Consider the following 57671-nt stretch of genomic DNA (forward strand, 5'->3'; position numbering starts at 1 on the left):
GAGATTGTCTTTCACAGAATCCATGCTCCAAATCTTATCCGTCATAGAATCTCCAGCGACGACCAACAGCGGCCAGCTTTTCAGCGGTCGCTAATATATTCCCTATTTTTTATTTACGGATTCCCTGCAATTAAACCTTATTTTATCCGTTCATAAACAAACGACGCGAGCACAATATGAAAGCTCCTGAGCGAATTCTCCTAGACACTTGCGTCGTCAGTCAGTTCACTTACAGATATCCGTCCCCTGATCTTATCACCTGGATAAGAAAATTTCCGGAAAAATCTTTAGCAATCTCGGTGGCCACCGTGTTCGAGATTCAAAAAGGCATCGAACACCTAAGGGCATGCAAGTCTGACCGGGCTTCACAGTTGGAGAGTTGGCTCGAAGATATCCTCGCAAGCGATATCGACTGCTTGTTGCAGGATGTCTGTATTTCCAGGCTATTGGCCAAAATGGTCGCCGTGCCAAAGCTCAAACACCTTTGGATACCTGATCGATCCGCGAAGAAGCCAAAACTCGGTCAGGATTTGCTGATTGCGGCCACCGCAATCCGTTATCGTCTCCCGTTGGCCACCACGAATTCACAAGACTTTCTGTTAATTCATGAACATTTCCGACTGCCAGGCATCTTTAACCCATCAACCATGTCATGGTGCATCCCTGAAAATTCGACCAATGATGATAAGAATTATCACCGCACAAAACCGGTTGACACGGGATGAATGTTCTGCTTATGTTCTATATATGAAGCACGCGATCACCCCTTCCCCGAAGCTACCATCACGCCCCTCAGAGCGCGGTGGTAGCCGCGTGCTTCGAATACGTTTCATCTGATTGCTGAACCAGTTGTTCATTGACGGCCGAGATATTTGCCGTCGCGTTCAGAGGAACCCTCTTCCATGTTCCAATCTATTACCGACCGTGTTCTCGCGGACGTCAGACTTAACGCATCTGCTTATAAGTTCCCACCGTCGCAGGTTCTGAAGTGCAATGGCGAACCGATTTTCCGTTCGCAACAAGCGCGTAATCTGGCGTGCCTTTTTGATCTGTCTCCTGACGTAATTTGCTGGACTTGTTTGCCCCTGCTCGTACAATTTGGAGACGGTTGTCATACTCCGGACTTCGCCGTTCAGCGGCCCGACGGGGATTTTCTGGTTGATGTCCAAACCCCACCGGAATGGGTGGTTAAGGCTGCTGAGTCTGATGGCTGGCTTTACGATTGCACCACTTACAGGCTCGATGACAATCATGCACTTATTGCGAACGCAGTAGACTTGTTGCCATATGCGCACTATTCCATGGTGTCGCTTGCTGACCGTTTGAGAGTGCTGTCTGCCCTTGACGATGTCGGGCCGCTTGCCCTGAAGCATTGCGTTCAACTCATTCGAAATTCAAGCGAACCAATGGCGGCAATCACGGCACTTTATTTCTCCGGTGAGATTAAGTTCGATCTCTCTGAGAGGATAAACCCGGACACCCGCGTTTCCCGAAACTAATTCATTCTCAAAATTTAACACGACACAAATCGGCGTTCTAGCGCCTGGTAACGAGGAGTCTTACCCATGAATAGCCAGCAATATTTGAACGACATGATCAGCAAACTCCACCAACTGATCGATGATCTGAAGATGCTCCGAGATGGCAAACAGCCAGCACCTGAAATTCTTGATGACAGTCCCGCTTTATACGATTGGAGTCAGACTACTCGACCTGCGGCGTGCCTGGAAGGATTCGTTCAAGAGCATCCGAGGCTTGGTCGCAACAAGCTCATCATCACCAGCGATCTCTACTATCTACACCCCGAATTGCAATTCGCGCGCACCCTTTCCAGGTTCTATAGGCTCGGCAATCCAGCCAGGTTCGGGCGGCAGCATTAAATCCATGAGGGCAACGTCGATGAAACTCATCCGAATATCGGATCGCTACTGGCGGCCACCCCTTCCCCTACTTCCACCCAGTGTGAGTAAACAGAATGACGTATTTTCAACGAACACAAGACGGTTTGGCCTTGGAGCTGGCTCGGGCACACATCACTAGGCAAATTCGAAATCACGGCCTTCATCAATTTCTAGCAGGGCGAGTGTGCACTCTTGCTATCATTATCGATCACCAAGAAGATCTGGAATTCTACGAAAGAGCGCTTACTGAGATCAAACACTACTGTGCAGGCCCGCGCTCCCAAAAAATCATCACTATCGACGAAAAGCAGGCGCAACGCCAAAAACGGTTAAAGCGACCAACCGAGGAATTTTCGTGGGCAAGGCAAACCGTCTTCTTGACGCATAATGAGTTATCATTGCCTGAACACGTATCGGCAACAGTAGACTACGTTGTTACAGTTAAAACCGACGTATCGCTGTGCGAAGCTGTGACCCGGGATCTCAACCATGCTCGTATTGAGTTGTCGAAAATCGATGAGCTTCATACCGTTTCCCTGTGCCGCATCGCGTCATTTATCACTCAAAATTGGACTGAGACGGAGATCAGAAAGAAACTCCATCAATTCACTTGCGTCACAAAAATTTCTCAAGAATCCCGAGCAACAGATATTAATTTGGATAACCTAGTTGGATATGGATCGGCTGCTATCTGGGGTAAGCTTTTAGCCAGTGATCTTCACCTTTATCGTACCCGTCAGCTACCTTGGGCAGATATTGACCGGGGAATTCTTCTTAGTGGTCCGCCAGGTGTGGGAAAAACAATGTTTGCACGTGCACTGGCCAACACGTGTAATCTTCCGTTGTACCCGCATTCACTTGCCCGTTGGCAATCGCAAGGCAGTCTGGATGATCTGCTGAAAGCTATGCGGTCTGCTTTCGAAGAAGCCAGCAAAAACGCTCCAGCAATTCTTTTTCTAGACGAGATCGATAGCTTCGGCAATCGAGCTAATCTGTCGGGACATAATGCCAATTATGGGCGGCAAGTAATCAATTCACTGCTCGAACAATTAGATGGCGTCGGCAACAGAGAAGGTGTCTTCGTTATTGCAGCCACAAATATGCCAGAGTTAATTGATCCTGCAATCACTCGCGCCGGACGCATCGAACATCATGTGTCGATCACACTACCCGAACCAGCTGAACGTGAAGGAATTCTTCGATTTCATCTTGGTCGTGACCTCGAAGGCGAGGACATCTCTGACGTGGCGGAAAGTTTGACCGAGGCATCTGGAGCAGATATCGCAAAGTTTGTGCGTCAGGCTCGACATATCGCGCGACTGGAAAAGCGGCCTTTGGCGCTGTCCGATTTACTGAGATTAAAGCCAGCTACTACGCCCATTCAGCCCGACGACATCTACCGAATTGCTGTACATGAGGCGGGACATACCGTCGTCGCCCACGCCCTTTCTGATAGCCTCGGCATGATGCCGGTTTCGGTGATGATCAATCGCGAAGTCCAACGCGGAACTGCTCGTCTGGGCGGTGTCAGAATGCGTGATACAGAGCCCAAGATTGTCAAATTGCGAGAAAATTACGAAGCAGAGATTTGTAGCTATCTAGGAGGCCTGGCGGCTGAACATGTCATTCTTGGAACTCATTCGGACGGTGGCGGAGGAGCAACAGGGTCAGATCTTTCTAAGGCGACCGAAATCGCAATCAGAATGGAAGTTTCGTTCGGACTGGGTGAAAATCTGTCTTTTTGGGGACCCCACGAAGAGTGTGGAACTGCTTTGCTATTGAGACATCCGCAACTGCGAGCCGCTGTCGATAAGACTCTTCGATCTTGCTTCTCTAAGGCATCGGAAATCATTGAAGAAAAAACAAGTGCCATTCTGCTCATCGTGGACCAGTTGGAAAGAAACGGAGAGGTCGATGAGAAGGCCATTCTGGAATCTTTAAATCACCCTATTGATGTTCGTGGGGAAAATGCTGGCTCAGTTACCAACCTGAAAGCCGGATAATAGATCTGGTGCTCATAGGGACTAGCAAAAAAAGAGGGCCGACGGAAAACCGTGGCCCTTTAAGTTTTGAAGGTCTTGAAACCTCCAGAGGGGAACAGCTGCGTCGCGCAATGGGAGGAGGCGCGAACCGCAGCTGGATGCGTTATGCCTAATTCCTATTCAGTTTGCACTTTTTTATTGCGCAAACCAGCTATGCGCATTTCGAATAGCCGTTTTCATTTCCCACTTTTGCAGAACCGATTATCATTGCAGAATAACTATCATTCCAGCGGCTGATTTGACGCTTAACGCTGAGCCAACGTTAACATCGAGGAGCGTGATAATTACTGATCGCGTTGGCCAGCGACTGCCACTTTAAGGCCCTCGGGCAGGTGCACATCAAACCACGAGATCATGTTTCGAATATTTTCACTTGCAGGATTCGAAGCCTCCGCGCCAATCAGTTCAGCACTCGCTTGAGCCATGGCAACGACAATGCGAGCGGTCTCCGGCACGTAATGCAAGTCATCCCCGGCGTCATGGCGCGCATTTATTATTTGATAGCGAATATTTTCCGGATAAGCGCACGCGCTCGTCAGGAAATCTTGAAGACTGACTTTTTGTCCGTTGATATCAACCGTAGCGTCTTTGTCGAGTGATGGATAACCCGTCGCTTCAATACGCTCGCAAGCTTCAATCGCCGCATTCATCATGCTTCTGATCTGGTTCCAATCGGTACGCATGCGAACTCCCTCTTGATTGCGCGGATACTACGCATTTCACAATAACATGACTTCGTTGTCGATGTCAGAATTGAGGCCCCGAAGCGGTCGGGCCGGTGTCGGTGATCGCGTATGCAATAGCAGTCATGGGACTAAACCGTTATCTATGATCATTTCCGACACTCATAACGGTCGAAACGACGCCGTTTCAGTTTAGCCGAAAGCGGACATTCGGGTCAGCGTCGACGATATCGGCATCGCGCCATAAAAGGAGCCGTTCCTTACACCGCCGTTTTCGAGAGAGCCGAAAAGAATAAATGAAGGCAACCGATTTATGGTTTATATCCGTCGAAGATATTGATCGGAGGCGGGATGGGTATAAGTGCAGGGTTACGGCAATTTGCTATGCGTCGCGTCATTCAAATGGCGTTAGTGAAACGAGGCGGGCCGAAAATACCCACCTCTGGTGACGAGGCTCGAGAGAACGACATTTATCTGCTCTACCTGCTCGACAGCGCGGGCGTGGCAAGATTCCTCGTATACGACCTCGTGGGTGATCAGGTGCACGGGAAGTGGTCGCTCGATGGCCAAAATTTCACTGAGAAACGATCCCTCGAGATTAGCGAACTGGCCGAATTTCAACCATGGATCCAGCACTACTATCGAGGCTGGACCTTTTACACTATCGGCCTCCCGAAGTTCCTCCTCTACCGTTGGACCTGTCGGCCCTGGATACAGGTAACATACGACCGATACATGCAGTCACGTTTCAATAAGCGCGAGTTGCCTCGTCAGGATCGAATGAAGGTGTTGCGCTACATCCTTGCAGAGACGGTCAAGGATCGAGCCTTCCAGACGCATCCCACCAGCTTACTGACCCACTTCTATACAGTTCGATGGGTCCATCGGTCTGATAAAGAAGAACTGATGACCTACTACACGCTCCTTCTTGGCTCGATGAAAGAGGCGCAAGATCTCGAAGAGACGCAGCATCATGGTTACAAGCTGAGGCCGCAGGCGCTGAACACAATTACAAGCTTCGACCTCGAAGAACAGCGTCACACAGACAACCAAAATACGCAAAACCGGATTTTCTGGCTGACCGTAGTTCTGATTGTCGTCGGTATAGTGCAAGCCGGAGCGGTGGCTTACGATACGTGGTGGAAGTCACCGGATACATTCACAGGGACCATCGGCGGACAAGCAATCGATCTGATACAGAAGTGAGCGGACGAGAACACAGATTTGTGAAATCAAAGGCGTTTAGGGGCCATGAAAGTTCTGAAGCCGCACCGGACTGATATCGAGATAGCCGCCTTTCGGTTCCCCACGCCATTGCCGCTATTTTAACTCGATGTCGCCCGAGGTAGCAGAAACCGACCTCTCGATGGGCGCTTGCCTGTTCAACCCTCCCTTCGAAAAGCTGTCTTCGGTAAACGGGTCGAGGCTGGTCGCTAGGAAAGCGATCCTGCGACGCAGCTAGGAGTGAATTGCGCTGAGACATTTTGGGGGACACGGCGAGTCCTGCGGCAATGCAGAACCTTTTCGGCCCATAAAATTGGTAGGCCCATTGAGACTAGTTCGGACCTTTGCAAAGGATCCCAAAAAAGCTTGCCTTTTCATCGTAGAGGCCAAGGTCAAGGTTGTTGTAGTACCACCGGCGTTTCGGTTTCTTAGGGACGTTGTCCGCAGGATAGAGGCTGCGAACGTATTCCGGATCATCGAGCATGGGATCGACCTTACGGAGTATCCTGGCATGTGCCTGTGCCGCTCGAACAACGGCCACGGGGTGGCTCGACATGGTTATTCCCAAATTATTAAAGCCGCCGACGGACAACTGACCCGATAACGTGTTCGCCGCTTGCCGAGCGTCGTAGATTGACCAGAGACGCATCCTTTCCGACGTCATAGTGCCATCGTCTTTCCTTTCGAAAGCGTCGTGATCGAACAGCCCTATGATCTCAAATGTGTCACGCGTGACCGACGCGAACAGAACTTCATTCGTTCTGGCTGCATGGCCTTTGGCTTCCCTCGTCAGCCCGAGATGGAAATGGTGAAGTCCCATGACGTTGAGCAGAAAATCCTTGTCCGCCCAGCTTTCTTCCGGGCCTCTGCTCTCGGCAGTGGGTGTGTATCCTTCCTTGATCGCTCCAAGTGACAAGTATGGTGTAAGGTCTTCGCCATCCTCAACCGCCTTGATAAAGGCATCAAGGTTTGCTGTCAGTCCTAACATCCTCGGATCGCTTGCAAGCCTTTCGCGTCCGCTGACCGTTCGCCGCGCCTGTCTGACATGCCGCAGCCGCCAAGCGATAAAGGTAATTAGCAGATCAGTCAGGTGCTTCCCCCAAAGTGTAGTGCGCGTGGCCTTGTCATTAGGGAAGCACGGGATCGACTTGATAAGACTTTCTCGAAAAACTTTGATACGGGGGCGGGCTTCAAAGGGTTTAGCCATAGAATGATCCGTCAAAAAGTGATTGCTCGGTTAGATGGATGTTCTAAGACTTGGTACCAAGGAATCTGAATGGTATCAAAGGCAGCTATCGCTTTCGGCTTCCTCAGAGCGGAAAAACCGCTTTCCACCAAGTCGAGCCTTTGCATGATGAATCGTTGACGTGGCAGGAGCGACCCCTTTCTCTTCGTTTAAATCGTTGCAATGCCTCGCTGGAACCTATTATTAGATTCACAGTAGGGTGCGAGAAGGTCCACAATCGATGGAAGAGTTGGTCGAGATCACAGCTAAATATCAGCCTGCCTATATCGAGCGCTGCTTCAGCTCAATAGCCGGATTGCATGAGTTTTCCGTCACTTTTTATCAGGATATCGGCGACCTTTACGACGCGCTGACGCGGTTGAAGAATGCGGATCGGAACCCGACTGGCTTCTCGATTGAGGACGCGCCCATTCTCGGCCTGCTCGTGCGCATATCGAAGCTAGTCAAGGAAGTGGTGAAGTACTACGAGCGCGATAATGCCGAGATCATCGGTGTTCTCGAACGGCCTATGATTGAGGCTTCGATCATCGCAACCTATCTGATGCTCAATGGCCCCGATGCCATCACCGACTATCGGAAATGCTCCTACAAAGACCGCCTTCGTATTTTGCGTGATTTGGAAAACGGATCGCCATTCTTCGATACGAGAGCGGGTAAACGTCTTTTAGCCGCCGTACGCGAAAAAATGCGGTTCGAGGGCCTGACGAAAGACGACTTCGCGGCGCAAAAAAAGAATGGGTGGAAGCTACAGGGTAAAAATTTTCGGACAATATTCGCCGAGATCGAACATAATGACCTGTATGCTTCAACCTACGGTATGATGTCGGAATCGATCCACGGTTCGTGGAATGAATCGATGGACTGGGGCTTGGTCCGCAATGACGACGGTACCTTTTCGGCATTCACTGACTACCATCCGGCGGACATCCGCTTCATGGCCCCAGTCCTAAATTTCACGATCCGTCCGTTTCGGATGTGGCTGGAGCGGATCGATGCCTACGATGATAATATCAAGGGGACGATGGACTGGGTCGAGCGCGTAAACACGCGCCTCTTTCGCACATTCGACGGTCTTTACGCCGGGGAGTATGACCCCAAACGAGGATAAGAGCGCGCCTAGCCGTCGCCGGCATCGTTCACGTGAACGTCCGCTATCGCGCGCTCGCTGCCCGCAAGCTGTCCTTCCGTTTCCCACTCCTTCTCAGACATTGCATGTATGACCGCTTCCAAGGGCATCGAAATGCAACGCAAATGTCTGGAATGAAGGCGAAAGCCGACGTTCGTAAACATCTGCGTTCGGAAGCGGTTTTCTGCCAAATTGCGAAGCCATCCGACACTGGTATTCTCATTGAAGGTCGAACTCCCCTCATCCAGGATAAGGAAAGCAGAACGGTCATAGAGCGTTAAGCAGGCCGCCACCTTGCGCATTTCGGTTACTGCCTTTTAGACTTGATTCTCAATGATAAGAAAACTTGCGACTATTCCTGTGAGGAGGACATAATTGGAAGCAGTGAAACGACTTAATGAAATCCAATATATTGCATCGGTTGCGAGATTGTTTATCGAACAGGTTTGGAATCAGTGGCATCAGTCGCGAGGTCATACCGTGCCTGATCCCGCGTCACGATTTACTTGTGGTAGAACCAGCTTGTTTCTCCGGGATGCGCTGAGACACGAGGGACATCCTGCTGAATGGATGAGCGGAACGCCGTATGCCGGGGGTAGCGGTGGACCAGATACAGCTTGTGGCTTCTACTCCGGTACACGATGGGAAGGCCACGCCTGGGTTATTTCTGGAAAGACTATAGTTAATATCACGGCCGACCAATTTGGCTACGACCCCGTCGTCATAACCACAATATCCGACGCACGCTATGTTGGCTCTACAGATTTGGCTGATCTCGCGGCGATCAAGGCACGTCGTGAGGCCGTAGATGCACTCTGGCCCGACTGGCTCGTATTCCGCTCTGAACTGCCCCCCATTTCGACCGGACAGTCGGCATAAGCAGAAAGGCTCAAGCACAGGCTTGAGGACAGGCTTATGTCTAACGAGTATCGACACGTTGAATTGCTGACGGGTGATGTTCGCCGCAGGCGGTGGACAACCGAGCAAAAGCTGACGATCATTGAACAGAGTTTTGAACCAGGCGAGACGGTATCGTCTACCGCTCGCCGCCATGGCGTTGCGCCCAATCTGCTTTACCGGTGGCGCAGGCTCTTGAGCGAGGGAGGTGCTGCAGCCGTGGATTCAGACGAGCCGGTTGTCGGCAATTCGGAAATGAAGAAATTGGAAGATCGCGTCCGCGAGCTGGAGCGCATGCTCGGCCGCAAGACGATGGAGGTCGAAATCCTCCGCGAAGCCCTTTCCAAAGCGGACTCAAAAAAACGGATATCGCGGCCGATCTTGTTGCCGAAGGACGGTTCCCGATGAAGGCTGTCGCCGAAACTTTGGGCGTCTCCCGTTCCAACCTCATCGAGCGGTTGAAAGGCAGATCAAAGCCGCGCGGGTCCTATCATAAGGCCGAGGATGCGGAGCTCCTGCCCGTCATTCGCAGGAAATTATCCGATTGGCATAAAAGCCGGGAAGCGGAGAAAGGGAAAATAAGCCCTCACGAGATATGACGCGCGCTATGTCCGAAAAATATATGATCAGTTGACGCCGTAGCTCGGGATCAGGCTTTGCACCCGGCTTGAACTCAGGAATTATTTCCCCCTATGCTCGCATGATAGTCAAAGGAAATCCGATTCACTCTAGAAGATCGTGCGCAATTCATTACGTTAACAGCGCCTTGAAAAGACTGACCATGCGCCAAAGGAGGAAGCGATAAAAGCCCTGTCTATTGTCCGCCCTAGCGGACAGCGTATTGCATCAGGTGAGAAAACACTCGAAGTTCGCCGCTGGAGTCCGAATTTAACGCCATTCGAAGATTTGCTGATCGTCGAGAACGGGCGCTTTCTTCGTCAGGAACATGATGAAGATTACGACGGCATTCCTGTTGCAATTGTTAAGGTGAAAGCTGTTCGTCCGTTTACGCCTTCAGATATGGGAGCGGCTTGTGCTTCTTATTTTGAAGAAGGATGGTTGGCATGGGAACTGGCCAGTATGCGCCCAGTCCAGGCAACCGAGCGCGTTCTCGCAGCGCGTGGTATTTACAATGTTGATTGGCAGCCACCAGACAATTCTTAACAGTTACAACGTGTTAGTTCCCTTTGAAGGGATAGAAAGCAACTACAGACGAAAATGTTGGCTCGACGATATAGCCGCATTATGAAGACCCAACCTTCGGCAAAAACGAACGCTTAAAGGGTGATTGAAAGCCATGGCCATCTAGCCTGGTAGTCTGCACATTTGCTGAGAAATTGATCCATTTGAAGGTTATTGGGATTAATGCGCAGAGTGCCAGTGCGCATGTCGTCGAACCCATCCGGAGCATAGACTCCACCACTCTCAATGCCGATCCCAAACCGAGTGCAGGCGATCAGGTAGCGATCAATCCCGTCTTCAACTCGCGTGAGTGGCGGACAAGGGGAACCGAATTTCTGCTGATACCAGAGATGAACACGAGCTTGGTTCCTGATTTCAACTTTATCTGCAAGATCGCCCAGCAATTCTCTAGCTTTTTGAATCTGAGCGTCTTCTGCTTCCCACGAGAGATCGTCGGCATCAAAGTAGAAAAGATCATAATCTTTGATGGCCCAATTTGGTTCATTGCCACTAATGAGGTTCCATAGGTAATCCCCCCGTTTTTAACGGGGCTCGTCAGTAGAATTCACGCGGCCATTTTCAGTTTCTGTGCGGGCGTTACGCCGCCGATGCCCATATTGGGACGTTCGTTGTTGTAGGTCCATAGCCACTGCGTGGCAAATTCCTGCGCCTCCTCAATGCTTTCGATGATGTATTGGTCGAGCCACTCATTCCGAACGGTGCGATTGTAGCGCTCGACATACGCATTCTGTTGTGGCTTGCCGGGTTGGATATGGCTCAAGGCGATGCCTTGGTTGGCAGCCCACTCCATCAGTTTGCCACTGACGTATTCCGGCCCATTATCAACACGAATTGCGAATGGTTTGCCGCGCCATTCGATGATCTGGTTGAGGCTGCGGATGACGCGTTCAGCAGGCAGCGAGAAGTCTACTTCAATGCCCAAACCTTCGCGGTTGAAGTCGTCCAGGACGTTCAGCAGCCGGAATTGCCTTCCATCCTCCAGCCGGTCGGCCATGAAATCCATGGACCAGACCATATTCGGCGCATCTGGCACGGTCAGAGCATCGGGCTTGTCCCGCTTCAACCGCTTGCGCGGCTTGATCCTGAGGTTCAATTCAAGCTCACGATAGATGCGGTAAACGCGTTTATGGTTCCAGTGATGCCCCCGGACATTGCGCAGATAAAGGAAACACAGACCGAAGCCCCAGGTCTTCTTTGCCCGCGTCAGTCCGATCAGGAGATCGGCAATCTGCTCGTTCTCGTCGTTCAGCCTGGCGCTGTAACGATAACATGTCTCACTGACCTCGAAGGTGCGGCAGGCAAGCGCAACGCTCACCCCTCGCAACGCCACTGCTTTCGCGGCCATCTCCCGGCGTTGAGATGGCCGCGTCACTTTTTTCCAAGAGCCTCTTTGAGCAGTTCCGCCTGCATGCTCATCTCCGCATACATCTTCTTCAGGCGACGGTTCTCGTCCTCCAGAGCCTTCATCTGGCTGATCATCGAGGCATCCATGCCACCGTATTTGGATCGCCATTTGTAGAATGACGCAGTGCTCATTCCATGTTCCCGGCATAACTCGGGTACAGGAACGCCGCCTTCCGCCTGGCGAAGGATGGCAAGGATTTGCGGTTCGCTGAATCTGCTCGTCTTCATCAAAATCTCCTCGATCATATAGCCCGAGAAAATTCTACTTTTGAAGTCCGTTATTTGGCGGGGGGATTACCCATACTGTTTGAAATAAGCAACCCGCAGTCAGAGTAGCCTGAGGCAATTTCATTATGGGAAGAACTTCCAAAAGCCAACGGTTTGTCTCGTTTCTCTTTATCTGTTCGACAAACTGTTGTTCAGAAAATGACATGATTTCATGGTCTCCACGTTCGTGCAATGTTCTGAAGGACGGGCTATCGAAGTGGTTACGAGGCGTCCCCGGCTCTATACTCTGACGCGCTACCATGACTATGATAACCGTTTGGATTTCGCTCGGATGCAATCAGGTCAAGGCCAATTCATCCGTGGACGAAAAATGTTGTCTGACGTCTCCAGACGGACCACCACCACTGCGTCATTCAGTCAGTTCCTGGCCAACCATCATCATTCCCGAACCGACGACGAAAAGCTCGGGCAAGACGCTCCGATGTTGGATCAGAAGTTAAAAGACCGAAAAGACCAAAGTCCCGCTTCAAGACTTGCTCTAAATCTGAACGAGATGCACTTATGTACGGTACGCAAGTTACACCTTCTGTTATCCGACCGAGATTGATTAATCTTGTGGTCAAGTAAGAGTATTCTGCCAAGTCCATGATCATGGTATCCAGAATATTGTGGCGACGTTTTTCACCCCTCTTACCAAGTCTGGATTCGAACACCTGTGATTTAATTATTAATTGCTGAAAGCTCTCAAACGTTTGTTTATCCAGGTAGGGCGCTGCATTCATGATTACCGTCAATGCATCTGTGGGCGGCTCAGGTCGTTTGTCCGGTTGCTGCTGAAGCCAGCTCGTATAGCATTCACTGAGGTAGTATTGGATAGCAACAAGGGCATGTGGAACTGGTATTAGAGCAACTTTGGTTTGCTGCTGAATTCGACGCTGAGCATGCTTCCGTTGATCGTTAATTTGTATCCAAAGCAGCCCACCACCAATTAAACCCGCCACTAATGCTAGAACACCACCAATCAACGATTGCCAATTGTAGAAGAAAGTAGCTACCGGGCCCCTTTCCACTATACACTGAGAAAGTAAAAAGCGAGCTATGTCGTTGTTACAAATAAGCTCTTGAAAGGGCCTCGCCATTTCTCATCCATTACTCATTAGAACATCTCCGGCCACAAAGCCCAACTGCATGTCATCATCGTGCAACTATAGTGATCGCGATTGCCCAGCGCTGAAATCCAAAAACCACAAATGCTAATGGCAAAAATAGAGCTGATTACCCGGCACCTCTGCCTTGATTCCAAAACTCTGAAGTTGAAACCGATGGTAATCCGGCAGACGCGTCTTTGAAATATCGCAACTCGCCCCATAGCTGTTTATCACCAATGATATAGAAGCGGCGCTTTGATCGGGTGATTGCAACATTGAGGATATTTGGCTTAGAAGCAGCCCATCGTGCTGCGCCAATGTGATCAGCATCCACGCCTAACACCATTACTACCGTATCTTCTTCCTTCCCTTGAAAAGTATGGACAGTTCCGATACGCGACTTCAGCCAATCCTCTATTTTCGCAGGCCTGCTAATTCCCATATGCCCCCATGTTGCCGGGTTTGCGAGTTCGTGGTTGAGTGCCGCTTTGACTTCCTTAAATGGCGAAATCAGATAGAGATCAGGCAACTTGCCCGCTTGTTTATAGCAGTTAACGACTATCGCAGATGCAAATCGAACCTGTTCAGGAACCGTCTGTTTGCCCGAAACCTTTCCGCCTAAATCGATCCAGCAATTCGGCGTCAGAATTGGAGCCTTTTCCTGCCCGGGATGCGGGTTAGGCAGACCATGAACCATCTTGCCATTATATGCGATTTTGTTCGCGATGGAGAACATCGGATCGAGACAGCGCCGATGCACGCGCAATGGGCTACCAACCCAGATATCCTTCTCGTCTGATTTTAGAAGCTCGCCAAAAATGTTTGCCGTGTCTGAAAGCACTTGCACCGAAGTACTCGCCGGAGAATAGAAGCCATCACGCGTATGTACTGACAAATCGCACAGACCCTTAATGAGCGGTTTAGCAAGAGTTAGAACCGGTTCAATCTGCAATGGATCGCCGATAACAAGCGCACGTTTTGCACGGAACATTGCGCCAACTGCTGCTTGAGGAACAGCCTGCCCTGCTTCATCGATCAGAACCCAGCCGAGACTCTCCTCGCCCAGTCCGCGAAACTGTCGTGCAAACGACGCAAAAGTGGTCGAAACCACTGGAACGATCATGAAGAAATTCTGCCAAAGCGCACGATAGTGACTGGCATCTTCCAACTGCTTGCCGTCCAGCAAAGCAGCAATTGCCCGCATCGTCTCATGATATCGGAGACGCTTGGACCGGGAAACCACTGCCAGCCATGCTTCGTGCAACTTCATTGCGGCCCTAAATAAATCCGAACGGAGGCTGTTGAATGTTTTATCGTGCCAAAGTCCGCGACGCTGGATATCCGGCTTATCTATATCGCCCGGCTCATTCAGATCAATCACACCTGGATATTGCTGCTGGAAAGCGATCAGACGAACGTCCCGCGCTTCCAGATCACACCTGGCAGATGCCAACTCTGCTTCAAGCGAGTTCAGGGTCTGCTGGACTTCATCCCGTTCTGGCTCGAGATCAGCGGATAACTGCTGTTTTAGTCGAGCAATCTCGTAGCGAAGATTAATCTGTGCATCAGCGTTCTCCCGAGTGAGCGAATCATATTCCCGTTTGCGACCGCGACGAAACAAAGCCTCAAGAAATGACGGACGCAAACGGTCGATCTGCATCTGAACTTCTCTCAACTCAGATAACTCGTCTTCCTTTGCTGATAGCGATGCTCTTACTTCTGATATGAACTGTTCTTGCTTATAGAAATCCGTTTTCGCAGACAGCGCCAGACGTGAAATTTCTTCGATACGGACTTCCAGTCGACCTTCCATTGCGTCCTGATGCAACTGAGCAAAGGCTTGTAGTTCCTGTTGTCGCCGCAGGACCTGTTGTTCAATTGTCAAAAATGCCGATTGCGCTTCGGTGAAGTTCTTACGCCCATCCGCTTCTTCTTGTAGTCTGCGCCATTGCCACAATGTGCGTGGTCTATCCTTTCCCGACCAAGTCGGGCGAACATCATCAGAAAGATCCCTACCCAAAACCCTTTCGCGAAATATCATACGGTTTTTTGATTTTCCGAGAGCACATGCGATGAACCCCCAGGGCATGTCCTTCTCATCAAGCGCTTTGAAACGTGTCTTGCCCTGTTTATCAGTCCATTCAGCCGCCAACTTATGTGCTACGGGCTGCAAATATCGAAAAGGTTCGCCATCTGACGGGAAAATCGACTCCGCCTTTGGCAGGTCTTTCGAGATATTCTCAACCGCCGCATTGTTCGAAGACGCTACGACCATCTCGTAGCCTGTCAGATCAGGATGAAGATTGCCCACATCGTAGTTCTCGTCACCGATGGTGATTTGAGTGCGCGATACAAAGGCTTCCTCAGGGCGTTTGAGACTCGCCAATACACGCGCCCGCCGAACTATATTTTCAGCAATCACGTCCCGTAAGAGAGTGGTCTTCCCTGTTCCTGGAGGGCCATTGACAGAAAAAACACCGCCGTTTTCTAATCGCTTAAAAGCAGCATTGATCGAAAATTGCTGCATCAAACTCATGGAATGGGAAGGATCTGTCGGCCACCGTCCCAGATTCACCTGGTCCGGCTGTAGCATTTGTATGATCTGCGACCTTCCTCTATCCGTATCAACATGAACCAGGGCTTCATGTGCCTTGGGCGTCAGATATTCTCGCAACGTGTTTGGAAGTTCCCCTTCTTCAGCTCGCTTCATCGCAAGCTCAAGATCAGTGAGATAAAAACTGTTCAGGATTCCGATTTCCGGAACGAGACTGTCACCATCATAATCGTCCTCTGGCGATTGATCGTTGTCGAGGCCGGGAAGACTGACTTCATCGTTACCGGTTGTGCAGTCAGCGAGAGTTTCGCTTGGCCCCGTACTTGTCGTTTCAGTCGCTTTGATGCCTTTAAATCTTATACGTACAAGAGCCAGCGGAAGTTCTCTGGAGGGCCAGTAATTGGCCCATTCGCAGAAAACATTCAATAATGGTTCTATATCGGATCCGCGAAGTGGAACCGGTTCATCGGCATTCTTCACGCCAAAATCAGCACGTCTGCGCATCTCAAAATTGAAAAGTTGTTCGGCGAGCCTGACTTTGCCGTTTTCAAAAGCTTGCGAGGTCAGGTCTGCCAGATTGCCATTTAAAGCGTGGCCAATTGCCCATGGAAGCGTAGAAATCTCCAGCGACTGAAGCTGCAACTCACCCGCAGAGCCCAATTTGATACGAGCAAAACACGTATTTGCCGCAACAGGGCTATCCGTCTCGGACCAGCTTTCATCCTCCCGTTCCTGCCGATCCAATGCTTCAAACTCGGTTTCTCCGCCGAGACGAGCAACTATTTTCTGGACATCGTCTTTATCGAAAGCGCCAAGATAAAGATCTCCCCCTGAAAACACGGTATTCTCGGGCACCGGGAGATCGGTCGGAGCAACTAGCTCATTCCGAGAAACATAAAATGCGGCCTGATTGGTCCCTAAATTTTCAGTGACACTGCTTAACGCGAACGGAATAAAAAACTCGGTTTTGTGCCAGCAATCCAAAATGTCATAAAATCTACGTGCATCTGGCGTCATCTTCTTTTGCGCATATCCATCGAATACATAGACCACTAAAGCGTTTGGCATTCGTAGCATATTCGCTTGGCTACGCCACGGAAGAATCCTTCTAGGACCTGGACCGGGTGTGCCTTTCATACAGATCAAAATTTTGTATTAAGCTCCGGTAGTATGAAATCCAACCATTAATACGGCTTAACAAATAATGACTCGCTGAGAATTCAGATTTATCGGAACTGCCCATCAAGTGTAGCACAACTCCACGATTGACTTACCAAATTCTGTCAACCATATGAAAGGTTGATAGACGACCATAGTAAGAATTAACAATATGAATGACATAAAAGTTCGCAGCATATAACTCTGCGCCATAATAATATCTGTCGTCTTTTTGTTTACGCTGTCTCGGTTTAACCGAGTTGCCAATAATAACTCCTTGGCTAAAGCAACATCCGGCGGCATAGAACTCTTCGCGGCCTTTACCAGTTCAGGTGTATCTACCCTAGAATGCGTCGAAACCTGAAGCGCCTTGAATGACCAGTATGCTGCACCTAATAGATATATGACCGCAATAAGACACTCCGCAACAAGGATCAGTTGATATAAACTAAACTTGTCGCTGATCGGTTTATCGAAAAAAGAAGTGATCAAAGACGCGGCCATAGGCACGATTGCAGCGATCACAGCCATATAGATTGAAGCTTTTGTGTCTGCTCCACGTCTACGTTCTGTTTCCATCGCATAAAGCTGTCGCGCTTGTTCTAGAAAAACTTCCGGTTTTTTACCAAAGTTCGCTGAACGGATAGCATTACAATCGATAATTCTGCGTTGCTTCATCTCCTCCAATTGGACTAGTGAAAAAACGCCGGGCATTGGCCATATAAGTTCTCTGATGCGCTTGAATACTTTCATCGTGCCAACTCATCGACGATGGCGCTTGCAATTGGCAATCCCGTACGATTTTCGATCCAAGCCCATTGGCCGTTCGGGTTGCATTCAAGGAACCAGTAGTTTCCGTTCGGATCGAGAACCAAGTCAATCGCACCAAACTTCAAATTTAGAGCTTTGACCAAGCTCACGCATCGAGCTTCGATATGTTGAGGCAGAGAAACAATCTCATGACGAAGATCGGGATTGGAACCCGCCCGCCAATCTATGTAGCTTTCTTCACGAGCTTGCGAATGAATCGCTACAGCGAATACCTTGTCCACGACCACGGTTACTCGGACGTCAGTTCTTTTTGCGATCAACCGTTGAAAAATTATAGGAGAAACGGCAATGCTCTCTCGAGCGGCATCGTCCAGTGAAACGATCTCCGTAGTAAAAATCACCTTTCCGGTATTTTCGTCATCCAGAAGCGCTTGCTTAAGTGGCTTTCCGACGGTCGGCCCGGACCGGACAAAAGCTCTCGCCTCTTCGAAATTGTTTGTAATAACCGTCTCGGGAATCTTGAAACCGAGCCGCTTTGCGAGTGTTAACTGCAAAGGCTTATCTTCTGCTATGGCTATTTCTTGGGGATGGCTGAACCATCGATCGCCAATAAACAGATACAAAGACTTAAGTAGACTATTCCACTCTACCGATGCGTAGTGCCGTTTTGCGCTATCCGTAACATTCCCATCCACTTCGGGAATCCCAGGACGACGAAAATAAGCTGCTTTGACGTCCTCTGCACGGATCGTAGTTTCGGCAATTTTCAGCAAGAATTCGCCGACCAGAGGTTTGAAAACAAACTCTGACCTGGATAGATCTTCCGTGTTTAACCGGACGAATTTGCGACCCCGTTTCTTTAACTCGCGAACGATAAAATCAGAGGTAATGTCGCGTTTATTCGTGATGAGAATTACGGTCATACTACAATTCTAAATAAACCGGACGCCGCCGCTGTCTTCGTCATCACTCTCAAGTTGAGCGGCTGTTTTTGTCGTCAGTTCCAGAAGCCCAACAGCGCGGCAGTCGTCATCATCAGATTCGATGTTCGCTTCTGTTTTTGTTGACAGCTCCAAAAGAGGAGACGGCAACTCATCGTCTGCCTCGAGATTAACTCTTGTTTTTGTTGTAATTTCAAGCAGGTCCGTTTTGGCCTCAATAATCGGCATGTCACCAATTGAGGTATTCACTGCCCACATTTTCAGCTCACCCGAATAGTGGCCAGGAATAGTCTCGGAAGCTGTCCGAACTTTCGCATACCTAGTTAAAAAGGGCGAAATTTCCCTTATCATAATGGCCTCCCCGCCATGTTTTCCCTGTCTGCACCAATAACGAGAAAATCAGATTCTGACCAGAAAAATTTGAATTAACGCTCCTGGCTTGCGGATCCTTCTGTGTGATCGCTTAAATGTATGGAAGACGACAAACAGCGTTCTTAAAAGCCATATTTTTCCCAACCACAAGTGAACGAGTGTCGTTATCGTCACACAGGGCTCCCGCGACATGATTAGTGAACGATTATATAATCGTAGTAACCGAAGATTCTCATAGTCCCAGCTCACTACAACTACGATAGTTGTCCAACCGGCGCTGAAAGTCGATCGTATATCAAGAATCTTATTAAATTAAAATTGCTGTCTTAACTTGCGCCGGCAACGTAGAAATACGAATATATGAAAATTAACTATTGGATCATTATATAATGAAACGCGACCGCCCAAAAATATTATTCGGAGCCATGTTAAACTGTGAAGATCGTGGTGCATATTCAACAATGCGAATTCATCTTAAATACAACTCAACGGCAATACTGGAAGACGGCGATCCAACCCTGATCAAAAATTTTGCGCAACTACTGCTTCGTGTAATTTCCGCAATAGATGAAGAGCATGAAAAGGGTGCTGGCAGCCTCTATAAGCACGACCACCCTCATAATGTCGAATGGAAAAATATAAAGCCATTCAAGGTCTTGTTAGATCACGAAATTTCTCCGATAGAAAATCAACAGCAGGCTGCTCTTCGTAAAAAATAGATGGGTATACATACCCGCTTAGCCCAATAACGAAGAAGTATCGACCCAATCCAGCGCCGTCTAAAACGGATAAAAGCTCGAGGCTTCCATCTTCTAGCTTTTGTTTCTTGATCACTTCTGTCTCAAAGGAAGAGTCTGGAACATCACGCCAGTTCAAAACCCTCGGGTTCTGGCTTGCATATTCTTTGATTGACTGAATTGAGGGGAAACCACGTTCGATCCAGACACCGTCTTTGATGAGCAAGAAATAAAATCCTCGTGCAGGTTCAACCGCAACCTTAATGATTTCTATCGCCATTTAATCAAGATCTCATAGTTTCTAGAATTTTTGGAATCAAACCAGCGATTATTCACTACTGAACATCAGACGACCTCACAGATCATGATCGACGGCGTAAATCAATGACGCCTTCTGTAATTTTCAGTCAGAATGCCGTTGCTCCGTTTAGCACCGTTAACTGGAATCCCCGATTGCGATGTGATTAAAGGACTTGAATGGGAACCCTCTTTGTCGGCCTTTGATGCGTGAGAAGGAACAGACTCGATTGAGCACTCCTTATTAGACAATCAATGTGCACACGCTTCTAATCGTAGACACGTTCTCGATCGAGCACAAAAAATTCTCAAGGAGCAGACAATCGGTCGATGAGGTTGGTTGCTCTTTTTAGTGCGGCCTTTACTGTATTGAGTTCGACAGACACTTGAAACGCATTTCGCCGACTTAAACGCAAAACAGCGTGAAAAACAGCGTCAGAATGTTCGGCCAGCACGACCAATTGCCATCCGCTTGGCGCGCGCGTGCCCGACAGCCAATATTTGGCAGTCCGATCACTTGCCCCTGTCCATTTCGTGATTTCTTTAGCCGCTTTGCGACTATCGCCAAGTTCCGATTTTAACGCGATTGACATCTCTTCTAGAAAAATACGCCGCGCTTGCTTCAGAACATCTGTGCCTTTTTTAGGAACCATTGTTCTTACCCTTATGGTGTATATTAATCCTTTAATCAGCTTTTCCGCCAAGAAAGACGATGATTATTGATTGGAGTCACCAAACAGGTCCCATCTTAATGCCTCCCGTGTCGGCGGCAGCCTATGTTCGTATGTCTACAGATCATCAGCGCTATTCAACCGACAATCAGCTTGCCGTAATTCAATCCTATGCCGAGAAGCACAATTATGAAATTGTTCAACTCTATGCTGACGAAGGTAAGAGCGGCCTCAGTCTCCGAGGACGTGACGCATTAACGGGTTTACTTTTCGACATTGAAGTCAATCACGTTAATTACAAGGCTCTCCTCGTATACGACGTTAGCCGCCTCGGACGATTTCAAGATCCTGACGAAGCTGCGGAAATTGAGCTGAAATGCAAACGTGCCGGTGTCTCGGTGCATTATTGCGCAGAGCAGTTTTCGAATGACGGCAGTATGGGCTCTTCCATCGTTAAAACACTAAAACGAGCCATGGCTGGCGAGTACAGTCGTGATCTTTCCGTCAAAGTTTATAATGGGCAAGTGCGGCTAATCCGATTAGGCTTTCGACAAGGTGGCGCTGCCGGTTACGGTCTGCGACGCATGTTAATCGATCAGCACGGCAATCAGAAAAGCGAACTTTTGCCAGGTCAGCAGAAGAGCATCGCGACTGACCGGGTCATTCTCGTTCCCGGCCCCGCCGAGGAACGGAAACTCGTGACGGAGATCTACGATCAGTTTGTTAATCAGAAACGCACGGAAGCCGAAATAGCCCAGCAATTGAACGAGATGCGCGTCCTGACCGATTTAAATCGGCAATGGACGCGCGGTACCGTTCATCAGGTACTTATTAACGAAAAATACATCGGCAACAATGTTTGGGCGAAGACGTCTTTCAAACTAAAATCCAAACATGCTCGCAATCCCCCGGAAGAATGGATTCGAGCCAACGGCGTCTTCGAACCAATTGTAACCGAAGAACTTTTCCAGAAAGCTACGAAAATTATTCTCGAGCGTTCTGCGCGATTGAGCGACGAGGCAATGTTGGAGAAACTGGCAAAGGTGTTTCGCGATACGGGCTATCTTTCTGGCTTGATAATAGATGAAGCGGAAGAATGTCCTTCAAGTAGCGCCTTTACTTATCGCTTCGGTAGTCTGCTTCGAGCCTATACATTAGTAGGGTTTGCGCCGGACAAAGATTACAGTTTCATTGAAATTAATAAGGCTTTGCGCCGCACACATCGCGATCTCATAGGCGAGCTCATCCTCGGCCTTCAGGTTGCCGGTGGGAGTGTAAACCAGGATCCAGAAACAGATCTGCTCACTATCAATGCTGAGTTTACAGTCTCAGTTATAATCGCGCGATGTCTAACGACGCCCAACGGCCACCTTCGATGGAAAGTCCGGCTCGACACAGAAATTCGCCCAGATTTTTCGCTCGTTGTTCGTATGAACCAATCGAACTCCGCCGCTCACGATTACTATCTATTGCCAACGATGACGATTGAGCAAGCCGTGGTGCGTCTTTGTGAAGAGAACGGTTTATATTTCGACGCATTCCGCACTGAATCACTAGACAATTTTTATTCTTTGGCTGCTCGTGTTTCAATTTCGGAGGTTGCATGATGTCTGCTACACCTGCCCAGAAGATCGAGATGATACCCATTTCCAGTATCACGGTCATTAACGCCCGCAGTCGAAATCGAAAACAGTTTCGAGAAATCATCGACAATATCGGCCAGATCGGTTTGAAAAGGCCCATTACTGTCGCGCGTCGTATGACGTCTGAAGGACCCTGCTACGATCTAGTTTGTGGTCAAGGCCGTATTGAGGCCTTTATAGCGCTTGGCCAAGCCGAAGTTCCAGCACTTGTCGTCAACGCAAGAACCGAAGACTGTTACATCGCAAGCCTAGTCGAGAACTGTGCACGGCGTAAACTTCGGGCAGTCGATTTATTGAACGATATCGCAGGTATGAATCGGCGCGGTCATTCTGTTCCGAAGATTGCACGAATGACGGGCCTCACGTCCGAATACATTTATGCAATTATAAGTCTTATCGAAAAAGGGGAAGAACGGCTTCTCAAAGCTGTCGATTGTGGACAGATTCCATTCTCCATTGCATTGGAAATTGCTGGTGCGCAAGACCACGAGATTCAATCTGCCTTACAGACCGCGTACGAAAGCAACCTTCTACGTGGACGCAAGCTAATACAGGCCAAGAGAATTGTCGAAATGCGTCGATTGCGAGGTAAGGGCCTAAAGGTCTATGACAGTCGAGCTCGACCAATGTCATCTGAAGCTATTCTCAAGGCATTCGAAGCCGATACGACAAAAAAGAAAATGCTGATTAAGAGGGCCAATGCCGCCAAAAGCAGACTAGCATTCATAATTGCAGCCCTGAGAACGCTTCTTCTCGACAATCGGTTGAAGCCAATCTTGGAAGAGGAAGGATTGACAACCGTTCCTGAAGTTTTGGCTCGAAAGCTCTAAATCTGGAGAACATTCATGTCAAATAGCAGAAAAGATGGCCCCGTATCACTTGCTTTCGAAACCACCAGCCTTCGCATTTCTCTGGATTCCATTCTTCCCTTGAGGCCTATGACGCCAGCCGCGTTACGGTCTTCCAAGTACGCTCAAATAGCGGCTTCCATAGCGGAAATCGGCCTTATAGAACCGCCGGTCCTCGTTAGAGACAAGCAGAATGCTACCCAATTTCATCTTTTAGACGGTCATTTGCGTTTGGATGTTTTGCGCAAGAGGGGCGATACCGAGGTCGTATGCCTTGTTGCAACCGAAGACGAAGCCTTCACTTACAACAAAAGGATCAGCAGGTTGGCGACGATCCAAGAACATAAAATGATTATGAAGGCTATCGAAAAAGGTGTTTCAGAGGAACGCTTGGCTCGAGCACTGAACGTTAACATCAACAGCATCAGGGCTAAAAAACGATTGCTTGACGGCATCTGTCCAGAGGCTGCCGAGCTGCTAAAAGACAGACACGTACCGTTGAATTCGATGTCTCAAATTAAAAAGCTGAAACCAATGAGGCAAATTGAAGTCGCCGAACTTATGATTGCGATGAACAATTATAGCCAAAGCTACGCGAATTCGCTTGTGCTATCGACACCCGAGAGCATGCTGATCGCCCCCAAAAAAGCCGCTAAGGGGCTAACACTTGAGCAGATTTCCAGAATGGAAAGCGAGACGGCAAACTTGGAAAAGGAGTTCAAGATTGCCGAAGAAGACTACGGCAAAGATAACATCGATCTAGTTATTGCCACCGGATACGTCGGTCGATTGCTAGAGAACGTCCGTGTTGTCCGGCAACTTGCCCAATACTATCCGGAGATACTGGCGGAGTTTCAACGAATAAGCGAAAACCGAAAGGCTGCATGAAATTTATGTTGAAACGGCTATAGGTGCTTACGGGCCCTGATCGCGCGAACCCACGTGTTATTGAACATAACAGCTCCGATGAGCAGCGCCACTGCGCCCAACGCGATCATGCCAACGGCTATCCCCTGGTCTCGAACTGCTGATAAAGCCATCCAGATTTTTCAACCGTCTGAGCTGGTTTTCCAAGACGAAGAATGCCTTGGATGAGTGCTCCGAAACCGACGATCAACATGCAAACGCTTCTAATCATGGCGTGCAAATATCAGGTTTGCTCGATTGGATCCATATCGCTTACTGAGCTTTTGGCTTGTCGATGATCGGTGCGGCGGATTTGAAAATAAACGGAACTCTCACCTTACCGACAATCAAGGTCTGATATGGCTGGCATTTTCCGTTTTTGTGAAGGCGGAATTCTATAACAGCGTCTCCAGACTGGTTGAGAGGCATCCTAAAACATTTGCGAACCTGATTTGAGAGACGGAAAGCCTCCTCACGGCTAGGTGGCTCATTGGCGAACGAAACACCGACACCCAGTGTTGCCATCAAGGCGATGCCATACAGCGTGATCTTCATACTCAACTCCTGAAAGTTAACGTTCAGCGCACACGAGAGCTAAGACTGCTCCTTATGCCGGTTGCAACTTCTGTCGTGAATCTCGAAGATAATAACGCTCCGATTTTTTTATGGTTAACTCAAATTTAGATATTGCAATCAAATTGAAATGCTGCCATATGCAGCGCCCTGAGCTTAAACGCTCAAGCAAAAGGATAATATCACCATGATACGCAAACCGACTACCCAGTGGAGCACAAGCAAGGCCTAGTATTGGCGTCGGTTTAATACCCGTTGCGCAATTGCATCGGCTTATCCTTGTGTTCCCCATTTGACAGACTTTCGGCCATTCTGGCCACCAAAAGCTTTCAGGGGACAGCTATGAATTTTTCTCGTCAAGTATCTCGAAACATCAGTCTTCAACGTGCTGGTCTCGGTTTCATCGCCGAAGCTGACGCTTCACGTGATCTGCTGCAGCTCATTGACCAAGATTGTCACGGCCTGACCAAGGTCGGGGGCTTGGAAATATAAGGCGGCCTCATCCGAAAGTGGCGACTCTTCCATCAAGTTTTGGAAAGAACCCTGCCCTGGATTTGCAACCCGTCAGCCTCAGCAGAAGAATGCCAAAACCGCTCGTGGTTCCACCGTTCATGACGTTACAGTTGTCTTCCATGAAAGTGAACTTGAGCACCGGGTTTCGACATTAATTCAGGCGCGGCGAGACGTTCAGGAACTTCATTCACAGTACCCTGTAATGGGCTACGTCGACGCCGATGGCGTCCGACGAAAGCATATCTTTGACTATTACGTGGTGCTGAAAAGCGGAGTGCAACTGGCCATTGCAGTTAAGCCGTTCAAGAAAAAGGCGGCCATGCAAGATGTGCTGGACCGCATTCAACAGGAAGGCTTGGAATGCATCGGGACACTGGGGGAGATTGAAGCTCGACACCCCGACATCAAGCTAAGACTTCTCACCGAAGTCGAGGCTAACATCGATGCATTTCTGAACGCCATGAACATCCTACGCGCCCGTTCTCATTACAATGAGAGCGAGTATCTGGCTCTGGCCAATGAGATCAAGGACTGCCCAGGCCACTTCCGGTTTGGGCAATTGTTCAAGAACTGCACGAGCCGTTCAAGTCGCTGGACTGCGGCTTGGTCGCTTATCGACCACGAAATTATCAGGCCCGTGAATCCGGGACAGATCAACGAACTCAGTTGGATGACTGTGGTTCGCTAGACGACGACCAATACAGCTACGTTCAAAAAGGAGGTTAACATGAACAGCTATTTTGCACAGCCAGCCACATTCCAGCGCTCTTTGGTGAACATGCGCAAGGTCGACAGGCTTAGCTATAAGAACGCCCATTGGATTCCAGTTTGCAGAGGCAACGAGGGATGGCACATCAAGAGGGACGACGACAGTCACGAAGTCGTTGTCGGCCATCAGGAGCTCTATAATGAAATTTCTGCCGGTCGCGCCTCGGTTCGGTATGGATATCAGGAACCTGAGCAACAGAAGCTACGCATTATCTTCGGCGATAAAAAGTTCTCTGATTTCCCTGAGAAGGTTCAGAAGCTGGCTCTCGTTCGTGAAAAGCTGATCAACCGTTATGACGCGGAATTCCCGGAATATGGGCGGAAACGTTGGAATAATGAGAAGCTCCAGCGTCTTCTGAATACTTGGCACACCGATATCCAGGCAAGCCTTCTCCCAAGCGCCAGTCGCGCAGACAGGCCGATGGAGCTCACGTTCTATCGCGCCCCATCGGTCAAGACTTTCTGGAGGGATTACACCAAGTATCACGGATGCGGAGGCGACGTCCTCGGATTGGTTCAACGTCACCATGGTCCTGGAATCTATTATCGTTCCGCTGATCCGGAATCGATTGCTTTCGCTCATAGCGAAGCTCTTCGGTACATGGATAACAGGAAGAAATCGAAGGCACAGGTTTATCAGGATTATCTGGCCAAGCTTTTTGAGATGAATTCATCACCGGATTCTCAGCTCAAAAAAGTTTCGCGCACAAAATTCGAGAGCATCATTGATGGTTTTGATGAGTACGCGAAGGTCGCTGGACGACACGGGGAGGCTTACGCCAAGAGACGACTTTCTTCCGTAAAGCGAAGCTTCCACTTCGAGGTGCCGGGTGACCGCATCGAGATGGACTTCTGGAATGTGGAATTGATGTCCTTGTTCGTGGAAACGGGGATGTGGTCCCTGTTACCAGAAAGCTACCGTAATCAGATCGGAAGCACTCGCATTTGGTTCGCTGCCGCCATCGACGTGTCCACTCGCTATGTGTTGGCTTTTAAGGCGAGCACCAATCCGAATGCGGCCAATGCCGTCGAAGCAATCAGAATGATCATGTCCGACAAAACGCATATTTCCACTGCGTTGGGTTGCGAAACGCCCTGGATTGGGCGCCTTCGTCCTCGCCAGATCTATTGCGATAACGGCAAGGAGTTCGTCAGTCAGCGGACCCAGGAAGTTTTGAGGAATGCACGCATTGCGTTTACCCGTCCACCAGCGGGTGAACCACAAGCCAGACCATTTATCGAACGGCTTTTCAAAACCATTGGTCCAATGGTGGCGCATCATTTTGATGGCCGAACCTTCGGTTCTATTCAGGAGAAAGGAGACTACAATCCAGAGGAGCGCCTAAGCCTGCAGAGTGATGAGCTGATCAAATTCTTCCTGTTCGCGATCTGCGATATCTATCACAACAAGAAGCATGCAGGGCTCGCAGATGGTACACCACACAATGCTTGGGTGAAGGCCACATCCCGATATCCAATCGACGTTGCGCCCGACGAAGAAGAAATGCTTCACATCTTCGGGGAGAAGGTTTCGCGACGGATTTCGTCCTATGGCGTGTCTTTCATGGGCATTCCTTATTCGAACGATGAGTTAACGCACCTACGCCTGAAACATGGTCAGACGGATTTTGAGATCAAGTACGATCCAGCGAATCTGCGGTCCATTGCCGTCTATGCAGGCAAGGATAAGGGCTGGTTCTCAGTCGAAAACCAGATTGGTCTGGATGACAACGTTTCGCTTGAGGAATGGATCGTAGCACGGCAGCAGCTTCGTCTGGCTAATGCCAAGGAAAGCGAGTCTGGTCTCGCCGCTATGTACCGGGCGATCAATAAATTGCGGACCTCCGGTGACGCCGCGATGATCAGGGCCAAGCTGGGTGCACGGTCATTGGATAGCAATGCACTGGCAAGACTCGAAGCCGAACTGTGCGGCAGTTGGATCGCAAAGCCGGACGACCAGATGCAGGGACTAGAAGCGCTCGCTTCTCTTCCGGGGGATCTGAAGCTCGCGGATGAATCGGCATTTGTCGAGTACCAAACAGTCCAGAAGAAAGAGATCGCAGCTGCAAAACGGGCTGCGAAAAGCGAGCAGCTGGAAACCAGAGCGAACAATACAGATACCGACCTTCAAACAAAAACCTCTGTTTCAAGGAGCGGCTATTACGACGAATTTTGAGAAGGGCGGGACCAATGAACACTGACGAATTGAAAGAACTCAAAAGACATATCTACGGCACGTATCTCGAAAGTCCGCGCGACAGAAAATTGCGCAATATGCTGCAAGGAATGGTTGATAACGTTGATGATCACCTGAACGGTGGCGGCGGTTCTCGGCAGACTGCATTATTTGTAATTGGTGAATCCGGGAGCGGCAAATCCCATTCATTGAAACACCACTGTGGTCACATCGCAGAGTTTCAGCCGCGAGAAAATGAGTTTGGCGAAACCATCACGCCTTTTCTCAGTATCGAGGCATCAAGCTCATCAACCATGAAGGGGTTTGCAATCACACTGTTGTCCGCGATGGGGCTTCCAGCAAACTCCAAGCAGACTGAGACCCAGCTGTTTTCGGCTGTGAAAACACAGTTGAAAGCGAGAGGTATTCTCTATCTGCACGTCGATGAGGCTCAACACCTCATTCGTCACGATAGTCAGAAGGTGATTACCGAAGTCCAGGACGGGCTGAAGAGCCTTATGCAGATTCCTGACTGGCCTTTGCATACGATCTTTTCGGGTGTGCCGGATCTTGCCAAATTGCTGACAAATGATCTCCAGCTCGCGAACCGTAGCAAGGTCATTCGCTATGTTGAGCAGAGCCCTACTGATGATCAGCAGTTCATCAACGATGCCATGACCAAAATTGCCGAACAGATCTGTGGCCTGAAGATTGCAGATGAACTGCGAGAAGCAGACTTTATGGGACGGCTGTGTCACTCGGCTCAAGGCGGCCTAGGCAAGATTGTTGAAACCATCCGTGCCGCTTGCGTCCTGACCGTGAAAAACGACAGGACGGTGCTCGAAAATCGTGCGTTTGCATTCGTCTATCAAGAATCGAGCGGTTGCCTGCCCGAACACAATATCTTCTCAGCCCCACGTTGGTCAGAAATCTCGCCTGAACATGTGCTCGCCGATCTGTCTGCATCTAACGAACCCAAGAAAAAAGGAAGGACCAAGAAATGACATTGCCGGTTACCCTGCCCTTCCATGAAGACGAAAGTCCGATCAGCCTCGTGTCGCGTCTGGCGCGCGCGAATAGCTATGATTCCTTGCAATCATTGCTCGGTTTCACACACACGAGCCGAGAAGCTATCGTTCATGGAGATCATGACGCGCTTGCGGAAATCTCGGAGCTTTCAGGGATTTTCATTGAACGCCTATCGAACGCAAGCATCGTCCATCAGCATCCAGGTTCCAACTGGAAGCTTGGCCGCGCTATTTTCAATAAAGAGATGCGTCCGGGAAAGATGCTCCGATACTGTCCGCATTGCGTCCTTGACGACATTGATCGGCAACCAGGTCGCTCCATCGCCAAGCCCTATGCACGCTCGTGGTGGAGTTGTCGCGGTATCGAAGGTTGTCCAGAGCATGGGCGTAAGTTGGTCGAGCACCTCGTAACCTCTTTTGACCAGCGCGACGACTTTGCTACGTTCGTCGAGCAAAATGTCCAGACAATCCGCGATCAGGCGCATGATGATGTGCGGAGCTCGGCACCCTTGCTGGATCGGTTTCTGCGCGACCGCATTTCCAAACCTGCCAAAGCCGACGACCTGGTCGACACATTGGATGTCCATATCGTCGCTGAGCTTTCAGGGTACTTGGGTAAATTCATCGCGATTCATAAGCTGACCGACTTTCAGGACGAGGCGACAGACCAGCGTGAATGGGGATTTAGGCTACTCTGCAAAGGGCAAGCAGAACTGGAGCGCGTTATTATTGAAACCATCGAGCAGAAAAGGCCGATGGTGCGTTTCGTCGAGCAGTTCTTCGGTCCGCTTGTCGACTGGCTCCGCCGCAATAAACTGAAGCCAGCATACCAGCCTCTTGTGTCTATGTTCCAGGAGACTGCGGAGAAGAACATGCCGTTTGGTCCGGGCATGACCTTTATCAATCCCGTGGAGCACCGCTATGTCTATTGCGTGAATTCTGCGCACACGGACTTCGGCATTCATAAAAAGCGCATTAAGACGCTGCTTGCTTCGCATGGGCTAACCAACCGCATCAACCTGCATGACTCGGCTATCTATTTTGATGCTGAGAGGGCCCGTCCAATTTTCGAGAACGCACTCGAAACCATCACCAGTAAGGAGGCCGTCCAGGTTCTCGGTATCAGCGAAGATAAGCTTCGTCTGCTTGTAAAGTCCGGGCTTCTTCCGCAGGTTGAAGGACGAGAAGAGCGCCGGGATTATATTCGTATCCAACGGATGGACCTGAATGATCTGCAGGCCAGATTGCTTTCCCATGCCGAGCGGATGGAGGAGAGCGACGAGGCATGGATCTCGCCGCAGGATTTCGCGCAGGGATATTCCTTTCCGCTGAATGATATCTTGAAATTGCTACTCGACGCGACTGTCGCCTCGCGGGTTATTGCGGGCAATGAAGGGCTGGTCGAACGATTGCGTATCAATAAAGATGAAGTGCGCCTGATCGCTCTTCAGCAGCATGTGGACAGCGACGAAAAATTCATCACGTTCCAGGACGCACTTGGATTACTCGGAACATCTGACCCAACCCTGATTGAGCTAATCAAACAGGGATACATCACCGAGACGAAGTACGAACGCTCGGCAAAAAGAGCCCGCTTGATCAGCGAAAATTCCATTATGGATTTCAAGACACGGTTCATCTCTCTTGTCGATTTTTGTGATGAAATCGGGGCAAATCGAGCCGGAATGAAAAAGCGCCTTGCGGACCTCAATGTGAAGCCGCTGTTTGACAAGAGCAATCGAGTGGCCAGTTATTATTCTCGGATCGATATCAGCAAGATTCAGGCAGCCATGATCCAATCGTAATAAGCATCAGCACGCAAAACCAACCAAAGCCCGCTTAGCGGGCTTTTTTTTGTATCGTACGACCGAAACGGACAAATCAAATAAAGCGAAATGACCATACCTATTTGAAGGCACTTTAAAAAAGATAATGAAAACAATGGATAGAAGCTGAAAAAAGACAAACCAAGGCAGCAATTACACCTTAAAAAATCGATTGCGTCCTTAAGAAATGCCCTTGGAGTTGCACTTAAGTCTGATTGGCCCGAGCACTAGATAATGACTGCCCAAAACTGAGAATTGGAGCTCTAAAGCATGTCACACAAAAGTGGGAACCGCCTTCGCTTGGAAATCAGTCCAACGGACTGATTTCTATTCCCGCTACGATCCGAGAACGACATGCGTAAAAACAAGAAGATAGAGCGAGTCTATGGGGTAGGATTAGGCGCAGCACACTCTAATGTGGTGGATTTGAAGTTTCTATCATTTGTGTTGCATTCACGTTCAGGGGCAAAATCCGCCACATCCTGAAGGGATATGATGAAAATATAATTGTCCACGCGGCCTAGAAACTGCTGCAAAACGTAAGTTTTTGATAGCGAGAAGGCAGAAACAAAGATCGGTGCCCGCTTTCTCAACCGGATGATTAAACTTGCTCGGCCACAACCCCAGCGCATCGAATGAAACAAGGCATGGATAGGATTACCCCGCCCTTAGCTCGAACCATGCAGAACGGCTCCTCGCGATTAACCGCGCATCAGATCAACACTTCCCTTCAGGCCGAGCCGCTCAATCCGGACATAAAGCGTGCTCTTGGCGATGCCGAGGTCACGCGCGGCGGAGGTCAAGTTGCCTTGGTGGCGACGGATGGCGGCAAGGATGGCCTCGCTTTCGGCACGAACCAGCGTTCCTATGGCCGCAATTGGTGAGCCAATGGCAATGTCCTGCCGGTTCGCGCCAGCAAGCTCCGGTGGCAGGTGATCGGCTGCAAGGCTCGCGCCACCGCTTTCGAGCAGCATGCCTTCGAGCACGTTGCGCAACTCGCGGATATTGCCCGGCCAATCATGACGATGGAAGGCTTCCAGAACCTTCGGCTCTATACCTGGCACCGGGATCTCGTATCGGCGTGCGATTTCGGCAAGGAGATACTCCGCCAGCGCAGAAAGGTCACCCACCCGATCGCGCAGGGAAGGCAGCCGCAACGTCGTTACGGCAATCCGGTAGAAAAGGTCGGCGCGAAAACGGCCTGCCTCAACCTCCGCCCTCAAATCGCGATTGGTGGCCGCAATCAGCCGCAGCTTGACCTTGCGCGGATGGTTTTCGCCGATGCGGTAAACCTCTCCGGCTTCGAGCACGCGCAAAAGATGCGGCTGGAGATCAAGTGGCATCTCGCCGATCTCGTCGAGGAATAACGTACCGCCGTCAGCGGCTTCGATCTTACCCGTCATGCCGCCGCGCCGTGCGCCGGTGAAGGCACCCTCGGCATAGCCGAACAGCTCACTGGTCAGAAGTTCACGGGAGAAGCCACCACAATTGATGGCGACAAAGGGGCCAGATCCTTGTGCGCCATCGGCATGCAGAGCCTGCGCGAAGGCATCCTTGCCGACACCGGTTTCACCAAGCAGGAGAACCGGCACTGAACTCTTGGCCAACAGGCGGGCCCGCCGCACCGCCTCCAGATGGGACGTCGAATGGCCGATCAGACGGTCGAAGGGATCGGCACAAGCCGGAGCGCCACGTGGCAAGGCCCGCAGGTCCGCGCGGCGCACGACGGCGCTGCGACCTGGCAGAACCAGCACCGCCCCCAACCGCTCTCCTTCCAGCAGCACCGGTTCGATCCAGTCGTGATCGATCCAGTCTGGCATATTTTCGGGTGCCACGCGCCCCTCGCGCCAAGGCAGCGTCAGATCGCGGATCGCGCTCGTGGGACTGCCCCGCCCCTTGGCCAGTTCTGCCATCAGCGAGGCGGCCCGATCATTGGTTTTAATCGCCCGACCAGAGCGGTCGAAGACAATCAGACCATCGCCACTTGGCGCGCGCAGCCGCTCAAGACAATGATCGAGAAGCCGATAGCGCAGCTTCATCTCCCGCTGCCCCAAGCGGTTCTCAATCCGCCCGGAAGCGGCCACAGCCAGCGCAAGAGTGTGGCGGCTGTAGCTCTCGCTCAGGCCAGAAATATCGATCGCCCCAAGTATCGCACCGCTCACCGGATCGCGGATAACGCTCGCCGAGCAGGACCAACGCTTGATTCCGGAACAATAATGCTCCGCCGAATGAATCTGGATCGGCTGGCCGATCTGCAACGCTGTGCCAATGGCGTTGGTGCCACAGACAGCCTCGCTCCAGTTCGCGCCCGGCATAAGACGAATGCGCTCCGCCGGATCGCGCAAGATGGGATCGCCCTCCACACTCAGAACCACCCCTTCCGCATCAGTCAGCACCATGACCGTGCCGGTTTCAAACAGAAAGTCGCGTGCGGACGCCATGACCGGGGTGCTGGCTTTGACAAGGTCGCGGTTATCGCCGAGTATACCGTGCAGCGTCTCTTCGACCACTGGATCAGGCGCATGCGAACGCCCAGGATCGACAATGCCATGGCAGCGCCGCCAGGAGTCGTCGATCAGCCTTCTAAGCGCATCCGAGGCTGGGTCCTGCCCGCCCATGAAACGCTCCCAGGAAGACATGATCTTGCCGTCATTTTCCGGACGTGAAAATGTCCGATGCGAACCTTGGCCGGTCATCGTCGTTATTCCTCCCATTTACAGCGGCCCCAGAGCACTCAAAAACCACCGTTCCTTCCCTGGAACAGTGGTCCCCAGCCGCCTGCTCTCCCAAGCCATGACGCCGCCGATGTGAGAGGTTAACATCAAAAAAGCGCTTATTGCATTCATTTTTTGCGGCCTTTGCCCCCCACCCGGCGCCATCACACCGGCCACTGGCCGCACACCGAACGCCAACCGTCCGATTTCCGGACGGTTCTGAAATGCGGCCTGTCAGCGATGTTCTCGCTAAGCCCTTGTTCCTGCCTCAACCTTTCCGCTGCGCGCAACGTGGCAAGAATCCTGCTTCTCTCTCATTCGGGAGGACTGACAATAATGGACAAAAAAAGCGATTTCTCCGGTGAGAATGCCTGTGGCCGGGTGCCGGTGACGATTCTTACGGGCTTTCTCGGTTCCGGCAAGACGACCCTGCTCAATGCGCTCACGGCGCGCCCGGATATGGCGGGCGTCGCCATATTCATCAATGAGTTCGGGGATGTCGGCATCGATCACCATCTCGTCGAGCGCGTGGACGACACATTGGTCATTCTCGAATCCGGCTGCCTCTGCTGCACCGTTCAGGGCGATTTGATGGGAGCCCTAATGCGGCTGCATGAGCGCATGTCACGACGCGAGATCGCGCCGGTGAGCCGGGTGCTGATTGAAACCACCGGCCTTGCCGATCCAGCCCCTGTAGTGCGCGCACTGATGGAGGACCGGCTGGTCTCCGCCCGCTTTCGTTGTGATGGCGTGCTGACCGTCGTTGATGCAGAGCGCGCCCGCGCGCAAATTGCCCGCCACCGGGAGGCACGGGTGCAGGTCAGTCTTGCCGACCGGCTGTTGCTGTCGAAATGCGATCTCGCCAGCCGCGCCGAGCGAACCGCGCTGGAGCGGGAACTTGAAGCGCTGAACCCAACGGCACAACGCTTTGCGCTCCATCATGGCGAGGCCAGTCCAGAGGTTCTTTTTGGAGGCGGACTTTATGTTTCCGGCCAGACACCCACCGCCGTAACCGGTTGGCTTTCCGGCCAGCGCAATGCGGTCAAGAGCGTCTTCCACTGCGAGCCGCACTCCGGCAAGGTCTCGAGCTTTGTCGTTACACTGGACGAAGCGGTCGGGTGGCGTGGCTTTGCGGTGACAATGGGTGAAATCCTCTCGCGCTGGGCTGGACGGCTGCTCAGGGTGAAGGGCCTCGTCTGCGTCGCCGGTCTCGATCAACCCGTTGCGGTACAATGTGTCGATGAGGCCGCCTATGCGCCAGTGCGGCTCAGCGCCTGGCCCCAATCCGGTGCTTTGACAGATCAGCGAGGCAGGCTGGTTTTCATCGGTGAGGACCTTGACGCTCACGTCGAGGCGGACATCCGCGCGCGGCTGGCAGCCCTGCCCGGCGACCGCGAGGCGCTTCGCCGAGCCACCGTCGTGGGATTACCGACGCGCATCTGGCTTGGCGAACGCATGCCGCTCACACCCCGACCCGGCCTTGTCTCGGACGCCTTCATAATCCAGCCGCGCATGCTCGGCGAAATGCCGGCGCGGATCTGAGGGATGCGCGGCATAAACGCAATAGCCTTGAGGCAAACCGCTTCGTTGCGCATGACGCAGGTCATGCAGCGTGCCATGATTATGCTCCAGATGGACAATGCGGAACTTGCTGGCGCCTTGGCCCAGGAGGCGGCGACCAATCCCTGCCTGCGGATAGAATTCCCCTTTCCCGCGCCGAAGACCGGCAGCGGTCCGCCGCGCTGGCGTCCCTCCCCGTTCAGCGCGGCGGAAGGGGAAAGCGAACGGGTGGCTACGCCAGCTGCCAGCCTCTATGGCCACGTCACCACCCAGATCGGGCTTCTGTTCCGTACCCCGCGGGAACGCACCATCGCCCTCACCTTCGCCGAGGCACTGGAGCCAAGCGGCTGGCTTGGCATGGAGGTAGGGGCCATAGCAGCACGTGCCATCTGCTCCCCTGCCGAGGCCGCGCAAGTGCTGGCGCGTCTTCAGGAGATGGAGCCGGCCGGGCTCTTCGCCCGCTCTCTCAGCGAATGCCTCGGCCTGCAAATCGCCGATCAGGGTGCGTTGACCGAACCGATGCGAAGACTTCTCGCCCATCTTCCGCTGCTGGCGCGCGGCGACATGGCAGCGCTTGCCGATCAGTGCGGCGTGAATGCCGAGCAGCTCGGCGCGATGGTTACCAAGCTGCGCCGCCTCGACCCCAAGCCGGGCGCACGCTTCGAAACGCCATCGGATTTTCGCCGCCCGCCGGACCTCTTGATAAAACGCGACAAGAGCGGTGGGTGGCAGGTCACGCTCAACCGCGAGAGCCTGCCGAAAATCACGGTCGACCCTGAGGCCGGGCAGCGTGGATCACACGCACTTGCACAGGCGCGCTGGCTGGAACGCACCGTGGAACGCCGCAATCACATGATCCTGGAGGTCGCAGCCTTTGTCATCGACGTCCAGCAAGACTTCCTCGAACACGGCCCAGCGAGGCTTCAGCCACTGACCAATGGTGAGGTGGCCGCAGCCATCGGCTGTCACGAAACAACCGTCAGCCGGATCCGAACCGGCCTGACGGTCGAGACACCCGTGCGGGTTTTGCCGCTCTCGGCCCTCTTCGCGCGCGGCGGCACGGCGCGCCCCGATGGTGGAGGTGTGCCCGGCCCGGCGATCGCGACATTGATCGCACAGCTCATTGCGACGGAACCAAAGGACAGGCCGCTGACAGACACCGACATAACTGAGGCTCTCGACGCCAGGGGCATTCGCATTTCACGCCGGACCGTTGCCAATCGTCGCCGCGAGGCAGGGTTTCCGGGTGCGGCGGATCGTATGAAAGAGAGGAGAAAGACATGACACAACCCGCAAGCGGGAGAAAAATCTATGGCTCGGCAAAGCAGGCGCTTGATGGGCTCCTGTTCGACGGCATGACCATTGCGGCAGGCGGCTTCGGCCTGTGCGGCATTCCGGAAAATCTCATTGATGCGCTGGTCGAAAGCGGCGTGAAGGACATCATTGTTGCCTCCAATAATTGTGGGGTTGATCATTTCGGTCTTGGCAAGCTGCTCGACACCCGGCAGATCCGCCGGATGATTGCCTCCTACGTGGGCGAGAACGCCGAATTCATGCGGCAATATCTCGCTGGCGAACTGGAAATTGAGTTCAACCCACAGGGAACGCTGGCCGAGCGCATGCGCGCTGGCGGTGCCGGTATTCCCGGCTTCTACACGAAAACCGGCGTCGGCACAGTGATCGCCGAAGGCAAGGAGCACAAGCAATTCGACGGTGAGACCTATATTCTGGAACGGGGTTTGGTCGCCGATCTCGCCATCGTCAAAGCCTGGAAAGCGGATGAAGCCGGAAACGCCATATTCCGCAAGACAGCGCGCAATTTCAATGCACCAGCGGCGATGTGCGGCAAGGTATGCGTGATGGAGGTCGAGGAAATCGTGCCGACCGGCAGCCTTAATCCCGATTACATCCATTTGCCCGGCGTTTATGTGCACCGCCTCATTCAGGGGGGACACGAAAAGCGCATTGAAAAACGCACGGTTCGTCAGAGGGAGGATGCTTGATGGCCTGGGACCGCAATCAGATGGCGGCACGCGCCGCGCTCGAACTTGTCGATGGGACCTATGTCAATCTCGGCATCGGCATTCCGACCTTGGTGCCGAACTTCATTCCCGAAGGCGTCTCGGTGACGCTGCAATCGGAAAATGGAATGCTTGGCATCGGACCTTTCCCCTATGCGGGCGAGGAGGATGCCGATCTCATCAATGCAGGCAAGCAGACGGTTTCGGAAATGCCGAACACGGCCTATTTCGATTCAGCCACATCCTTTGCCATGATCCGCGGCGGCAAGATCGCCATGGCGGTCCTCGGGGCAATGGAGGTCAGCGAAACCGGCGACCTCGCCAACTGGATGATCCCCGGCAAGCTTGCCAAAGGCATGGGCGGGGCGATGGATCTCGTCGCCGGTGTCGGTCGCGTGGTCGTGCTGATGGATCACGCCAACAAGGAAGGCGAACCCAAGGTCCTGAAGGCGTGCACTCTGCCGCTTACAGGCACACAGGTCGTGGACCGGATCATCACCAATCTCGGCGTGCTCGACGTGGTCGAAGGCGGCTTGAAGATCGTCGAGCTTGCAGATGGCATCAGCGAGGCTGAGCTTCGCGCCGCCACTCAAGCAACCATCGTCGACTGACAAGCCGGTGCAAACACAGGAAAGCCGGGACCTTGCGGCCCCGGCTTTCCTATGCGTGTGACGCTTGAGGAAACGTCAGGCGCGCATCCGCACCAGCGCGTCGAGCACGGCTTCTGGCGGATGGCAGGGCGGAATACGGGCATAGCGGAATTGCGTAGCGCCACCTTCCGGCAGATCACCACCGGCAAAGAGCGGATCACTGACGTCCTGACCTTGCACTCCATCGCCGCCGCCGATCACCGCATCGAACAGGGGTTCCTGCCCCGGACGAACGCCGCGCCCAACCACGGCCCAACGATAGTGGCGGGCGGCATTGAACACCGGCGCATAGCGATCCGCCGGACCGGGCTCTGTTTCGGCCTCCTCGATCAGCAGGCCACCAACCGGCCGCGCGGCAACGCAGCGGACGAAATCGGCGATATACATCGCAGCATCCTCTACTGCGTCATCGTCGCGCTCTTCGGGTTCACGCCCAACCATGCGCTGCGCCTCGTCGAGCCAGACAGCAGGCGACGGCATGGCGAGAACCATGGGAACCTGTCCCTGAAGATTGGCCGCCACCGCCTCCGCCACCTCATCCAGAAGCTTGCGCGGCCCCTCCTCCTCCAACATGCGGCGGAGCGGAAAGGTTGCGCGCTTCTTGGCGGCCATCTCCATGGCCAGCCCCGGATGACGCGCAATCCATGACCGGTAAAGATCGCCGACGGGAACAACGGCGACATCATCACGCAAAAGGCCACGCGCCTGTGAAAAAAAGGAGAGATATTTCGCCGCCCCTTCCGCCCAAGGATCTCCCTCAGGACCCAGAAGGAGCCGCCGGGCATAGCCCGACGACTCCAGCCAGACCCGCAGACGGTTTGCGCCCGGTCCTCCGGGCAGCATATCCGCAAGGCTTGTGCTCATTGCTTTTCGCCCCCCATCGCGCCAAGGGCGGCCAAACGCGACTCAAGCTCGGCAATGCGCACATCCTTAGGATGTGTCATATAGTTCGGCCTCGGCTCATCACCGCGCCGGGTCTTTTCTGGAGAGCCCATATAGAGCGTGCCAACGTCATCGCCCCAGCAACCGAAATACTGGAGATGGGCTGGCGGCTTCGGCTTGTTCCACCCCTTGACGAACTCCGAATACGGTACAGAGCGGGCGATGCGCGCCTTACGCTCGTCGGCTCGCGCTTTCTCCGTTGCATCAAAATCAATAGCCAGCGTCACCGGATCAAAGACTACCTTGTAGATCCGGGCGGCCACCTCCGGCGACATGAGACCTTCCTCGATATCGCGGATGACGCCGACCGGATCGCGTTCAAGCAAGTCGCCATAGCCTGCACCCGCGCCCTGACTGATCATGTAAAGCTCGCCCCGCTTCGAGATGTCGAAGCCCATACCCATATGATGAGTGGTATATTTCGCCCCGTCGAAGGGCCGCTCGTTCATGATCTCCTCAATCGAATGACGGAACTTCTCCGGCTCGTTCAGCAGCACGTCGTAAACGTCAACATCCTGCACTTTGCACAGCGGATAGGTGCCGCAGGCATAACCACCGAACAGACCCTGAAGCGGCGGGATCTTGGCGCCCTCAGCGGTAGTCATGAAGCCCCACTGCTCGCTGTCTTTGGTGGCAACCATCATCGTGTAACCCTGGCCGCCGCGATATTTGCCGGGCGCGATGGCGTCACGCGTCATCTTCTTGGAAACCAGCTGGAGGAAGGGCACTTCCTCCTCGTTCAGCTCCTGTTCGCCGATATCGGCCATGGTGGCAAAGATCGGCGCCAACGCGTGCTCGCCGTCACGGTCCACCCGCGCGCCGCCGCCCATGCCGTTCAGATCAGCGCAGAGATTGCCGAGCGTTTCGCCGTGCTGGCTAACCCCGCCCCAGATGAAGGTATTGATCATGTTGAAGGTCGGGGCGTGAACCTTGGTGTACTTCGCCGGGCAGGAATACAGAAACTTCGCCACCGCATGCTGGCCAGCGGTGAAGCCGGTGAAGATCGACATCAGCGACTGTGAATTTGGCGCGTCATAGGAGCAATTGACGATCGAATGCGGGTCGGTGATGACCTCAATTGGCGCGAAAGCCGCCTGCCCGCGCGGCAAGTCGGGCCAGACGTAGCACAGGAAGACCTGCGCCAGCATGCCCTTCAGCCCGGCGACGATGGTGTTCGTAGCGCGGTTGGTGAATTCCGGCGACGATCCCCGGAAGTCGAAGATCAGCCGGTCGCCGGTCTTGGTCAGCTTGCAATTGATCTTGACCACGCAGTTTTCACGCAGTGTCGAATCCTGGATGATATAGGTTCTCACCGTCATGTCCGGCCATTCGGAAATGCGGCGTTTTACTTCGGCGCGAACATTTTCCATCGTCAGACGCAGGGTCGAGACCAGCGCTTCCGGCCCGTCGGAGTTGAGCGTCTCTTCAAGGCGCTGCTTGATGCGCAGACAGGCGAAGAGCTTCACCTTCATGTCCTCATATTGCAGCTTTGGTTCACGTACCGAATTTTGTAAGAAGGTGAGAATGTCACGCTTGATCTGATAGTTTTCGACCACCTTGAAAGGTGACATCTTCAGCCCCTCGTCGGACGGGCTTTCAGCCATAGAAGGCATGCCCCCCGGTTCGATGGCGCCGTTTTCGCCTTCGTGCACAGTCGACGCGACCCAGCAGACCAGCTTGCCCTTATGGAAGATCGGCAGGATCATCGACTGGTCGGTGTTGTGGACATTGCCATAACGGCTGTCGTTGTGGATGAAGCCGTCGCCCTCTTTCACTCCCACCGTTGGATCGTTCATCCAGTTCTTGATAATGAACTTGATCGGGTGGTGAACGAGCGCCGAGAAGATCAGCACGCCGCCCGCCGAGGCGATGGCAAGGTCCCCGGACGCAGAATAGACACCGGTGATGACGTCACCCCACTTGGCGCCGGGGGCCGCCCCCATCTGCTCAACCATCTCATAGCCTTCATCGCAGCCAGACTGGATGCGGTCGCGGATCTTTGCGACGATGTGGCTGTCGGAGACCTTTGCGATGGCCTCATTTTCCTGCGCGGTGCGCGGCATCAGGTCGTGGTTCTGCATGATCTCCGGATCGGGTCCGAGGAACAGCGTGGTGTCGTCGAGAAACTTCTTGATGAGGTTCATCTCTTCGAGTGAGGGCGTCTTGGCCCGTATGTCGATCTTGTTCATGGAATTCTCCTCCAGTCGGGTTGGGCGTTAGGCCCGGCGCTCCTCCTGCGCCGGGCTGGCCTTTCAGTGGCGGGTGACGGCGCTTTCGTTGCGCAGAAACCAAGAAGCCCCTTGCTTCGCCGTCACATAGGTCCATCCGGGATTGACGAGGAAAGTCGTGACCTCCGAGGCGACAATCGCCGGACCAGCGATTTCGATGCCGGGTTCCAGATCCTTGCGCGCCCAGACCGGTGTTTCGAATGGCCCGTCATGACCGACAAAATGACAAGTGCGATGACTTGAGGGCGCAGGTGGCGCTTTGCGCTCGGGCTTCGGAACGGGCTTGATGTCCTCGAACTGGACCGTCTCATGCCGGGCATAGGTAGCGACGCGGATCGTATTGATGCGGATGCCCGCTTCCGGTGCCTGCGAGCCTTCGCCGAAACGCTTGCCGTAGTCGGCCGAGAACTGCGAGATAATCGACAGGACATCCCCCGGCCCGAACACCTCATGTTTGGGAATAACCGCCGTGGTCTGCACGAGCTGGTTGCCGTAGCGCATGTCCAGTTCCAAATCATGACGGATGTCTTCCAGCGGCACCCCCTGACGCAGCAGGTCCTGACGGCCCTTTTCCTTCAACTCAGCGACGATCGCGTTGAAACGATCATAATCGTCGAAGATGTGGCGCGTGTTGCTGTCGTAGAGCACCATGTAGAGCGACTGTTCATGGATATGGAGCTGGTGCATATTGCCAGCGCCAACCGCTGAGAACACCGACGAGAGCGGCGGCGCCAGAATATTGTCGATATTGAGGTTCTGCGCGATACCGCAGCAATGCAGCGGCCCGTTGCCACCATAGGCCAGCATGGTGAAGTCCTTAGGGTCGTACCCCCTGGCTCGCAGCTCAGTGAAGAGGCCGTTTGCCATGTTGTCGTCCACCTTCTCGCGGATCAGCTTCGCTGCCTCAATGACCGAACAATCAAGTTCATCGCACAGCGTATCCTCGATGGCCGCCTTGGCGCGGCGCGGATTGAGCGGGATCGAGCCACCGGCATAATTGGCTGCATCAAGATAGCCGAGCAAAAGGTCGGCATCGGTCACGGTCGGACGCAGACCGCCACGGTCATAGCAGGCGGGGCCTGGATCAGAGCCGGCGCTTTCCGGGCCGCATTTTACCGTCTTGTACATGCGATCGTAAGAAGCGATGGAACCACCGCCAGCACCGAGCGTGACGAGATGGACCATCGGCACCGACACCAGCCACCGGTCGATGACCGGATTGAAGTCGTAGTGTTTCACCCCGCCTTCGACGACAATGCCGATGTCGTAGGACGTACCGCCCATATCGGTGGCAATGACATTGCCAAGGCTTGCCTGCAGGGCAAGATGCTCGGACGCACCGATGCCCGAGACTGGGCCGGAGTGGATGGTCTGGAGCGCATCGGTGGAGTTGAGCTGGGCCATGCCGCCGGAATTGTGGATGACCAGCATCGGCCTTTCGTATTTGTGTGTGCGCAGGTTCTGCTCCAGCGCCGAAAGCGCGTGGTACATGGTCGAATGCAGATAGCCGTCGACGATGGCAGAGGTGGCGCGCACATATTCGCCCTTTCGCCCAGCCACCTGATGCGACAGGATCACCGGAATGGCGCCAAGCAGATGTGAGGGATACTCCTCAAGCACAATCTCCTCGATGCGCTGCTCGTGCTCCGGGTTCACCACGGCATTGACCAGCGCGACGACGATGATCTGCGCGCCACGATCCACCAGCTCACGGAGCTGCCGGCGCACGTCTTCCTCATCCAGCGGCATGACAAGCTCGCCCTGGAAATCAAGCCGCTCACGGATACCTCGGATCATATGCGGCTCGACCAGCGGATCGGGACGCTGGGCGTTTGGCATGTCCTGCTGGCCGAGATTGTCAAGACCTTCACCATAGCCACGGGCGCGGCTGAGCGGCACAGTTGCCTCGTAACCCGCTGTCACCAGCATGCCGATCTTCGGCCCTTTGTGCTCGATCAGCGCGTTGGTGCCGAGCGTGGTGGCATAGCGCACGCTATCCACTGATTGCAGGATCTGCTCCAGTTCCAGCCCCAGCACCGAGCAGGCCTTGCCGAGAGCCTCGTTGAAACCCATGGCCAGATTGTGATGCGTGGTCAGCGCCTTGGTCTCGATATATTGCTGGCCCCAGACGACAAAGCAGTCGGTGAAGGTGCCGCCGATATCAACGGATACGCGTTTCATTCTCGCTCCCTATCTTTCTCAAGGGGATCGCGCTGCCCTCCCCGGCAAGCGCGCCCTTTAAAATATTCTGGCCCCCCGCACCCCATTGTGCGGGGCGCTGACATCAGTGGCCGTGGCCGCGTCCGGGAACGACGGCGGGGCCGGCGTCCGGCAGCACGTCCGGGCCGCGCTTCGCCCATTGGGCCTTCAGCGCAGGCACATCGACCTGCATGTCGTGCAACGGCGGATGGCCGGGAATAGCGTATTCCGTTTCCACCTGCGTGCCGCAGTTCGGGCAGCAGAATTCAAGGATGCGTACCCATTCCGGGTCCGGGCTGAAGGTGAATCGGTAGCGATCCGGGTCGATGATTGGCGGATGGATCTCGCGCGGATCGCGGTTATGAACCAATAGCCCTTCCTTGTAGTTGCCCTCAGCGGGGGCGATCTCGTGATCGCAGACCCGGCATTCCCATTTCTCCGTCTCAAGGTCGATGCGAAGATATTCGGTCATCGGAATTTTCATATGCTCAGTCCTCCCGTTCCAAAATGATGTCGCCCGCCTCCGAGACGACGAGGCCCCAACCCGCTGGCACGCGGGCGGTAAAATAATCCTCCTCAAGAATGGCGGGACCGGCGGCATAATCGCCCGGCGCCATCGAAGCGAGGCGATAGACCGGCAACTCAATGCGGCCCTTGCCAGCCACCAGAACCTTGCGTTGGCCATCGGCTTTCGCCTCGGCCTTACGCGGGAAGTCGACGTGGCGCGTCTCGTCCTGACGCAGGCTTTTCACCGCAGTCAGTTCCAGTTCGACCGTTGAAGCGCTTGCCAGCGCGGCTGGGAACTCGGGCTTGTCGCCCAGCGGGAAGACCTTCTCGCCCTCCGGCGTCTCGGTGACGAGACGGGCCGAGACCACATAGCTGCCCTCCTCGAAGCCTTCGGCGAACATGTCGCGGGCGGCCTTGCGCTTCAGCGCGTCGAGGGCTGTGGCGAGCCCTGCCGTCGAGCGATCCTCAAGCGTTGCCGCATAGCCCTGCGAAACATCGCAGGAGCCTATACCATAGGCGGAAAACACCGCCGCCATGGCTGGCACGGCGACCCGTCGGATGCCTGCCTTCTCGGCCACACCGCAGGCATTGAGCGGTCCAGCACCACCGAAGGCGAGCATCACCGTGTCCGGTCCGATCCGCGTGAAGCGGTGCAGTTCCTCGGCAATCTTCGCCTCAAAGGCATCCGACATGGCAAGGATCGCCGTATCAAGATCGACACCCAGCGGCTCGGCGATATTGCTGAGAACGGCCGCTTCGGCGCGGGCGAGATCCAGCCCCATGCCGCCGCCGAAATAGGAAGTCGGATCGAACAGGCCAGCGAGGAGGCTCGCATCAGTGATCGTCGCCTCTTTGCCGCCGCGTCCAAAACAGGCTGGCCCCGGCAGGGCGCCAACGCTTTCAGGACCGATGGCGATCTTGCCGTCCTTGACCTTAAAGATAGAACTGCCGCCCGCGCCCGCGCTCATAATCTCGCAAAGCGGGAAGGAAACACTGATACCCTCGACGTGACCACGCCGGATTTCGGCAACCTTGCCGTCCGTGCACTGGCCAATGTCGGTTGTGGTCCCGCCAACATCAATAGACACAGCATCACGGAAACCGTAGAGCGCGGAAAAAGCCTTAACGCCCTCCATGCCGCCACGTGGACCCGACGAATAGGTCTTGATCGCCACCGTCTTCGCCACGCGCGAGGCATCGCCGTCATTACGGAAGATCAGCAGCGGATTCTTGGTGCGAAACTCCCTCAACCGGTTTTCGGCGTTGTAGAGGAAGGCTTCCATCGAAGGATGCAGAAAGGAATTGATAAGCGCCGACCAGGCGCGGCGACCCGGATTGCGGTCGGAGGTAAGATCCGACGTATAGAGAACCGGAACGGCCCCCAGAAGATGGCGCGGATATTTACGCAGCACGATCTTCTTCACCCGCGCTTCAGCCGCGAGGAATCCCGCACCACCAAGTGCGATAACCAGGCGGTTCGCGCCCCTCGCCGCGAGCTGGTTGATGACCTTGACGACCTCCACCTCCGCTTCTGGCGCATCAAGCTTGGCAAGATCGATGAAGCTGACACGGTCGCCCACCAACGCCTCGAACACCTCGGGATCGTGCGCCTTCAACGCCGCAGGAAGCATCGTCGAACCGCTGTCGAGAATAAGACCCAGCTTCGGCCCCTTACGCTCGCAAATGGCGTTGGTGCCTTGCGTTGTGGAATAGCGGATGAGATCGACCTCTTCGAGAAGCCTCTTTACATCAGCCGCGCCATAAACCACTTCGGATGCCTTTTGCAGCCCTTCGAAGAAGCACTTTGAAAGATCGTAAGGGGTGGTCAGAACCTTGGTTTTCTTTACACCGCCATCCGACATGATGCACACGTCGGTCAGTGTGCCGCCATTATCGATGTTGATTTGCAACGCCATCGCGCATTTCTCCTCCCGTTCCTGTCAGGCCGACCTTGCGGCCCGTTCGGCGCGTTCTTCGCGCCGGGCTTTGCGGTCGCGGCACGCGGCGGGCTCCTCCCCGCGATACCGGACCATCTGTCCCATGTAGCAAGAGAAGCAAGTTCCCTTCCACGCAGCGGCGCAGCCAGAGAAATTCTGTCAACTGATTGAAAGAGTTTGATTAATTTTTAGGTTCGTCTGACAAGACACGGCGCGCCCGACGTTGGGGCGTCCGGTTTTCGAACACTCGCACGGCGGCGGCGTCCTGAAGATGGAAGGTTAATGTTCGGCGACCATCTGCGCGACCAACCGCGTTGCATGGATCCAACTAGGGCGATATGATTCTATTTACGACCTATTTCATGCGGTGCGCTGGGATTGTGCCGACCAAGTTCAGTCATCCGTTTATAAACACAGACGCCGATCCTTGCTTGTGTTCTCTGGGCTTGTGTTCTCTGGCTATCAAAAACTGCCGTTTTGCAGCAGTCTGCTAGGTTTCGTGGACAAAGTGTATTCACTGTAGAGCAGCGACGAAATTGACATTGCCTCGAACACACCTGTCGAAACCCAGCGCCGGTAGCGCCAGAAGACACTGTTCCATTTGCCATACTCGTCCGGCAGGTGACCCCACTGTGATCCAGTTCGGGTAATACACATCATGCCCTCGAAATACAGCCGGTTGCCCAGCGCTGGACAGCATCCGCGCGCGCTTTCAGGTGGCAGCAATTCCCCGATGATCGCCCACTCGTCGTCCTCCAGGCCACGTCTGATTAACATTTCCACTCACCGCAGCCGTGGATTGGCTCAATCCTTCTCACGATAGATTTCGGCAATGTCGCCCAGATCCCAGTTCCCGCCTGTCAAAATTGCACAGATATTCTCATCCTTTTGTACTTTTACAGAGCCGGCCAGGAGTGCGCCTATACCTATCGACGCGGCGGGTTCCGCAATGAGTTTTGCGTCAGTCGCCAGCGCCCGCATTCCTGCAACGATATGCGCATCTTCGACAAGAACGATCTCATCCACATATTTCTCAATAATTGGATAAGGATTGCGTCCGGGCACACTGATCCTCAGACCATCTGCGATGGTATCCTTAAGAGGAAGTGATGTGGGTTCACCGTTCTTTCGGCTCCAGTAATATTTGGGCGTCAGAGCTGGCTCTGCACCGATAACCCGAACTGAGGGGTTCATTTCCTTGATTGCTGTCGCAACACCGGAAATCAGACCACCGCCACCAAGAGGGACAATCACAGTGTTGACGTCCTTCAGATCTTCGAGAATCTCGCATCCAATTGTGCCCTGGCCCGCCATGACCATTGGATCTTCGAAGCCATGAACCACTGCATAGTTATTGGCTTCCGCGATCCGATACACCTCTTTCCATCTTGTCGCGTTGTCACCATCAAATAAAATGACCTCAGCTCCTAAAGCGCGCGTGTTCGCTATCTTGATTTTCGGGGTAGTCACAGGAAGCACAAGGACAACTTTGACGCCCATCATACGCGCCGCATAGGACAATCCCTGCGCATGATTTCCAGAAGATGACGAGATAATCCCGTTGGCAATCTTCTCACGTGGAAGCGATAGCACTGCGTTCAGAGCGCCTCGTATCTTAAATGCGCCCGTTAGCTGAAGCGTTTCTGGCTTAAGATATAAATTACAAGCGACTTTGGATGCGATTTTGTCAGCCCTCAGGAGGGGGGTATGATAAACATACGGCGCAATGCGTCTTTGTGCATCTCGAATGTCTTCAATTGTGGGATAGTTTAGCATTCATCACCGCCTGCATGCACTTTGCTTTAAACTTCGAAACCGTGCTTCCCGAGTGGGACGCTGCTATTGCTCAAAAAAGGAAAATCTGGTGCCGACATTTTGGCGAAGGGCACGATTATAGATCGCATTGACTGTCGTGTTATCTTGCGCAGCCATTCCTGTTGAATCGAAGATTGTTATCTCTTCTGCATTCTCACGTCCTGCTTTTGTGCCGATCAGGATCTCGCCAATTTCGGCGTGAATTTCACTCATGGAAATGATGCCGTGATTGAGCGCGTGCCAGGTCTCACCTTTTTGCGAACACTGGCTTGTCGAGTCTGTGACGATTTTAGCATTTCGAAATATTTCAGGCTCCAGTTCCTGCTTGCCCTGAGCATCTGTTCCAATCGCAACAATATGCGTTCCTGGTTTTATCCAATCCGCTTCCACCAACGACCCCTTGCCACGTGTGGTGGTAACCAAGACGTCCGCTTGTTCTACAGCTTCTCGTTTGGATGCCGCCATTATAACAGGAATATTAAACTCGCCTTCCATATCAGCTTTGTATTTTGACAGTGTTTCAGGGTTAGAATGCCACGCATGAATCTCCTCAATGTGCATCACTTCGCGGATTGCTCTAATTTGCATGCGTGCCTGATTGCCCGTGCCGATTGACGTTAGTTTTCTCGCGTCTTTGCGAGCCAATAATCTGACCGAAATCGCACCGGCAGCCCCAGTCCTCAGGCCCGTGATCAAGCTGCCATCCATCACGCATACCAATGCACAACTTTGTGCGTCAAAAAGAAGGATCGTTCCCATGCCGTTCGGAACGCCATGACGAGAAGGATTGTCCCTGAACCCGCCCGAAGACGCTTTCATTGATATCATCTCAGATGATTTCAAATAGCCCAGCTTGAAGTCGATTTCACCGCGTGGTGCAGGTAGATGTATGCCAATATAATCCGGCTGCTCCACCTGGCCGCTGCTGAATGCACGATAAGCGTCTTCAACAGCGTCTATGACCGCAGACAGCGAAATGAGTTTTTTGACGTCATCCTTCGTCAATAGCAGCGTCTTCAAACCAGTCTCCTTCAGTCGCACCTGTCTGCGGCGGATGGGATCGCCACATCGAATATCGCAATAACTGAAAAGCATAAAATGCTGAATCAATCCAAACAACGCAACGAATGCCCGAAATGACATGAAGGATGAATTCATGGCGGGCTTTGTGGTCAGGACTCTGTTTTTCCGATGGGCATATAGAAGGATATATGAGTGAGCACTTTAAAGACGATGAAGCCCGACGCCATTATGGCATCGGGCTTATTTCTAACGTCGCGAGTGGAGGGATCAGGCCGACCGCTCGCTGGCATTTGGACGCCATTTTATGAGGCGCGTTTCAACCACATCAAGAATACTGTCGATGATCAAAACGAAGACTGCCAAAATCAGGATACCGGCAAATACGCCAACCGCATCGAAGTTGCCTTCAGCCTGGGCGATAAGATAGCCTAGACCGGCGGACGAACCAAGATACTCGCCGATGATCGCGCCAACCACTGCAAAGCCGACGGAGGTGCGCAAGGAGGACAAGATCCAGCTTGCTGCTGCCGGGAAATAGACGTGACGCAGGAGATCAGAACGTTTGGCGCCGAGGATACGCGCATTTGAAAGCACGACCGGATTGACTTCGCGCACACCCTGCATTGCGTTGAAGAAGGTCACGAAGAACACCAGTGTGACGGCGAGTGCGACCTTGGACCAGAGGCCAAGACCCAACCAAAGCACAAAGATTGGCGCAAGAACAACGCGCGGGATAGCGTTCAGGCACTTGATGAAGGGGTCGAGAATGCGCGAAGCACTGCGGCTAAGACCGAGCCATACGCCTGCAGCAACGCCAAGACCCGTGCCGATCAGGTAGCCGAAAACGGTTTCTGTCAAAGTGATCGATACGTGACGATAGAAACTTGTATCGGTTATCCACTCCACCACCTGATTGAAAATATTCAGTGGTGCCGGGAAGAAAAACACGTCGATGAAACCCAGCGATGTGCCGAGCTGCCAGCCGCCGAGAATGATAACCAGCAAACCGACCTGGATAAGACGTTCAGTCATGGCGTTCATAGCTTTTCTCCACTTCGCCGCGCAGCGACGCCCAAATATTGCGATAAAGATCCATGAAGCGCGGATCGAGTTTGATTTCTGCGACGTCGCGCGGACGGTCGAGATCGACGGGGAAACTATCGATCACGTGGCTGCGGGGGCCAGCGGCCAAAACGACGACACGATCACCAAGCGCTATGGCTTCTTCAAGATCATGCGTAATCATCACAACAGCGCGGCGTTCTTCCTGCCAGAGCCGGAGAAGCTCATTTTGCATAAGGTGACGCGTATGGATATCGAGTGCGGAGAACGGCTTATCCATCAGGATGACTTTTGGACCTGTGATAAGCGCTTGAGCCATCTGCACACGCTTGCGCTGACCGCCGGAAAGCTGATGGGGGTAGCGGTGCTCAAAACCTTTCAGACCCACCTTGGCAAGCCAGTTGAGAGCGCTTTTGCGGCGTTCGGAAGCGCTTATGCCTTTAAACATCGGACCAAGCTCGACATTTTCAAGCGCTGTTTTCCATGGCAGAAGTGCGTCCTGCTGAAACAGATATCCTATATCATGGTGCACACCAGTGACGGCTTTTCCATCGACTGACACTGTTCCGTGTGAGGGTTTCAGCAATCCTGCTATGGCGTTGAGGATGGTGCTTTTCCCACAACCTGTCGGGCCAACGATGGCGAGAAACTCGCCATCCGCAACCGTGAGGTTGACATTTTCGACCGCAACAAAGTTGCCGAACGACATTGTAACGGCATCAATTGATACCATTGCTTTTGGGCTGGGGCTTGCTGCGACTTCCGGCGCAGGTTTGACAACGGCTAATGACATTGCCTCCTCCTTCTAGTTCGTAGCCGCGTGCGGTGCTTTATCGACGAAGCTGTTTGTGTATGTTTTCGAAAGATCGATTTCGGTTGCCGCAACTTTTTTATTGAAGCTATTCAGAACAACCAGTGGCGTTTTGACATCTTCCTCATCGAATTTTCCATCCGTGGAAAAGATCGCCTTGGCATTCTTTACGGCTTGAATATACGCATCGCGGTCGCCCGAGATGAATTCCTTAGGCAGCTTTTCAACGATTTCCTCTGCCGAATGGGTGTTCATCCATTCGAGTGCCTTGACTGTCGCGTTGGTGACTTTTTGGATGGTTTCAGGATTACCATCAATGTAATTTTGCGTGGCATAGAGAACTGATGTCGGATAAATACCGCCGTAGATTTCCTTGGCACCCTCGTCGCTGCGACCATCGATCAGAATTTTGCCGACACCTTTGGCTTCGATAAATGTTGCCGCAGGATCGTAATTGACCAGCAGGTCGATCTTGCCCTGTTCAAGAGCTGCAACCGCCGCCGAACCGGAACCAACACCGATCAGAGCGACATCATCTGCCGAAAGGCCGTGGCGCTGTAGATAGTAACGCACGAAGAAGTCCGAAGATGAACCGGGCGCTGTAATGCCGATTTTTGCACCCTTGATGGTTTCGGGATTGGCGGGGTCGAATTTAGAATTATTTCCACCAGCAAGGACAAGCCCGGAATTGCGTGCCAGAACGACGAAGCCGACCACGGCCTTGTTCTGTGACTGCATCTGAATGGTGTGGTCGTAGAAACCGACGGCAATATCTGTCGATCCGGCAACGAGTGCCTGCAACGTCTTTGAACCGCCTGAAGCAAAATTCTCCACGGTGACGTCTAGCCCTTCTTTCTCATAAAGGCCCAGCCCCTGTGCGACAGGAAATGGCAAATTATTGAGATTATAAGACCCGACGCTGATACGGACCGGATCAGCCATTGCTGTTCCGGCAAGAGCTACAGTTGCTGCCAGAGCGAGCATGAACTTACGCATTGATTTTCCTCCGGTTAAGTGGTGCCCTCCCGGCAACCAGTTGAATTATGCCGCGCATACGGCTTGTTTGACAGGCTTAGCAAACACATGCCCATCAAAAAGACGGCGGGCTGTGCGCAAAATTCCGGCAGTCACTTTTCCGTCTCGCTCCTGAAGCTTGACATCGAGATGACCGCTGGGATGTTCGATCGCCAGCACGAGCGGTGGTGTGTGAAGACCGATTAGTTTCGATGCGACTGTATCAGCCGTTATGCAGGCTGTTGCGATCCCGACGGCGCCGGTGGTAGCAAGCGACGGATGACATTCGTGCGGCATGAAATAGCGCACATTGATGTCGCCGCCGTTTTTTGCATTGCTGATAAGAACGGGTTTGGGCGTGACCTGATTGGTGACATCGCCCATGCCCATACGTCTGCCAGCCTCGATTCTCAGCTGTTCCAGCCGCGCAAGCAATGCCGTGTTGGCGTTGAGTTCGGCAGCACTCTCGTAACCACTGACACCAAGATTGTTGGCTTCGATCAGAACCATAGGCATCGCGCAGTCAATGCATGTCACGGCCACGTCTTCAATCATTTCATGGGGTGCACCGGTAGGGAAAAGTTTGCCTGTTCGGGCACCTGCCGCATCCATGAAGGTCAGGGCAATTGGAGCCGCCTTTCCGGGTACTCCATCAATGCTGGCATCGCCGAGGTATGAAACTTTACCATCGGGTGTCGGCACTTCTGCCTCAATCAACTTGTCGGTATTGACGTTGTGAATACGAACAAGCGTCGTTGCGCCCTGTGTTTTCATAAGTCCCGCCTCAATTGCGAAGGGACCCACAGCTGCAAGCATGTTGCCGCAATTGGGTGCGGTATCAACGAACTGCTGATCAATACGGACCTGTGCGAAAAGATAATCGATATCGACGCCGGGAATGCTGGATGGGCCGATGATGGCAACTTTACTGGTCACAGGGTTTCCACCACCGATGCCATCGATTTGAAGGGGGTGACCCGAACCCATAATGGAAAGCAAAATCTGATCACGCTCGCGCGGATCGGTCGGAAGATCAGATGCCAGAAAGAACGGGCCTTTCGACGTGCCGCCTCGCATCAGTACACAGGGGATAGAGATCAGATCGTTCATGCTTGCGCTTTCGCCTCCACTCTTGTGTAGTGGGTATTAATCAGTTCATTTATTGCACTTAGTGGCAAAATGATTGATATGTAAAATGCGAAGATTTGGAGTATTGATGCAAAATGAGCATTAATTGCGAAATTCTAGACCTAAGAGCATTTCTCGCCATTGTCGAATTGGAGAGTTTTCACAGGGCTGCCGATACGCTGAACATGTCTCAGCCAGCACTCAGCAGACGCATCCAGAAGCTGGAATTGGCAATTGGGGCGCCAATTTTAGAGCGTACGACAAGACATGTTTCGCTCACTGCTTTAGGCACCGAACTATTACCTTTGGTGCGGCGTATGCTGGAGGAATTTGACGGGTCGCTTTTTGCAGTGCGTGATCCCGGCGTCCAGCGCGGTGGCCTTGTAACAATCGCCTGTCTGCCGACAGCCGCTTTCTACTTTCTGCCGAAGGTCATAAAGCAGTTCAATATTGAGTATCCTAACATCCGCTTTCGAATTCTTGACTTACCGGCGACGGACGGATTGCAGGCCGTTGCGCGCGGTGAAGTCGAGTTCGGCATCAATATCATGGGAACAGCCGATCCGGATCTGATCTTTGACCGGCTTGTCGAAGACCCCTTCGTTCTTGCTGCCAGCAAAGACCATCCTCTTGCGGAAAAATCCGAAGTTGGCTGGGAAGATCTGACACCATATCATCTTATCACTGTTCATCGTTCAAGCGGCAATCGAACACTGCTCGATGGAGCCTTGGCAAAATCCAATATCAAACTTCGCTGGTTTTACGAAGTAACCCACTTGTCGACATCTCTTGGTCTGGTGGAGGCGGGCTTAGGCATATCTGTGTTACCGCAGATGGCGACACCGCAGGGAGAGCACCCACTTTTGATCACGAGGCCTATTCGAAACCCCGAGATTTCAAGAACTATAGGCGTTGTAAGACGCAGGGGGGGCACGTTATCGCCTGCAGCGGAGCGTTTCCTCAAGATGTTGATCGGCACATGGGGGAGTTTCTGAAGGGCTTGTCGGCCAGGGATTTTGCGACATCTTCGGAAGAAGTTTTGATTTCGTTGACAGCATGACGTGCGTGGCGTTCGCGCATCCCCGCGTCCTGACGCAGCAGATCGTCCGCTCATCTTGGTGTCCGCAGGATGTGGCCCATCCGCCCGGCTACTTTGTCAAAAAGGCTCAAGCGTAGAATCACCTTCCTTAAAGGAAAATTCTCGAAGATAAGGTTATACCAGCGTTTTGATGGACGTGACGGCTTCATCCGGGACGCGAGTGGCTGTTTCCCTGAGGATCAGCTCAACCGGCCAAAGCTCGTGAACATCGGTTGGTGACTTGCCATCAAGAATATCCATCAGCATGTCCGCACAACGCTTACCAGCAGCGCGCATCGATGAGCGGGTCGCAGTCAGTGACGGGACCATGTTGTCTGCACTCAGAAATGAAATGACGTCATCATGTGCGATGACAGAGATGTCACGGCCAATTGTCAAGCCAAACGATCGGGCAGCACGATAGATACCCAAAGCGGTCATCATAGAGCCTGCAACGAAAGCAGTCGGCCTCAAATCGCGCCTCAAGAGTTTTTGGGCCAAGCGGTAACCGATCTCGTCGGTGAAGTCGCCGTGCTCAATCAAGCCCGGATCAAACGCAATGCCTCTTTCGTCAAGTGCCTTGCGGTATCCTGCGTCTCTGTCAAGCGAGAACGTAAATCCCTCGCGGCCATTAATCATAGCGATGTGGCGATGGCCAAGATCTAGCAGATGTGCGGTTGAACGATAGACCGCGCCCTCGTTGTCAATATCAAGCCAGGCGTGAGGGATGTCGATTTTTGATCGACCATGAACGAGAAAAGGCATTCCGAGTTCATGCAGCAGGCGGATGCGCTCATCATTGGGCTTTGGTGACGTCACGATTATCGCATCAACACGCCGACTGGTGGCAAGGCGCCGACAAAGCTCCACCTCGTCGTCCGTGCCATTATTGGCTATGGGACTGACAAGAATATCCACCTCATCCTGACTGAGTCTTTCAGCCATACCACGCATGAACTCTGCAAAGTGAAACTCGCTATTGCGGCCCATGACAACGCCAATAGAGCCTGCACGGCCTGTCACAAGTCGCACGGCGTTGACATTCGGACGATAGCCGAGCCGCACAGCCTCGTCACGAACACGCTTGCGTGTTGTTTCAGCAACTTCCGGATAGCCGCTCAGTGCGCGACTGACCGTTGTGGCAGAAAGTCCTAATTGTTTGGCGAATTCACGAAGTTTCATTTGATCTTGCGGCTTGGAGAACGGATTAGACGTTGGATTATAATCGCTTCCTTGTGATTAACAATGCGCGGCCACCATCATTGATGGCCCTTTGAGAGAAGTATGCGGCAGAACCAAACCGTTTACAAGTTTGGTAAGAAATTTAAGCCTCTCAATCGTAGCTGATTGGGAGAGTGAACTGCGGTTGCATCGGGAAAGTTTATATAAATCATTGAAAATATAGATGAATATTTAAATCGGTCGTATTTTGTGTTTCCCAAAAAACAGCAGCTTGACAGATTTGAAGCCTTCTGTAACCTTTTTGGAATCCAAACCGTTTTCGATTTTAACGGCCGCTTACTGAATGGATGGGAGGAGGGAACAATGAAAGCTCTTAAGGGTGCACTGGCTGCCTGTGTTGCATTTGGCTTTGGCACAGCATTCGCTCACGCAGCCGAAATTTCGATTGCTGCCAATTCAACTGGCAACAATATTCAGTTTTTACAGGAACAGATTGCCAAATTTGAAAAAGATACCGGCAACAAGGTTCATATTGTATCCATGCCGCCATCAAGCAGCGAACAATTCAGCCAGTATCGTTTGTGGCTTGCGGCGGGCAATGCAGATATTGATATTTATCAGACGGATATTGTTTGGGCTCCGCAGCTTTCAGATCAGTTTATTGATCTCACCGAGGCTACAAAAGATGTAACAGGAAGCCATTTTCCGTCGATCATCGCGTCTCAGACGGTCAATGGGAAGCTGGTTGCATTGCCCTTTTATACCGATGCACCTGCATTGTTTTATCGCAAGGACCTCCTGGAGAAATACGGCAAGCCTGTCCCGAAAACATGGGATGAGATGACTGCGACGGCCAAAGAGATCATGGAAAAAGAGCGCGCAGAAGGCAAGGCTGACCTGTGGGGTTTTGTCTTTCAGGGCAATGCCTATGAAGGCCTGACCTGCAATGCGCTTGAGTGGGTCAAATCTTCTGGTGGTGGCCAGATTGTGGAAGCTGACGGAACGATTTCAATCAACAACGAACGCGCAGCAGCCGCAATTGATCGTGCAAAAAGCTGGATTGGTTCGATTTCCCCTCAGGGCGTTCTTGCCTATCAGGAAGAAGAATCTCGCGGCGTCTGGCAGATTGGCAATGCCGTGTTCATGCGCAATTGGCCCTATGCTTACGCCTTAGGCAATAATGACGATAGCGGTGTGAAAGGCAAATTTGATGTCGCACCTTTACCGGCTGGTGCCGAAGGTGAACCTCCATCCTCGACGCTTGGCGGCTGGAATCTTGCTGTGTCCAAATATTCCACGAAACAGGATGCCGCGATTGCTTTGGTGAAATATCTGGCTTCGCCTGAGGTTCAGAAGGCGCAGGCAATTCAAATTTCACGTCTGCCGACCATTGAAGCGCTTTACGACGATAAGGAAATTATCGCGGCGCAGCCTTTCATGGCGAATTGGAAACCCATCTTCCAAAATGCGGTGCCGCGGCCTTCGGCAGCGACAAAAGTTAAATACAATGAAGTCTCATCCAAATTCTGGACTGCTGTGCATAAAACCCTTTCGGGCAGTGGAACAGCTGCCGAGAACCTGGAAATGCTTGAGGTCGAACTGACGGAGCTTGAAGGCTCTGGCTGGTAAGCACGTATCAAGCCGCGTTCGGATCTATTCCCAAGCGATCCGAACGCAAAATTTTCAGAGCCCGCCGCCCTCAGAGGAAGATTATGACGGATACTTCTGTTGATGCTTCAAAAGCGTCGAACGGACGCCGACACCATTCCGACTTGCATACACAACGCATTCGTTCGGCATGGCTGTTTCTTGCACCGACGCTGATTGTTTTGGCATTTGTGGCCGGCTGGCCGCTGCTTAGAACGATCTATTTCAGCTTCACAAATGCATCGCTCACAAGCCTTGCTACGGCTGAGTTTGTCGGTTTTAAAAACTACTTCACATGGGTCACCTTAAAAAGCGGCCGCATCGTTTATCGCGGTCTTCTGGCCGATCCAGCATGGTGGGGCGCGGTGTGGAATACGATCAGGTTCACACTGTTTTCGGTTGGTCTCGAAACCATCTTTGGATTGATTGTAGCGCTTGTGCTGAACGCGAAATTTCGCGGAAGAGGCCTTGTGCGAGCGGCCATCCTCATTCCCTGGGCCATTCCCACAATCGTCTCGGCGAAAATGTGGGGCTGGATGCTCAACGATCAGTTCGGCATTCTGAACCATATATTCCTTAATCTCGGTCTTATCAGCCAGAAAATCGCCTGGACGGCAAATCCCGATACGGCGATGATTGCGATCCTGATCGTCGATGTCTGGAAAACCACCCCTTTCATGGCCCTGCTTATCCTTGCTGGGTTGCAGATGGTTCCATCCGATATTTATGAGGCTGCCAAGATCGATGGTGTCCATCCGCTCAAAGTATTCTGGCGTGTGACTTTACCGCTTATTCGTCCGGCATTGATGGTCGCGGTTATATTCCGCATGCTTGATGCATTGCGTATTTTTGATCTCATCTATGTGCTGACACCCAACAATGCGCAGACCAAAACAATGTCTGTTTTCGCGCGCGAAAATCTCTTCGATTTCGATAAATTTGCTTATGGCGCCACCGCATCCACGATGCTGTTTCTCATCATCGCAGCCATCACTGTGCTCTACATGTTCTTTGGACGTGTGAACATTGGCGCAAAGGGAGAATAGCCATGCATTATCTTAAGACGCTTGGCTTTTATCTGCTAGTTGCCATCATCATCCTTATCGCAGTGTTTCCGTTCTATTATGCGATCATAACCAGTCTTAAATCGGGAACAGCACTGTTTCAGGTGGATTTCTGGCCAACGGATGTTTCCATCAGCAACTATACCGGCGTTCTCAGTCAGGGCAGTTTTCTTCGGAGTCTTGGTAATTCTTTGTTTGTTGCAAC

General features: G+C 52.7%; 52 protein-coding genes and 1 pseudogene (2 of these 53 cut by a window edge). 26 read left to right on the forward strand and 27 right to left on the reverse strand.

Features of this window, described 5'->3' with window-relative positions:
- Positions 1 to 45: the beginning of a hypothetical protein gene (locus tag OPR82_RS17845; protein WP_113533305.1), read on the reverse strand. The gene continues 153 nt to the left of window position 1, outside the view; 45 of the gene's 198 nt are visible here — the first part of the coding sequence; its start codon is at positions 43 to 45; the stop codon falls past the left edge of the window.
- Between the two features lie 131 nt (positions 46 to 176).
- On the opposite strand from OPR82_RS17845, the gene OPR82_RS17850 reads away from it, so the two are divergent.
- The 4 genes from OPR82_RS17850 to OPR82_RS17865 all read left to right on the forward strand — a co-directional run bounded on the left by OPR82_RS17850 (position 177) and on the right by OPR82_RS17865 (position 3904).
- Positions 177 to 725, forward strand: coding sequence for a PIN domain-containing protein (locus OPR82_RS17850; RefSeq protein WP_162762589.1), 549 nt, complete (start codon positions 177 to 179; stop codon positions 723 to 725).
- A 177-nt stretch (positions 726 to 902) separates the two neighbouring features.
- A complete protein-coding gene (locus tag OPR82_RS17855) occupies positions 903 to 1499 on the forward strand; it encodes a hypothetical protein (RefSeq protein ID WP_265986252.1) in 597 nt (198 codons plus the stop codon).
- A gap of 66 nt (positions 1500 to 1565) precedes the next feature.
- A complete protein-coding gene (locus OPR82_RS17860) occupies positions 1566 to 1880 on the forward strand; it encodes a DUF6634 family protein (RefSeq protein ID WP_113533302.1) in 315 nt (104 codons plus the stop codon).
- Between the two features lie 95 nt (positions 1881 to 1975).
- Complete coding sequence (locus OPR82_RS17865) at positions 1976 to 3904, forward strand: AAA family ATPase (RefSeq protein WP_113533301.1); 1929 nt, start codon at positions 1976 to 1978, stop codon at positions 3902 to 3904.
- A gap of 323 nt (positions 3905 to 4227) precedes the next feature.
- On the opposite strand, the gene OPR82_RS17870 is transcribed toward OPR82_RS17865, so the two are convergent.
- Positions 4228 to 4596 (reverse strand): hypothetical protein, encoded by a 369-nt coding sequence (locus OPR82_RS17870; RefSeq protein WP_265986254.1) that lies wholly within the window; start codon positions 4594 to 4596, stop codon positions 4228 to 4230.
- Between the two features lie 381 nt (positions 4597 to 4977).
- Here OPR82_RS17870 and OPR82_RS17875 point away from each other — a divergent pair, with 381 nt between their 5' ends.
- Positions 4978 to 5832 carry a hypothetical protein gene (locus OPR82_RS17875; RefSeq protein ID WP_113533299.1) on the forward strand — a complete coding sequence of 285 codons (855 nt, stop codon included), beginning with the start codon at positions 4978 to 4980 and terminating at the stop codon, positions 5830 to 5832.
- Positions 5833 to 6181: 349 nt separating this feature from the next.
- On the opposite strand, the gene OPR82_RS17880 is transcribed toward OPR82_RS17875, so the two are convergent.
- Entirely contained in the window at positions 6182 to 7057 is an 876-nt protein-coding gene (locus OPR82_RS17880) for a hypothetical protein (RefSeq protein ID WP_113533298.1), read from the reverse strand.
- A 259-nt stretch (positions 7058 to 7316) separates the two neighbouring features.
- On the opposite strand from OPR82_RS17880, the gene OPR82_RS17885 reads away from it, so the two are divergent.
- Positions 7317 to 8204: a DUF5677 domain-containing protein gene (locus OPR82_RS17885; protein ID WP_113533297.1), complete on the forward strand. Its 888-nt coding sequence runs from the start codon at positions 7317 to 7319 to the stop codon at positions 8202 to 8204.
- A gap of 8 nt (positions 8205 to 8212) precedes the next feature.
- On the opposite strand, the gene OPR82_RS17890 is transcribed toward OPR82_RS17885, so the two are convergent.
- Positions 8213 to 8524, reverse strand: a complete 312-nt coding sequence (locus tag OPR82_RS17890; RefSeq protein WP_113533296.1) for a hypothetical protein — start codon at positions 8522 to 8524, stop codon at positions 8213 to 8215.
- A gap of 268 nt (positions 8525 to 8792) precedes the next feature.
- Here OPR82_RS17890 and OPR82_RS17895 point away from each other — a divergent pair, with 268 nt between their 5' ends.
- The 3 genes and pseudogenes from OPR82_RS17895 (at position 8793) to OPR82_RS17905 (ending at position 10283) form a co-directional block, all read left to right on the forward strand.
- Positions 8793 to 9101: a hypothetical protein gene (locus tag OPR82_RS17895; RefSeq protein WP_265986256.1), complete on the forward strand. Its 309-nt coding sequence runs from the start codon at positions 8793 to 8795 to the stop codon at positions 9099 to 9101.
- 36 nt (positions 9102 to 9137) lie between these two features.
- A pseudogene (locus OPR82_RS17900) lies at positions 9138 to 9649 on the forward strand (transposase); the annotation flags it as partial.
- A 286-nt stretch (positions 9650 to 9935) separates the two neighbouring features.
- Complete coding sequence (locus OPR82_RS17905) at positions 9936 to 10283, forward strand: ASCH domain-containing protein (RefSeq protein WP_265986313.1); 348 nt, start codon at positions 9936 to 9938, stop codon at positions 10281 to 10283.
- 113 nt (positions 10284 to 10396) lie between these two features.
- Here OPR82_RS17905 and OPR82_RS17910 read toward each other — a convergent pair whose 3' ends face one another.
- The 7 genes from OPR82_RS17910 to OPR82_RS17940 form a co-directional block, all read right to left on the reverse strand.
- Complete coding sequence (locus OPR82_RS17910; RefSeq protein WP_323054565.1) at positions 10397 to 10816, reverse strand: nucleotidyltransferase family protein; 420 nt, start codon at positions 10814 to 10816, stop codon at positions 10397 to 10399.
- 50 nt (positions 10817 to 10866) lie between these two features.
- Positions 10867 to 11954 (reverse strand): IS3 family transposase gene (locus OPR82_RS17915; protein ID WP_113534991.1). Its coding sequence is split into 2 segments (ribosomal slippage): positions 10867 to 11693 and positions 11693 to 11954, totalling 1089 coding nucleotides; the frame shifts between segments, so codons are not numbered across the junction.
- 413 nt (positions 11955 to 12367) lie between these two features.
- The gene (locus OPR82_RS17920; protein ID WP_113533293.1) at positions 12368 to 13093 is read right to left on the reverse strand and encodes a hypothetical protein; all 726 of its coding nucleotides are present in this window, start codon (positions 13091 to 13093) and stop codon (positions 12368 to 12370) included.
- Positions 13094 to 13229: 136 nt separating this feature from the next.
- Positions 13230 to 16793 carry a DEAD/DEAH box helicase gene (locus OPR82_RS17925; RefSeq protein WP_113533292.1) on the reverse strand — a complete coding sequence of 1188 codons (3564 nt, stop codon included), beginning with the start codon at positions 16791 to 16793 and terminating at the stop codon, positions 13230 to 13232.
- Positions 16794 to 16898: 105 nt separating this feature from the next.
- Positions 16899 to 17567: a hypothetical protein gene (locus tag OPR82_RS17930; protein WP_265986258.1), complete on the reverse strand. Its 669-nt coding sequence runs from the start codon at positions 17565 to 17567 to the stop codon at positions 16899 to 16901.
- Positions 17564 to 18508 carry a hypothetical protein gene (locus tag OPR82_RS17935; protein ID WP_265986259.1) on the reverse strand — a complete coding sequence of 315 codons (945 nt, stop codon included), beginning with the start codon at positions 18506 to 18508 and terminating at the stop codon, positions 17564 to 17566. Before OPR82_RS17935 ends, OPR82_RS17930 begins: the two co-directional genes overlap by 4 nt.
- A 9-nt stretch (positions 18509 to 18517) precedes the next feature.
- Positions 18518 to 18877, reverse strand: a complete 360-nt coding sequence (locus OPR82_RS17940) for a hypothetical protein (protein WP_113533289.1) — start codon at positions 18875 to 18877, stop codon at positions 18518 to 18520.
- A 410-nt stretch (positions 18878 to 19287) separates the two neighbouring features.
- Between OPR82_RS17940 and OPR82_RS17945 the strand changes: the two genes are divergently transcribed.
- Entirely contained in the window at positions 19288 to 19617 is a 330-nt protein-coding gene (locus OPR82_RS17945) for a hypothetical protein (protein ID WP_265986261.1), read from the forward strand.
- Positions 19618 to 20240: 623 nt separating this feature from the next.
- On the opposite strand, the gene OPR82_RS17950 is transcribed toward OPR82_RS17945, so the two are convergent.
- A complete protein-coding gene (locus OPR82_RS17950) occupies positions 20241 to 20585 on the reverse strand; it encodes a hypothetical protein (protein WP_265986262.1) in 345 nt (114 codons plus the stop codon).
- Between the two features lie 59 nt (positions 20586 to 20644).
- Between OPR82_RS17950 and OPR82_RS17955 the strand changes: the two genes are divergently transcribed.
- Genes OPR82_RS17955 through OPR82_RS17965 form a run of 3 tightly spaced genes read left to right on the forward strand, consistent with a single transcriptional unit; the run spans position 20645 to position 23982 of the window.
- A complete protein-coding gene (locus OPR82_RS17955; protein ID WP_265986263.1) occupies positions 20645 to 22210 on the forward strand; it encodes a recombinase family protein in 1566 nt (521 codons plus the stop codon).
- The gene (locus tag OPR82_RS17960) at positions 22207 to 23076 is read left to right on the forward strand and encodes a ParB/RepB/Spo0J family partition protein (protein ID WP_265986264.1); all 870 of its coding nucleotides are present in this window, start codon (positions 22207 to 22209) and stop codon (positions 23074 to 23076) included. The genes OPR82_RS17955 and OPR82_RS17960 overlap by 4 nt, the downstream gene beginning before the upstream one ends.
- Positions 23077 to 23091: 15 nt before the next feature.
- Positions 23092 to 23982: a plasmid partitioning protein RepB C-terminal domain-containing protein gene (locus OPR82_RS17965; RefSeq protein ID WP_265986265.1), complete on the forward strand. Its 891-nt coding sequence runs from the start codon at positions 23092 to 23094 to the stop codon at positions 23980 to 23982.
- A 291-nt stretch (positions 23983 to 24273) separates the two neighbouring features.
- Here OPR82_RS17965 and OPR82_RS17970 read toward each other — a convergent pair whose 3' ends face one another.
- On the reverse strand, positions 24274 to 24555 hold the full coding sequence (locus OPR82_RS17970; RefSeq protein ID WP_265986266.1) for a hypothetical protein: 282 nt from the start codon (positions 24553 to 24555) through the stop codon (positions 24274 to 24276).
- Positions 24556 to 24915: 360 nt separating this feature from the next.
- On the opposite strand from OPR82_RS17970, the gene OPR82_RS17975 reads away from it, so the two are divergent.
- The 5 genes from OPR82_RS17975 (at position 24916) to OPR82_RS17995 (ending at position 30863) form a co-directional block, all read left to right on the forward strand.
- Positions 24916 to 25065 (forward strand): hypothetical protein, encoded by a 150-nt coding sequence (locus OPR82_RS17975; protein WP_265986267.1) that lies wholly within the window; start codon positions 24916 to 24918, stop codon positions 25063 to 25065.
- A 223-nt stretch (positions 25066 to 25288) separates the two neighbouring features.
- Positions 25289 to 25774, forward strand: a complete 486-nt coding sequence (locus OPR82_RS17980) for a hypothetical protein (protein WP_183514703.1) — start codon at positions 25289 to 25291, stop codon at positions 25772 to 25774.
- Positions 25775 to 25813: 39 nt separating this feature from the next.
- Complete coding sequence (locus OPR82_RS17985) at positions 25814 to 28030, forward strand: DDE-type integrase/transposase/recombinase (RefSeq protein WP_265986269.1); 2217 nt, start codon at positions 25814 to 25816, stop codon at positions 28028 to 28030.
- Between the two features lie 14 nt (positions 28031 to 28044).
- Positions 28045 to 29034: an ATP-binding protein gene (locus tag OPR82_RS17990; protein WP_265986270.1), complete on the forward strand. Its 990-nt coding sequence runs from the start codon at positions 28045 to 28047 to the stop codon at positions 29032 to 29034.
- On the forward strand, positions 29031 to 30863 hold the full coding sequence (locus tag OPR82_RS17995) for a TniQ family protein (protein ID WP_265986272.1): 1833 nt from the start codon (positions 29031 to 29033) through the stop codon (positions 30861 to 30863). The genes OPR82_RS17990 and OPR82_RS17995 overlap by 4 nt, the downstream gene beginning before the upstream one ends.
- A 722-nt stretch (positions 30864 to 31585) precedes the next feature.
- Here the strand turns inward: OPR82_RS17995 and OPR82_RS18000 are convergent.
- Positions 31586 to 33580: a sigma-54-dependent Fis family transcriptional regulator gene (locus tag OPR82_RS18000; protein WP_265986273.1), complete on the reverse strand. Its 1995-nt coding sequence runs from the start codon at positions 33578 to 33580 to the stop codon at positions 31586 to 31588.
- Positions 33581 to 33934: 354 nt separating this feature from the next.
- Here OPR82_RS18000 and OPR82_RS18005 point away from each other — a divergent pair, with 354 nt between their 5' ends.
- The 4 genes from OPR82_RS18005 to OPR82_RS18020 are packed head-to-tail and all read left to right on the forward strand — an operon-like array spanning position 33935 to position 37790.
- The gene (locus tag OPR82_RS18005) at positions 33935 to 35140 is read left to right on the forward strand and encodes a CobW family GTP-binding protein (protein WP_265986274.1); all 1206 of its coding nucleotides are present in this window, start codon (positions 33935 to 33937) and stop codon (positions 35138 to 35140) included.
- Positions 35141 to 35143: 3 nt separating this feature from the next.
- Positions 35144 to 36442: an RNA polymerase factor sigma-54 gene (locus tag OPR82_RS18010; RefSeq protein WP_265986275.1), complete on the forward strand. Its 1299-nt coding sequence runs from the start codon at positions 35144 to 35146 to the stop codon at positions 36440 to 36442.
- Positions 36439 to 37161: a CoA transferase subunit A gene (locus OPR82_RS18015; RefSeq protein WP_265986276.1), complete on the forward strand. Its 723-nt coding sequence runs from the start codon at positions 36439 to 36441 to the stop codon at positions 37159 to 37161. The genes OPR82_RS18010 and OPR82_RS18015 overlap by 4 nt, the downstream gene beginning before the upstream one ends.
- Positions 37161 to 37790, forward strand: coding sequence for a 3-oxoacid CoA-transferase subunit B (locus OPR82_RS18020; RefSeq protein WP_265986277.1), 630 nt, complete (start codon positions 37161 to 37163; stop codon positions 37788 to 37790). Before OPR82_RS18015 ends, OPR82_RS18020 begins: the two co-directional genes overlap by 1 nt.
- A 75-nt stretch (positions 37791 to 37865) precedes the next feature.
- Here OPR82_RS18020 and OPR82_RS18025 read toward each other — a convergent pair whose 3' ends face one another.
- From OPR82_RS18025 to OPR82_RS18080, 12 genes are all read right to left on the reverse strand, one after another.
- The gene (locus OPR82_RS18025; protein WP_265986278.1) at positions 37866 to 38693 is read right to left on the reverse strand and encodes a hypothetical protein; all 828 of its coding nucleotides are present in this window, start codon (positions 38691 to 38693) and stop codon (positions 37866 to 37868) included.
- Entirely contained in the window at positions 38690 to 40960 is a 2271-nt protein-coding gene (locus OPR82_RS18030) for a hydantoinase B/oxoprolinase family protein (RefSeq protein ID WP_265986279.1), read from the reverse strand. Before OPR82_RS18030 ends, OPR82_RS18025 begins: the two co-directional genes overlap by 4 nt.
- Before the next feature lie 63 nt (positions 40961 to 41023).
- Positions 41024 to 43180: a hydantoinase/oxoprolinase family protein gene (locus OPR82_RS18035; RefSeq protein ID WP_265986280.1), complete on the reverse strand. Its 2157-nt coding sequence runs from the start codon at positions 43178 to 43180 to the stop codon at positions 41024 to 41026.
- 103 nt (positions 43181 to 43283) lie between these two features.
- The gene (locus tag OPR82_RS18040) at positions 43284 to 43682 is read right to left on the reverse strand and encodes an acetone carboxylase subunit gamma (RefSeq protein WP_265986281.1); all 399 of its coding nucleotides are present in this window, start codon (positions 43680 to 43682) and stop codon (positions 43284 to 43286) included.
- A gap of 4 nt (positions 43683 to 43686) precedes the next feature.
- Complete coding sequence (locus OPR82_RS18045) at positions 43687 to 45621, reverse strand: hydantoinase/oxoprolinase family protein (RefSeq protein WP_265986282.1); 1935 nt, start codon at positions 45619 to 45621, stop codon at positions 43687 to 43689.
- A 483-nt stretch (positions 45622 to 46104) separates the two neighbouring features.
- Complete coding sequence (locus OPR82_RS18050) at positions 46105 to 46419, reverse strand: transposase (protein ID WP_265986283.1); 315 nt, start codon at positions 46417 to 46419, stop codon at positions 46105 to 46107.
- 27 nt (positions 46420 to 46446) lie between these two features.
- Positions 46447 to 47418, reverse strand: coding sequence for a threonine/serine dehydratase (locus tag OPR82_RS18055; RefSeq protein WP_265986286.1), 972 nt, complete (start codon positions 47416 to 47418; stop codon positions 46447 to 46449).
- Between the two features lie 63 nt (positions 47419 to 47481).
- Positions 47482 to 48477, reverse strand: coding sequence for an ornithine cyclodeaminase family protein (locus OPR82_RS18060; RefSeq protein ID WP_265986316.1), 996 nt, complete (start codon positions 48475 to 48477; stop codon positions 47482 to 47484).
- Between the two features lie 270 nt (positions 48478 to 48747).
- Positions 48748 to 49521 carry an ABC transporter permease gene (locus OPR82_RS18065; RefSeq protein WP_265986288.1) on the reverse strand — a complete coding sequence of 258 codons (774 nt, stop codon included), beginning with the start codon at positions 49519 to 49521 and terminating at the stop codon, positions 48748 to 48750.
- The gene (locus OPR82_RS18070; RefSeq protein WP_265986290.1) at positions 49505 to 50335 is read right to left on the reverse strand and encodes an ABC transporter ATP-binding protein; all 831 of its coding nucleotides are present in this window, start codon (positions 50333 to 50335) and stop codon (positions 49505 to 49507) included. The genes OPR82_RS18065 and OPR82_RS18070 overlap by 17 nt, the downstream gene beginning before the upstream one ends.
- A gap of 12 nt (positions 50336 to 50347) precedes the next feature.
- Positions 50348 to 51349, reverse strand: coding sequence for an ABC transporter substrate-binding protein (locus tag OPR82_RS18075; protein WP_265986291.1), 1002 nt, complete (start codon positions 51347 to 51349; stop codon positions 50348 to 50350).
- A gap of 45 nt (positions 51350 to 51394) precedes the next feature.
- Positions 51395 to 52477: a 4-oxalomesaconate tautomerase gene (locus OPR82_RS18080; protein WP_265986292.1), complete on the reverse strand. Its 1083-nt coding sequence runs from the start codon at positions 52475 to 52477 to the stop codon at positions 51395 to 51397.
- Between the two features lie 113 nt (positions 52478 to 52590).
- On the opposite strand from OPR82_RS18080, the gene OPR82_RS18085 reads away from it, so the two are divergent.
- The gene (locus OPR82_RS18085) at positions 52591 to 53490 is read left to right on the forward strand and encodes a LysR family transcriptional regulator (RefSeq protein WP_265986293.1); all 900 of its coding nucleotides are present in this window, start codon (positions 52591 to 52593) and stop codon (positions 53488 to 53490) included.
- A 218-nt stretch (positions 53491 to 53708) separates the two neighbouring features.
- Here OPR82_RS18085 and OPR82_RS18090 read toward each other — a convergent pair whose 3' ends face one another.
- A complete protein-coding gene (locus OPR82_RS18090) occupies positions 53709 to 54755 on the reverse strand; it encodes a substrate-binding domain-containing protein (RefSeq protein WP_265986294.1) in 1047 nt (348 codons plus the stop codon).
- A gap of 363 nt (positions 54756 to 55118) precedes the next feature.
- Here OPR82_RS18090 and OPR82_RS18095 point away from each other — a divergent pair, with 363 nt between their 5' ends.
- The 3 genes from OPR82_RS18095 to OPR82_RS18105 form a co-directional block, all read left to right on the forward strand.
- Positions 55119 to 56384 (forward strand): ABC transporter substrate-binding protein, encoded by a 1266-nt coding sequence (locus tag OPR82_RS18095; RefSeq protein WP_265986295.1) that lies wholly within the window; start codon positions 55119 to 55121, stop codon positions 56382 to 56384.
- Between the two features lie 83 nt (positions 56385 to 56467).
- The gene (locus OPR82_RS18100; protein ID WP_265986296.1) at positions 56468 to 57448 is read left to right on the forward strand and encodes a carbohydrate ABC transporter permease; all 981 of its coding nucleotides are present in this window, start codon (positions 56468 to 56470) and stop codon (positions 57446 to 57448) included.
- 2 nt (positions 57449 to 57450) lie between these two features.
- Positions 57451 to 57671 carry the start of a carbohydrate ABC transporter permease gene (locus tag OPR82_RS18105; protein WP_265986297.1) on the forward strand. 604 nt of this gene lie beyond the right edge of the window, so only the first 221 of its 825 coding nucleotides appear in the window; the start codon lies at positions 57451 to 57453; its stop codon lies beyond the right edge, outside the window.

The sequence above is a fragment of the Ochrobactrum chromiisoli genome (assembly GCF_026241335.1).
Classification (GTDB): Bacteria; Pseudomonadota; Alphaproteobacteria; order Rhizobiales; family Rhizobiaceae; genus Brucella; species Brucella chromiisoli.

Bases quoted from the DNA above. Each gene is read 5' to 3' on its own strand.
- OPR82_RS17850 (WP_162762589.1), top strand. From the start codon at position 177: ATGAAAGCTCCTGAGCGAATTCTCCTAGACACTTGCGTCGTCAGTCAG.
- OPR82_RS17855 (WP_265986252.1), top strand. From the start codon at position 903: ATGTTCCAATCTATTACCGACCGTGTTCTCGCGGACGTCAGACTTAAC.
- OPR82_RS17860 (WP_113533302.1), top strand. From the start codon at position 1,566: ATGAATAGCCAGCAATATTTGAACGACATGATCAGCAAACTCCACCAA.
- OPR82_RS17865 (WP_113533301.1), top strand. From the start codon at position 1,976: ATGACGTATTTTCAACGAACACAAGACGGTTTGGCCTTGGAGCTGGCT.
- OPR82_RS17870 (WP_265986254.1), bottom strand. From the start codon at position 4,596: ATGATGAATGCGGCGATTGAAGCTTGCGAGCGTATTGAAGCGACGGGT.
- OPR82_RS17875 (WP_113533299.1), top strand. From the start codon at position 4,978: ATGGGTATAAGTGCAGGGTTACGGCAATTTGCTATGCGTCGCGTCATT.
- OPR82_RS17880 (WP_113533298.1), bottom strand. From the start codon at position 7,057: ATGGCTAAACCCTTTGAAGCCCGCCCCCGTATCAAAGTTTTTCGAGAA.
- OPR82_RS17885 (WP_113533297.1), top strand. From the start codon at position 7,317: ATGGAAGAGTTGGTCGAGATCACAGCTAAATATCAGCCTGCCTATATC.
- OPR82_RS17890 (WP_113533296.1), bottom strand. From the start codon at position 8,524: ATGCGCAAGGTGGCGGCCTGCTTAACGCTCTATGACCGTTCTGCTTTC.
- OPR82_RS17895 (WP_265986256.1), top strand. From the start codon at position 8,793: ATGAGCGGAACGCCGTATGCCGGGGGTAGCGGTGGACCAGATACAGCT.
- OPR82_RS17920 (WP_113533293.1), bottom strand. From the start codon at position 13,093: ATGGCGAGGCCCTTTCAAGAGCTTATTTGTAACAACGACATAGCTCGC.
- OPR82_RS17925 (WP_113533292.1), bottom strand. From the start codon at position 16,793: ATGAAAGGCACACCCGGTCCAGGTCCTAGAAGGATTCTTCCGTGGCGT.
- OPR82_RS17930 (WP_265986258.1), bottom strand. From the start codon at position 17,567: ATGAAAGTATTCAAGCGCATCAGAGAACTTATATGGCCAATGCCCGGC.
- OPR82_RS17935 (WP_265986259.1), bottom strand. From the start codon at position 18,508: ATGACCGTAATTCTCATCACGAATAAACGCGACATTACCTCTGATTTT.
- OPR82_RS17940 (WP_113533289.1), bottom strand. From the start codon at position 18,877: ATGATAAGGGAAATTTCGCCCTTTTTAACTAGGTATGCGAAAGTTCGG.
- OPR82_RS17945 (WP_265986261.1), top strand. From the start codon at position 19,288: ATGAAACGCGACCGCCCAAAAATATTATTCGGAGCCATGTTAAACTGT.
- OPR82_RS17950 (WP_265986262.1), bottom strand. From the start codon at position 20,585: ATGGTTCCTAAAAAAGGCACAGATGTTCTGAAGCAAGCGCGGCGTATT.
- OPR82_RS17955 (WP_265986263.1), top strand. From the start codon at position 20,645: ATGATTATTGATTGGAGTCACCAAACAGGTCCCATCTTAATGCCTCCC.
- OPR82_RS17960 (WP_265986264.1), top strand. From the start codon at position 22,207: ATGATGTCTGCTACACCTGCCCAGAAGATCGAGATGATACCCATTTCC.
- OPR82_RS17965 (WP_265986265.1), top strand. From the start codon at position 23,092: ATGTCAAATAGCAGAAAAGATGGCCCCGTATCACTTGCTTTCGAAACC.
- OPR82_RS17970 (WP_265986266.1), bottom strand. From the start codon at position 24,555: ATGAAGATCACGCTGTATGGCATCGCCTTGATGGCAACACTGGGTGTC.
- OPR82_RS17975 (WP_265986267.1), top strand. From the start codon at position 24,916: ATGAATTTTTCTCGTCAAGTATCTCGAAACATCAGTCTTCAACGTGCT.
- OPR82_RS17980 (WP_183514703.1), top strand. From the start codon at position 25,289: ATGGGCTACGTCGACGCCGATGGCGTCCGACGAAAGCATATCTTTGAC.
- OPR82_RS17985 (WP_265986269.1), top strand. From the start codon at position 25,814: ATGAACAGCTATTTTGCACAGCCAGCCACATTCCAGCGCTCTTTGGTG.
- OPR82_RS17990 (WP_265986270.1), top strand. From the start codon at position 28,045: ATGAACACTGACGAATTGAAAGAACTCAAAAGACATATCTACGGCACG.
- OPR82_RS17995 (WP_265986272.1), top strand. From the start codon at position 29,031: ATGACATTGCCGGTTACCCTGCCCTTCCATGAAGACGAAAGTCCGATC.
- OPR82_RS18000 (WP_265986273.1), bottom strand. From the start codon at position 33,580: ATGACCGGCCAAGGTTCGCATCGGACATTTTCACGTCCGGAAAATGAC.
- OPR82_RS18005 (WP_265986274.1), top strand. From the start codon at position 33,935: ATGGACAAAAAAAGCGATTTCTCCGGTGAGAATGCCTGTGGCCGGGTG.
- OPR82_RS18010 (WP_265986275.1), top strand. From the start codon at position 35,144: ATGCGCGGCATAAACGCAATAGCCTTGAGGCAAACCGCTTCGTTGCGC.
- OPR82_RS18015 (WP_265986276.1), top strand. From the start codon at position 36,439: ATGACACAACCCGCAAGCGGGAGAAAAATCTATGGCTCGGCAAAGCAG.
- OPR82_RS18020 (WP_265986277.1), top strand. From the start codon at position 37,161: ATGGCCTGGGACCGCAATCAGATGGCGGCACGCGCCGCGCTCGAACTT.
- OPR82_RS18025 (WP_265986278.1), bottom strand. From the start codon at position 38,693: ATGAGCACAAGCCTTGCGGATATGCTGCCCGGAGGACCGGGCGCAAAC.
- OPR82_RS18030 (WP_265986279.1), bottom strand. From the start codon at position 40,960: ATGAACAAGATCGACATACGGGCCAAGACGCCCTCACTCGAAGAGATG.
- OPR82_RS18035 (WP_265986280.1), bottom strand. From the start codon at position 43,180: ATGAAACGCGTATCCGTTGATATCGGCGGCACCTTCACCGACTGCTTT.
- OPR82_RS18040 (WP_265986281.1), bottom strand. From the start codon at position 43,682: ATGAAAATTCCGATGACCGAATATCTTCGCATCGACCTTGAGACGGAG.
- OPR82_RS18045 (WP_265986282.1), bottom strand. From the start codon at position 45,621: ATGGCGTTGCAAATCAACATCGATAATGGCGGCACACTGACCGACGTG.
- OPR82_RS18050 (WP_265986283.1), bottom strand. From the start codon at position 46,419: ATGTTAATCAGACGTGGCCTGGAGGACGACGAGTGGGCGATCATCGGG.
- OPR82_RS18055 (WP_265986286.1), bottom strand. From the start codon at position 47,418: ATGCTAAACTATCCCACAATTGAAGACATTCGAGATGCACAAAGACGC.
- OPR82_RS18065 (WP_265986288.1), bottom strand. From the start codon at position 49,521: ATGAACGCCATGACTGAACGTCTTATCCAGGTCGGTTTGCTGGTTATC.
- OPR82_RS18070 (WP_265986290.1), bottom strand. From the start codon at position 50,335: ATGTCATTAGCCGTTGTCAAACCTGCGCCGGAAGTCGCAGCAAGCCCC.
- OPR82_RS18075 (WP_265986291.1), bottom strand. From the start codon at position 51,349: ATGCGTAAGTTCATGCTCGCTCTGGCAGCAACTGTAGCTCTTGCCGGA.
- OPR82_RS18080 (WP_265986292.1), bottom strand. From the start codon at position 52,477: ATGAACGATCTGATCTCTATCCCCTGTGTACTGATGCGAGGCGGCACG.
- OPR82_RS18085 (WP_265986293.1), top strand. From the start codon at position 52,591: ATGAGCATTAATTGCGAAATTCTAGACCTAAGAGCATTTCTCGCCATT.
- OPR82_RS18090 (WP_265986294.1), bottom strand. From the start codon at position 54,755: ATGAAACTTCGTGAATTCGCCAAACAATTAGGACTTTCTGCCACAACG.
- OPR82_RS18095 (WP_265986295.1), top strand. From the start codon at position 55,119: ATGAAAGCTCTTAAGGGTGCACTGGCTGCCTGTGTTGCATTTGGCTTT.
- OPR82_RS18100 (WP_265986296.1), top strand. From the start codon at position 56,468: ATGACGGATACTTCTGTTGATGCTTCAAAAGCGTCGAACGGACGCCGA.